Annotated in this window: 58 protein-coding genes (1 of these 58 only partly in view); 3 read left to right on the forward strand and 55 right to left on the reverse strand. The window is 40.0% G+C overall.

Annotated elements, in window-relative coordinates; genetic code table 11:
* Positions 1 to 161: 161 nt before the first annotated feature.
* The 13 genes from IV73_RS03935 to IV73_RS03995 form a co-directional block, all read right to left on the reverse strand.
* On the reverse strand, positions 162 to 1,496 hold the full coding sequence (locus IV73_RS03935) for an FAD-dependent oxidoreductase (RefSeq protein ID WP_057755199.1): 1,335 nt from the start codon (positions 1,494 to 1,496) through the stop codon (positions 162 to 164).
* A gap of 134 nt (positions 1,497 to 1,630) precedes the next feature.
* A complete protein-coding gene (locus IV73_RS03940; RefSeq protein ID WP_057755202.1) occupies positions 1,631 to 3,091 on the reverse strand; it encodes a HAMP domain-containing sensor histidine kinase in 1,461 nt (486 codons plus the stop codon).
* Between the two features lie 16 nt (positions 3,092 to 3,107).
* On the reverse strand, positions 3,108 to 3,797 hold the full coding sequence (locus IV73_RS03945) for a response regulator transcription factor (protein ID WP_057755205.1): 690 nt from the start codon (positions 3,795 to 3,797) through the stop codon (positions 3,108 to 3,110).
* Positions 3,798 to 3,980: 183 nt separating this feature from the next.
* Positions 3,981 to 4,985, reverse strand: coding sequence for a primosomal protein DnaI (gene dnaI, locus IV73_RS03950; RefSeq protein WP_236697731.1), 1,005 nt, complete (start codon positions 4,983 to 4,985; stop codon positions 3,981 to 3,983).
* Positions 4,986 to 5,014: 29 nt separating this feature from the next.
* Complete coding sequence (locus tag IV73_RS03955; RefSeq protein ID WP_057755208.1) at positions 5,015 to 5,515, reverse strand: hypothetical protein; 501 nt, start codon at positions 5,513 to 5,515, stop codon at positions 5,015 to 5,017.
* Positions 5,516 to 5,574: 59 nt separating this feature from the next.
* Positions 5,575 to 6,372, reverse strand: a complete 798-nt coding sequence (locus IV73_RS03960; RefSeq protein ID WP_057755211.1) for a CPBP family intramembrane glutamic endopeptidase — start codon at positions 6,370 to 6,372, stop codon at positions 5,575 to 5,577.
* Entirely contained in the window at positions 6,362 to 6,574 is a 213-nt protein-coding gene (locus IV73_RS03965) for a hypothetical protein (protein WP_057755214.1), read from the reverse strand. The genes IV73_RS03960 and IV73_RS03965 overlap by 11 nt, the downstream gene beginning before the upstream one ends.
* Positions 6,561 to 7,415, reverse strand: coding sequence for a Cof-type HAD-IIB family hydrolase (locus IV73_RS03970; RefSeq protein WP_057755217.1), 855 nt, complete (start codon positions 7,413 to 7,415; stop codon positions 6,561 to 6,563). The genes IV73_RS03965 and IV73_RS03970 overlap by 14 nt, the downstream gene beginning before the upstream one ends.
* Positions 7,416 to 7,593: 178 nt before the next feature.
* A complete protein-coding gene (locus IV73_RS03975) occupies positions 7,594 to 8,526 on the reverse strand; it encodes a site-specific integrase (RefSeq protein ID WP_057755220.1) in 933 nt (310 codons plus the stop codon).
* Positions 8,527 to 8,648: 122 nt separating this feature from the next.
* Positions 8,649 to 11,657: a type I restriction endonuclease subunit R gene (locus IV73_RS03980; RefSeq protein WP_057755223.1), complete on the reverse strand. Its 3,009-nt coding sequence runs from the start codon at positions 11,655 to 11,657 to the stop codon at positions 8,649 to 8,651.
* Positions 11,658 to 11,809: 152 nt separating this feature from the next.
* Entirely contained in the window at positions 11,810 to 13,582 is a 1,773-nt protein-coding gene (locus tag IV73_RS03985; protein WP_057755226.1) for an ABC transporter ATP-binding protein, read from the reverse strand.
* A gap of 26 nt (positions 13,583 to 13,608) precedes the next feature.
* Positions 13,609 to 14,187, reverse strand: a complete 579-nt coding sequence (locus IV73_RS03990; RefSeq protein WP_057755229.1) for a MarR family winged helix-turn-helix transcriptional regulator — start codon at positions 14,185 to 14,187, stop codon at positions 13,609 to 13,611.
* Between the two features lie 225 nt (positions 14,188 to 14,412).
* On the reverse strand, positions 14,413 to 15,114 hold the full coding sequence (locus IV73_RS03995; protein ID WP_057755230.1) for a glucosamine-6-phosphate deaminase: 702 nt from the start codon (positions 15,112 to 15,114) through the stop codon (positions 14,413 to 14,415).
* A gap of 145 nt (positions 15,115 to 15,259) precedes the next feature.
* On the opposite strand from IV73_RS03995, the gene IV73_RS04000 reads away from it, so the two are divergent.
* Positions 15,260 to 16,177 (forward strand): AraC family transcriptional regulator, encoded by a 918-nt coding sequence (locus IV73_RS04000; RefSeq protein WP_236697732.1) that lies wholly within the window; start codon positions 15,260 to 15,262, stop codon positions 16,175 to 16,177.
* Positions 16,178 to 16,225: 48 nt separating this feature from the next.
* Here the strand turns inward: IV73_RS04000 and galT are convergent, their stop codons facing one another.
* The 38 genes from galT to IV73_RS04180 form a co-directional block, all read right to left on the reverse strand.
* Positions 16,226 to 17,713 (reverse strand): UDP-glucose--hexose-1-phosphate uridylyltransferase, encoded by a 1,488-nt coding sequence (galT, locus tag IV73_RS04005; protein ID WP_057755506.1) that lies wholly within the window; start codon positions 17,711 to 17,713, stop codon positions 16,226 to 16,228.
* Between the two features lie 25 nt (positions 17,714 to 17,738).
* The gene (locus IV73_RS04010; protein ID WP_057755236.1) at positions 17,739 to 18,917 is read right to left on the reverse strand and encodes a galactokinase; all 1,179 of its coding nucleotides are present in this window, start codon (positions 18,915 to 18,917) and stop codon (positions 17,739 to 17,741) included.
* A gap of 49 nt (positions 18,918 to 18,966) precedes the next feature.
* The gene (locus tag IV73_RS04015; RefSeq protein ID WP_057755241.1) at positions 18,967 to 20,403 is read right to left on the reverse strand and encodes a glycoside-pentoside-hexuronide (GPH):cation symporter; all 1,437 of its coding nucleotides are present in this window, start codon (positions 20,401 to 20,403) and stop codon (positions 18,967 to 18,969) included.
* Positions 20,404 to 20,769: 366 nt separating this feature from the next.
* Positions 20,770 to 21,960: an MDR family MFS transporter gene (locus IV73_RS04020; RefSeq protein WP_057755244.1), complete on the reverse strand. Its 1,191-nt coding sequence runs from the start codon at positions 21,958 to 21,960 to the stop codon at positions 20,770 to 20,772.
* 100 nt (positions 21,961 to 22,060) lie between these two features.
* Positions 22,061 to 22,879 (reverse strand): amino acid ABC transporter substrate-binding protein, encoded by an 819-nt coding sequence (locus tag IV73_RS04025; protein WP_057755247.1) that lies wholly within the window; start codon positions 22,877 to 22,879, stop codon positions 22,061 to 22,063.
* On the reverse strand, positions 22,876 to 23,517 hold the full coding sequence (locus IV73_RS04030) for an amino acid ABC transporter ATP-binding protein (RefSeq protein ID WP_057755250.1): 642 nt from the start codon (positions 23,515 to 23,517) through the stop codon (positions 22,876 to 22,878). The genes IV73_RS04025 and IV73_RS04030 overlap by 4 nt, the downstream gene beginning before the upstream one ends.
* Before the next feature lie 13 nt (positions 23,518 to 23,530).
* Complete coding sequence (locus IV73_RS04035; protein ID WP_057755253.1) at positions 23,531 to 24,175, reverse strand: amino acid ABC transporter permease; 645 nt, start codon at positions 24,173 to 24,175, stop codon at positions 23,531 to 23,533.
* A gap of 378 nt (positions 24,176 to 24,553) precedes the next feature.
* On the reverse strand, positions 24,554 to 25,174 hold the full coding sequence (gene mreD, locus IV73_RS04040) for a rod shape-determining protein MreD (protein WP_057755256.1): 621 nt from the start codon (positions 25,172 to 25,174) through the stop codon (positions 24,554 to 24,556).
* A 102-nt stretch (positions 25,175 to 25,276) separates the two neighbouring features.
* The gene (locus IV73_RS04045) at positions 25,277 to 26,509 is read right to left on the reverse strand and encodes an MFS transporter (RefSeq protein ID WP_057755259.1); all 1,233 of its coding nucleotides are present in this window, start codon (positions 26,507 to 26,509) and stop codon (positions 25,277 to 25,279) included.
* Positions 26,510 to 26,800: 291 nt separating this feature from the next.
* Positions 26,801 to 28,873: a glycine--tRNA ligase subunit beta gene (gene glyS / locus IV73_RS04050; RefSeq protein WP_057755262.1), complete on the reverse strand. Its 2,073-nt coding sequence runs from the start codon at positions 28,871 to 28,873 to the stop codon at positions 26,801 to 26,803.
* Position 28,874: 1 nt separating this feature from the next.
* Positions 28,875 to 29,801 (reverse strand): glycine--tRNA ligase subunit alpha, encoded by a 927-nt coding sequence (gene glyQ / locus IV73_RS04055; protein ID WP_057755265.1) that lies wholly within the window; start codon positions 29,799 to 29,801, stop codon positions 28,875 to 28,877.
* 335 nt (positions 29,802 to 30,136) lie between these two features.
* A complete protein-coding gene (pepF, locus tag IV73_RS04060; RefSeq protein WP_083485548.1) occupies positions 30,137 to 31,954 on the reverse strand; it encodes an oligoendopeptidase F in 1,818 nt (605 codons plus the stop codon).
* Entirely contained in the window at positions 31,944 to 33,029 is a 1,086-nt protein-coding gene (locus tag IV73_RS04065) for a competence protein CoiA (RefSeq protein WP_057755268.1), read from the reverse strand. The genes pepF and IV73_RS04065 overlap by 11 nt, the downstream gene beginning before the upstream one ends.
* 54 nt (positions 33,030 to 33,083) lie before the next feature.
* On the reverse strand, positions 33,084 to 33,401 hold the full coding sequence (locus tag IV73_RS04070; RefSeq protein WP_057755271.1) for a PTS sugar transporter subunit IIB: 318 nt from the start codon (positions 33,399 to 33,401) through the stop codon (positions 33,084 to 33,086).
* Positions 33,402 to 33,509: 108 nt separating this feature from the next.
* Positions 33,510 to 34,214 carry an adaptor protein MecA gene (locus IV73_RS04075; RefSeq protein WP_057755273.1) on the reverse strand — a complete coding sequence of 235 codons (705 nt, stop codon included), beginning with the start codon at positions 34,212 to 34,214 and terminating at the stop codon, positions 33,510 to 33,512.
* 94 nt (positions 34,215 to 34,308) lie between these two features.
* Positions 34,309 to 34,449: a hypothetical protein gene (locus IV73_RS06715; protein ID WP_169790293.1), complete on the reverse strand. Its 141-nt coding sequence runs from the start codon at positions 34,447 to 34,449 to the stop codon at positions 34,309 to 34,311.
* 28 nt (positions 34,450 to 34,477) lie between these two features.
* On the reverse strand, positions 34,478 to 35,023 hold the full coding sequence (locus IV73_RS04080; RefSeq protein WP_236697733.1) for an MscL family protein: 546 nt from the start codon (positions 35,021 to 35,023) through the stop codon (positions 34,478 to 34,480).
* Between the two features lie 16 nt (positions 35,024 to 35,039).
* Positions 35,040 to 35,798 (reverse strand): DnaD domain-containing protein, encoded by a 759-nt coding sequence (locus IV73_RS04085; RefSeq protein ID WP_057755275.1) that lies wholly within the window; start codon positions 35,796 to 35,798, stop codon positions 35,040 to 35,042.
* A gap of 25 nt (positions 35,799 to 35,823) precedes the next feature.
* Entirely contained in the window at positions 35,824 to 36,663 is an 840-nt protein-coding gene (locus IV73_RS04090; RefSeq protein WP_057755277.1) for a YitT family protein, read from the reverse strand.
* 80 nt (positions 36,664 to 36,743) lie between these two features.
* Positions 36,744 to 37,961 carry a CCA tRNA nucleotidyltransferase gene (locus tag IV73_RS04095; RefSeq protein WP_057755279.1) on the reverse strand — a complete coding sequence of 406 codons (1,218 nt, stop codon included), beginning with the start codon at positions 37,959 to 37,961 and terminating at the stop codon, positions 36,744 to 36,746.
* 99 nt (positions 37,962 to 38,060) lie between these two features.
* A complete protein-coding gene (gene recD2, locus IV73_RS04100; protein WP_057755281.1) occupies positions 38,061 to 40,604 on the reverse strand; it encodes an SF1B family DNA helicase RecD2 in 2,544 nt (847 codons plus the stop codon).
* On the reverse strand, positions 40,591 to 41,250 hold the full coding sequence (locus IV73_RS04105) for a tetratricopeptide repeat protein (protein WP_057755283.1): 660 nt from the start codon (positions 41,248 to 41,250) through the stop codon (positions 40,591 to 40,593). Before IV73_RS04105 ends, recD2 begins: the two co-directional genes overlap by 14 nt.
* A 14-nt stretch (positions 41,251 to 41,264) precedes the next feature.
* Entirely contained in the window at positions 41,265 to 41,927 is a 663-nt protein-coding gene (locus tag IV73_RS04110; protein WP_057755285.1) for a histidine phosphatase family protein, read from the reverse strand.
* A 122-nt stretch (positions 41,928 to 42,049) separates the two neighbouring features.
* On the reverse strand, positions 42,050 to 43,375 hold the full coding sequence (purB, locus tag IV73_RS04115) for an adenylosuccinate lyase (RefSeq protein WP_057755287.1): 1,326 nt from the start codon (positions 43,373 to 43,375) through the stop codon (positions 42,050 to 42,052).
* 135 nt (positions 43,376 to 43,510) lie between these two features.
* Complete coding sequence (locus tag IV73_RS04120; RefSeq protein WP_057755289.1) at positions 43,511 to 43,855, reverse strand: DUF1831 domain-containing protein; 345 nt, start codon at positions 43,853 to 43,855, stop codon at positions 43,511 to 43,513.
* 7 nt (positions 43,856 to 43,862) lie between these two features.
* Complete coding sequence (locus tag IV73_RS04125; protein ID WP_057755292.1) at positions 43,863 to 44,396, reverse strand: YfcE family phosphodiesterase; 534 nt, start codon at positions 44,394 to 44,396, stop codon at positions 43,863 to 43,865.
* Position 44,397: 1 nt separating this feature from the next.
* Complete coding sequence (locus IV73_RS04130) at positions 44,398 to 44,994, reverse strand: XTP/dITP diphosphatase (RefSeq protein ID WP_057755296.1); 597 nt, start codon at positions 44,992 to 44,994, stop codon at positions 44,398 to 44,400.
* Between the two features lie 11 nt (positions 44,995 to 45,005).
* On the reverse strand, positions 45,006 to 45,833 hold the full coding sequence (murI, locus tag IV73_RS04135; RefSeq protein WP_057755297.1) for a glutamate racemase: 828 nt from the start codon (positions 45,831 to 45,833) through the stop codon (positions 45,006 to 45,008).
* 19 nt (positions 45,834 to 45,852) lie between these two features.
* The gene (locus tag IV73_RS06785; RefSeq protein ID WP_269082931.1) at positions 45,853 to 46,230 is read right to left on the reverse strand and encodes an HAD family hydrolase; all 378 of its coding nucleotides are present in this window, start codon (positions 46,228 to 46,230) and stop codon (positions 45,853 to 45,855) included.
* A 23-nt stretch (positions 46,231 to 46,253) separates the two neighbouring features.
* On the reverse strand, positions 46,254 to 46,487 hold the full coding sequence (locus tag IV73_RS06790; RefSeq protein WP_269082932.1) for an HAD hydrolase-like protein: 234 nt from the start codon (positions 46,485 to 46,487) through the stop codon (positions 46,254 to 46,256).
* A gap of 158 nt (positions 46,488 to 46,645) precedes the next feature.
* Complete coding sequence (locus IV73_RS04145) at positions 46,646 to 47,284, reverse strand: deoxynucleoside kinase (RefSeq protein WP_057755298.1); 639 nt, start codon at positions 47,282 to 47,284, stop codon at positions 46,646 to 46,648.
* Positions 47,285 to 47,533: 249 nt separating this feature from the next.
* Positions 47,534 to 49,360: a glutamine--fructose-6-phosphate transaminase (isomerizing) gene (gene glmS / locus IV73_RS04150; protein WP_057755302.1), complete on the reverse strand. Its 1,827-nt coding sequence runs from the start codon at positions 49,358 to 49,360 to the stop codon at positions 47,534 to 47,536.
* Between the two features lie 240 nt (positions 49,361 to 49,600).
* On the reverse strand, positions 49,601 to 50,146 hold the full coding sequence (gene frr / locus IV73_RS04155) for a ribosome recycling factor (RefSeq protein WP_057755304.1): 546 nt from the start codon (positions 50,144 to 50,146) through the stop codon (positions 49,601 to 49,603).
* On the reverse strand, positions 50,146 to 50,871 hold the full coding sequence (gene pyrH / locus IV73_RS04160; protein WP_057755306.1) for a UMP kinase: 726 nt from the start codon (positions 50,869 to 50,871) through the stop codon (positions 50,146 to 50,148). The genes frr and pyrH overlap by 1 nt, the downstream gene beginning before the upstream one ends.
* A gap of 18 nt (positions 50,872 to 50,889) precedes the next feature.
* The gene (gene tsf, locus IV73_RS04165; RefSeq protein ID WP_057755309.1) at positions 50,890 to 51,765 is read right to left on the reverse strand and encodes a translation elongation factor Ts; all 876 of its coding nucleotides are present in this window, start codon (positions 51,763 to 51,765) and stop codon (positions 50,890 to 50,892) included.
* A gap of 265 nt (positions 51,766 to 52,030) precedes the next feature.
* Positions 52,031 to 52,816 carry a 30S ribosomal protein S2 gene (gene rpsB / locus IV73_RS04170; protein WP_057755313.1) on the reverse strand — a complete coding sequence of 262 codons (786 nt, stop codon included), beginning with the start codon at positions 52,814 to 52,816 and terminating at the stop codon, positions 52,031 to 52,033.
* A gap of 148 nt (positions 52,817 to 52,964) precedes the next feature.
* Positions 52,965 to 53,255, reverse strand: a complete 291-nt coding sequence (locus IV73_RS04175) for a GIY-YIG nuclease family protein (protein ID WP_201781079.1) — start codon at positions 53,253 to 53,255, stop codon at positions 52,965 to 52,967.
* The gene (locus IV73_RS04180; protein ID WP_057755318.1) at positions 53,255 to 54,010 is read right to left on the reverse strand and encodes a tRNA1(Val) (adenine(37)-N6)-methyltransferase; all 756 of its coding nucleotides are present in this window, start codon (positions 54,008 to 54,010) and stop codon (positions 53,255 to 53,257) included. The genes IV73_RS04175 and IV73_RS04180 overlap by 1 nt, the downstream gene beginning before the upstream one ends.
* Before the next feature lie 118 nt (positions 54,011 to 54,128).
* Between IV73_RS04180 and IV73_RS04185 the strand changes: the two genes are divergently transcribed.
* A complete protein-coding gene (locus IV73_RS04185; protein WP_057755320.1) occupies positions 54,129 to 54,764 on the forward strand; it encodes a lysophospholipid acyltransferase family protein in 636 nt (211 codons plus the stop codon).
* Positions 54,765 to 54,827: 63 nt separating this feature from the next.
* On the opposite strand, the gene IV73_RS04190 is transcribed toward IV73_RS04185, so the two are convergent.
* Entirely contained in the window at positions 54,828 to 55,049 is a 222-nt protein-coding gene (locus tag IV73_RS04190) for a YneF family protein (protein ID WP_057755323.1), read from the reverse strand.
* A gap of 84 nt (positions 55,050 to 55,133) precedes the next feature.
* Positions 55,134 to 55,388 (reverse strand): DUF896 domain-containing protein, encoded by a 255-nt coding sequence (locus IV73_RS04195; RefSeq protein ID WP_057755326.1) that lies wholly within the window; start codon positions 55,386 to 55,388, stop codon positions 55,134 to 55,136.
* A 151-nt stretch (positions 55,389 to 55,539) separates the two neighbouring features.
* Here IV73_RS04195 and lexA point away from each other — a divergent pair, with 151 nt between their 5' ends.
* The gene (gene lexA, locus IV73_RS04200) at positions 55,540 to 56,157 is read left to right on the forward strand and encodes a transcriptional repressor LexA (RefSeq protein ID WP_057755329.1); all 618 of its coding nucleotides are present in this window, start codon (positions 55,540 to 55,542) and stop codon (positions 56,155 to 56,157) included.
* Between the two features lie 91 nt (positions 56,158 to 56,248).
* On the opposite strand, the gene IV73_RS04205 is transcribed toward lexA, so the two are convergent.
* Together IV73_RS04205 and recJ are read right to left on the reverse strand one after the other, a co-directional pair.
* Positions 56,249 to 56,776, reverse strand: coding sequence for an adenine phosphoribosyltransferase (locus IV73_RS04205; protein ID WP_057755331.1), 528 nt, complete (start codon positions 56,774 to 56,776; stop codon positions 56,249 to 56,251).
* 20 nt (positions 56,777 to 56,796) lie between these two features.
* Positions 56,797 to 57,671 carry the 3' portion of a single-stranded-DNA-specific exonuclease RecJ gene (recJ, locus tag IV73_RS04210; protein WP_057755333.1) on the reverse strand. It continues 1,432 nt past the right edge of the window, so the window shows 875 of its 2,307 coding nt (coding positions 1,433–2,307); its start codon lies off the right edge, out of view — the gene reads right to left on this strand; it ends in the stop codon at positions 56,797 to 56,799.

Raw genomic sequence — 57,671 nt, forward strand, 5'->3', positions numbered from 1 at the left:
TCCGTCAAAAAGTTCACTTATCACTCTTTTATTATACGGTATTACAACCTACTTCGGCAACTAACTTCATAAATTTAACCGCTTTCATTCCTTTTATAATGCAATCCGCAAAAAAAAGCTTGTACATTCATTAACCAATGCACAAGCTTATTATTTTTTAATTACTTTGCGGCAGCCGCCATGGCTACTGCACCTAAGAAATTAATTGGTTGGCTGAAGTTTGGTTGGAATAAGAAATCAGACATCGCCAATTCGTCAATTGTCATTTGATTTTGAATAGCCAATGAGAGCGCATTCGCTGTTTGTGAAATGTCATGCTTTGAATAGAATTCACCACCCAAAACGCGGCGTGTCTTAACATCCCATAACAATGTAGCCCGGACCGGCGTCGTAGTTAACATGAAGTCTGGGCGGTAATCTTGCTCAATCGTAACTGTATCGTAATCAGTAATACCACGAGCTTGAGCTAATTGCTCATTCAATCCTGAAGCGGCCATCGCGTGGTCATATAGTTCAACCGCTGAAGTTGATTGCGTTCCCAAATATTCAACTGTTGGCTTCAAAATATTCTTTCCAACCAAGATACCTTGACGCACTGCGTTGGTAGCCAAAGGAATGTAATCATTTTGTTGCGTTGGATTGTAAAAGACTGTAGCTGAATCACCTGCAGCGTAAACATCAGGGACAGAAGTTTGCATATACTTATCAACGATAATCGCACCGTTTTTAATCATTTCAACTTGACCCGTGAACAAATCAGTCCGCGGTAAAAATCCAATTCCAAGCACGGCGATATCGGCTTCATACTCACCCTTATCAGTGATAACCTTGACACCATTTTCAGTTTGTTCAAAGCTTTGAACCATTTGTCCTAAGCCCAAAGTAACATCATGATTCTTATATTCTGCTTCAATCTCATCAGTAATTTCTTTATTGAAATTCTTCGCCAAGACCCGATTTAATCCATCAATTAAAGTTGTCTTAACACCTGTAACCGAGAATTGTTCAGCAATTTCGGCTCCGATGTATCCAGCCCCAATCACAATGGCTGACTTAGCATCCTTGGCAGCCTCTTTAATAGCTGTAGCATCATCCCAGTTCTTGCACTTGAAAATGTTAGCTCCATCAATTCCAGGGAGTGGAGGTAAAATCGGCTTTGACCCAGTGGTGATAACAATCTTATCGTATTGTTCAGTTGTCTCCTCGTCAGTGATCAAATTCTTGTAAGTTAAAGTCTTTGTGGCCAAATCAACTTCGATCACGTCATGTTGCATCTTCATCTTGATGCCATCAGCTTCCATGCTTTCAACGGAATCATAGAACATCTTAGCTGGGTCTGAAACATGGTTTCCAACCCAAAGAGCAATTCCACATGATAAGAATGAGACTGACTTATTCCGCTCAAAGACAGTTACATCAGCTTCTGGGTCTGTTTCTAAAATTCCACGTGCTGAAAAGATTCCAGCGTGAGTACATCCAATAACGGCAACTTTCATGATTAAAACCTCCGAAAAATTAAACGCTTACATTTATATAATGTTATTATAACATCTTACGCTTACTTTTTCACATAATTCCTTACAATTTTATAGTATTATTTTGAAAAAATTTTTCAAAAATCTAAGCTTCGTCACTCTTTCCTTTTAATTGGTAACGTAATCCGAAAAATTGATCCGTAACCTAAAGCAGATTCTAAGACAATCTTGCCGCCATACCCTTCAATCAACTTCCGCGCAATGCTTAATCCTAAGCCATTCCCCCCCTGTTTACGGGAACGGGCTTTATCAACACGGTAAAAACGATCAAAGACACGCTTAGCATCTTCAGGCGCGACCCCCTCACCAAAGTCCTGCACTGTAATTTGCACCTGGCTGGCGGTTTGTGCAACTGAGTAATGAATTTCGCGCCGGTCTTTAGAATACTTAGCCGCATTATCAGATAAAATAATTAAGACTTGTTCTAAATGATCGCGTGACATATTCACATACACTGGTTGCCGTAAATCATCATCTAAAATAAAGATAAAATCTTCATAAACTAATTTGAAATTATTATAGACTGCATTAACTAATTCTTTAACATCTGTATTCCCGCCTTTAAAAGCTAGTTCAACTTGATCTGCCCGGGTTAAATCCAACATTTCTTGAACCAAGCCTTCCATCCGACGCATCTCACTTAATGAAGCGTCAATTGATTCGGCCAAAATCTTAGGATCATCTTTCCCCCAACGGTTTAACAATTCCATATGCCCTTTCACAATCGCCACTGGGGTTCTTAGTTCGTGTGAAACATCTTCGACAAATTGATGCTGCATCAACATCACACTTTGCAACTGATCTAATGTGTTATTTAACAACGTGGCCAATTCCGTCAGCTCATCATTGTGCCGATAGTCTAGTTCAACTCGTTGCTGAGATTGCGGATCTAACTTAGTGGCATTGACTACTTTTCGAATTGCTTGAACCGGACGCAATAAGTACTGGGCCAACCAATAACCCCAAATCGCAATTAAAAGCACTCCTAAAATCATAGTAACAATCGCAATCAAGGTAATGCGTTTAAATATCCGGTGATACTTATCCAAGTAATTAATTACCTCAACTTGACCAATCGGTTGGTGGTGTTGATTATATATTGTTTGCCATCCAATAATAATTTTTTGCCGATGTTGATCTTGCGTTACTTTAATATGCGCCGCTTTGGGTGGTTTTTGATTCATTGATGTGCGGGGATAGCGTTGCTGCTTTAAATCATAAATATGCACTTCCATGTCCGTTCTCATCGTTTCAATCAAACCTGGCGCTTGCTTTTCTGATAGATGGTGGGTGGCAATAATATCATCTTCAATTGCGGAGGGCGAGCTTTTATTGAAATCGGTCGTTTTCAACCGTTGCGTCACCCAAGTCATTGATTCTTGAACCGATTTGCGTTCATCTAAAATCATTTGGCTCGTAAACGCCGTAATTAATACATAAGTAAAACAAATGGTTATCAAAAAAAAGCCCACCGCTGAACCTAACGCCCACTTCCATTTCAGTGACATACCGGTTTCAACTGTGGAATTTTCATTGACAATGGCTGATTCTTCCATTGTAAGGCCTCACTGATTATTGTCGCATCACATAGCCCGTTCCCCGGACTGTCTGGATGTAAGATGTCTTCGAATCACTTAGGTCAATCTTGTTGCGCAAATAACGAATATAAACATCAACCACATTCGTTTCAACATTTTCATCATATCCCCAAACCTTGGCCAACAAGACTTCACGAGATTGAACGACATTAATATTTTCCATTAAAATCACAAGTAATTCATATTCACGCTTGGTTAAATTAATGATTTCATCCCCACGGCGCGCAATTCGATTTTCTTTTTCAACAATCAAATCACGATATTTAACGATGCTTTGGTGGTTAGCATGTTCTTGCGTTTCAATATTAATGCGCCGCAACAAGGCCCGAATCCGCGCTAATAATTCTTCAATCGCAAAAGGTTTCACCACATAGTCATCCGCCCCATAATCCAAGCCCGAAACCCGATCAATAACCGAATCGCGAGCGGTCATCATAATAATCGGCGTATTTTTTACTTCACGTAAGCGCCGTGCGACTTCTAACCCACTCAATTCGGGAAGCATTAAATCTAGTAAAATCAGATCAAAATTCTCTTCCAAAGATAAGTCCAAACCAGACCGACCATTATCAGTTACGACTGTTTCGTATCCTTCGTGCTGTAATTCTAATTCCACAAAGCGTGCCAAATTGGCCTCATCTTCAATTACTAAGATTTTTTGCATTTTTAGCAACCTACCTATATCTATTTTTTATACTATTTATTATTAAGCTTAATAAGCTTAGCATAACATTCTCATTTTTTCTACCAATTTCAGCAAAAAAAAGCTGACCAAAATAAAGTTTCGTCAGCTTTTTTACGACTTTAATGAGAAAAATGGGTAAACGTAGATTTTCTCATTTATTTTTCATTTTTGATTTAATCTCCGGTTAGGACCATTAACTGGCATTTCATGTGCTAAATATTTAATCCGTTGCATCAGGCGGCCGGCCTTAACTGGTTCAGCCCCCTTACTAGAATTAGTAAAATGCTCATCTTCCAATTGTGCCATTGAGAAATTAGAAGTGAAAAACGTGGTCAGCCCATTTTGCATGCGATAATCCAAAACTACACTTAAAACATCATCACGCACCCAACCACTGCCATCAATTTCTGCGCCAATGTCATCAATCACAAAAACTGCGACCGTACGCATTTTTTCACGTAATGGCTTCATATTCATTGTTGAATCACCAATGGATTCTTTCATATTGGCTGCCAACGTTGGATAATGTACTAACAACACCTCAACCCCTTCAGCTGCTAATTGATTCGCCATGGCACCTAAGAGGTAAGTTTTCCCGACTCCGTAAGGCCCTTGCAAATATAACCCCGGATGGAAAGCTTGCGGATCTTGAGTATACGCGTCAATGAATTGGGTGACAGCCAAAACTGCCCCCAACATACCAGCATCAGCGTCCTGAAAATCACCCATCCGCGCCTTTTTCAACTCTTTAGGCATTCCCAAAACTTGAATCCGACTCGCCGCCTTTAATTTATCCTCACGTTGTTTAGTTTGTGCGGTTTCATGATATTGAATTACCACCTGTTGATCAACAAACAATAATTCAGGATCATAGCCCGGATGTACATCCGAAAGGCCCTGTTGCGCTTTTTGTTTTTGCAGATAATATTCATAAATCGTCGCTAAATCACGGTCAAAAATTTGGGTTGTCAATTCCGGCTGATATTTAGCAATGAAGGCTTGAATTTCAGTATCGCCCAACAAAATATCCCGGATTTTTTGAAATTCTGCACGCATCTGTGCACGTTGCCCAAAAACATTTTTTAAAGAGGCCCCCACATCTTTGGCCCCATTTTGTTGCTTTAACTTTAGTTTGTCCATTTCTGGCATATGCTTTCCCTCAATCATCTATTTTTTACACCCAACCAATTTCTACCTTAATGGGTCTGTCGTAACTGGGCAAAGGCAAAGTCTTTCTGGCGTAAATGATGATAACTATTATCCCCAGCGAACGGCGCTAAGAAACGTTTGCGTTCTGGCTGAGCTAATATTAAGTCCCTATTTTGACGCCAGGTGCTTAATAGAGCATATTCGAAACTATGCGGCACCTGTAATAACGCTTCATTTAACACCCCATCCTGCTGTTGCACCCACTGCTGCCAGCGTAAAATAAATGGATCCCGTTCATCATCATTTAACGTTACATATTCCCAATGCATTAACCCACGCAATTCAAATTCTGGTTTTTGTGTTTTCAAAATTTCATAACGCGTTCCACTCTGAAAAGGAGAATCGGTATTATTGGTCTTTTCAATTAACTGAAAATGTTTACTATCAGCCACATCGACAGCCAAAAACAAAGGCCGTGGTGCCTGTTTGGCTTGAATCATTTTTAATACTGCTTCGGTTCCATAGGTTGTATAAATATACTCACTCATTAAAAATGAATCCTCCTTTATAACTCAAGCTATTACTATTTTTCATCTTTTATTATACGCTATTTTGTCTGACTTAAGATGACAAGCATCGCAATCGAATTATTTAAACAATGTAATAGCATTGAATACTGCAGTTGCCGCGTTCGGTGGTAAACATAAGCAAATACCAAACCAGTTAACGTGTACTGCAGAAGAGCGGTCCACTGAAAAGTTTGTAAGAACACATGAAAACAACCAAATAAGAGCGCCGATAGCCACAAGTTTAAATGCCAACGGGTCTGTTGACCGAAGTAATTCATCACAACGCCGCGGAAAATGGCTTCTTCCAAAAGCGGGGCTAAAATAACAGCCATGAAAATTGTCATACTTTGCAACATAAGACCAGAGTGGGCCATTTGTTCTAATTGCTGTTGATTGGCTGCTGTAGTCTGATGATGTTGCACCAAGCGTTCCAAGATTACAACGAGCATCCCGCCCAGCAGATTTAACCCATATCCTTTTAAAATCCACCAGCTTCGGGTCGCCTCCAAATGATACCAGCCCGTATCAGGGGCTTGGAGTTTAATGCCACGCCACATCACCCGCATTGTTCCATATAAAAGACCACTCATGACTAATAACATCAACACAATCGTCAACCAGCTATCAGGGCGGATATGGCTAAAATACATCACAAACGGTGTACTTGATCCAACTTTGAATGCCATCCATCCCGCAAATTTATGCAACAAATATGGTACACCCTGCGCCGTGAGAATCCCAACATTTTGAATAATGGCATCCATTAATATACCAAAACACAAATAACCAATTCCTACTAATACAATCAACGAAGTCTGTTTACTTTTACTTTTCATCAACTGACTCCTGCTTTTTTTGCCTTGTTTTCTCTGACCAAACGGTTAACCGAGTCATGCCAATTGATAGAAGTACAAATAAAATAATATCGCCAATAATTAAAATCCAGTTATCCCATTGCAAACTACCAACTAATACATTCCAACTAATTAAAATTAAAAAGCACCCAATGGCGCCCAAGAAAGTACTAAATCGATGCATCATCAACCCCTTTTAAAACATACTTTTCTAAGGCCTCGGCCACAGCGCCGTGATTATTATCATATTTCATCACCACATTAGCCATCTTTTTAACCTCTTCAATTCCATTGGCCACCGCAATACCTAGTCCCGCCGCCTCCAGCATCGCTAAATCATTAGAATTATCACCAATTGCCATAACTTCAGACATATCCATTCCTAATTGTTCCGCTAATAATTGCGTTGCTGAACCTTTTTCCACCCCAGCTCGATTAAATTCGACGTAACGACTTGAAGAATACGTGGCTTCAACCGCCTCTGAACCAACCGTAGTTAAGACTTGCGTCATAATTTGCTCACGCACGGCAGGCTCGGGATGTTCAAAAATAACTTTCATAATTGGTTCCGCATTTGTCCAAAAATCAGCATTTGGGTACTCAATTTTTTGATATGGGACCGCCCGTTCACTCATATACCGCCGATCTGTCACCGATAAATTATAAATGAACAAATGATTGACTGTGTAAATGTGTGCATCAATTTCTGAATTAACTTGAATCCCAGCCTCAAATATCTGGCTAGCCAACTGTGGATCGAGCGCACGCGTCAACAAAACTTTATTGCCAGCATTTTCAACAATAGCACCCCCGTTATAAGAGATAACATATTGGTCCTTTAAACCTTTCAAGCCTAATATTTCGAGTAGCGGTTGCACCGAATTAAAAGACCGCCCGGTATTTGGTACAAATTTAAACCCTTGGGCTACGGCTGCCTTAATTGCTGCAACGTTTTTTTGATTCACCGTTCCATCATCATTTAATAAAGTTTCGTCTAAATCTGAGACAAACATCCGATAGGTCATCTGATTCCTCCAAGAATACGTTTTCTTATATTATATCAAAATATTAAATTTTGAAGAAAAAAACTAAACGATTAAACGTTTACAGGTGCTTTACGAGCATTTGCAACGGGGTAAACAATAACAATCCTGATTGTTTAAATTCAGCATTTTATAACATCAGTTTAATTCCCACACATCCTTACATCAGTGTCGTCAAATAACGCATAATTTTATCAGTATCAGCATTTTCCAATTCACGAATTACATGCAAGTAAGTCCGTTGCGTCGTATTCATATTTGAATGCCCTAACCTGCGTGCCACTGATCCAATCGATACTCCAGCATATAACAATAATGATGCATGCGTATGCCGCAATCCATGAATACTTATCTCGGGTATATCAGCTTTGCGACAATATTTTTCTAATCGATCATTAGGCGTAGCATTATAGATTTTTTTACCCGGTGTTACAAAAATCGGCCATTCTTTGGGTTTACCATCAATCATTTTCGCAAATTGCATTGCAATTTGCCAATCAATTGGTATTTTTCGCACTGACGCCGTATTCTTAGTCGGTGAAAAGCCACCTCCTTCAGCATTTTTATAATCCCAGGTCTTATTCACTGCAATAGTTAAGCGCGACAAGTCAAAATCATTGGGTGTTAGCGCCAACGCCTCACTAAAACGCAGCCCCGTTTTTGCAATCAAGAGTAAAAAATAATCCCAATTCAGTTCATCACCTAAATTTAATTGTGCTAGTAATTTGGTTAATTGTTGTTGATTTAAAAATTTTACTTTATGTTGTTGAGTTATCGTGCCCTTGATAACTACTTTCCTTGTTGGATCAACGGATAAATAACCCTCCTCTAAAGCATCCAAAACTGCTGTGCGTATTTGATGATGGAAATCTAAAACCGTCTGTTTTTCATGCGTAAGTGCATATTCATTTAAAATAGTTTGATATATCTGACGTGTTAACTGATTCATCATCAAATCTGGGGCTAACGCTTTTAGCGTTTTTTGTGTTTGAATATATTTATCATACGTAATTTGTCGAACCGCATCTTTTTTATATAACTCCATCCACTGCTGATAATAAGCATGAAAAGTTAAGCTTTTTTCTTGTGACATACTTTGTCACCTCCATTAAAAAATAGTGTCACCAAAAAGGGACACTATTTTCTTTAAGTTAATGGATTTTATTAACAAAGTAGTAAATTATACTTTGTTACTTTCCAAAATATTTTGATGAATTATTTCATAGATTTAAAAAGAGCAAGCAAAGATTCTTCAAAATCTGCCAATTCAAAGAAGCCTAAATCTAAACTGGCCTCTAACTCTTCCATTTTAGTTTTTAACTTCGGATTATCATTTAAAGAAACTCCTGGTAAGTATAAATAGTATGCTGAAATAATTTCATTCCCATTATAACCATGGTTCGCTGACCAACGACGAATTTTTAATTCTTGACGATCTGATCGGACGCGCTTACGTTCCACCTGTAAAGAATTAGTATCAAAGTGTTGATGATAAACGCCATCTTCAATCCTATCTACCACATCTAAAACTTCTAAACGGTCATCTTCATCCAAAGGTATGATATGATCTTCAATTGCTTTACGATTAGCTTGCGAATTTTCATCCATGAAATTATTTAATAGCTCAACTAATTTATCATAGTCAATAATTTCATGATTATACAAATCAATAGCAATCTGAATTTCTGTTAAATCAATGTGTGTGCCATCGGGCAACAACGCATTAGTATCATACAATCGCGCTTGCAACGCACTGAATTCAGCCTCATCTCTAATATCTAAGCCAATCTTATCCCCGGTCTCATTCCCTGACTCATCAACCACTGATACCGCTGAGCCAAACGTATAATCTTGTTGTACCAAACGCTGCACTTGCTGATTGACTTCTGCAGCCAACGTTACAAACTGTGCCTGTTCAGTTTCCGACTTTGGAATTTGACTAAAATCATCGCCGGCGATTTCTTTCAAACGTTTAATCTTGGGGTTTAAATCCATAATTTGACTACCCAATTTAGGCGCTAAAAGATTCTTGGAGAATAAATCTATTTTTTCTGTATCATCAGGAGTCTTTTTAGCATCGCCCAACGTATCATTACCACCCTTAGTATAAATCACTAACGCATTTTGAACATTGTTCTCCATAACGTCACCTTTACGGAAAAATCGTACTTTTCCATGCGGCTTAGCGTTCCTATCAATCGTTCGATTAGTCCGGGACATCGCTTGAATTAGCATCCCTTCCTTCAACAACTTATCCATGTATATTGTATTTACATATTTAGAATCAAATCCCGTTAATAACTGATCCGACACAATTATTAAATCTAATCGTTGAGGTACATTAATTTCTTGTTCAGGTGTTAATTTTTTATTATATGGTTTCTTATGTGCGATGCGTTTTGTAATATCATTTAAATAATTACGTTCAGGATCTTTTGTTTCTACAAAATTAATCGTTCCATAAAATTTTGAATAATCTACCATTGCCTGCTTCAGAGCCAATTGTAGGTCTGAAGTTCCTTGTCCATTATCTTCATCGCGGGAATAACTAATCGCAACCCGCAATTCAGGAGCCATCTTCTTGAATAAATTATAATATGCGACAACCGCTTGTTTTCCAGAAACCGCAAAAATTCCATGAAATTGATTGGGCTGTCTGATTCCCATCTCAATGGGTCCTGAATGATTTTTATGCCAATTATTAATAATATCTTGCACAACTGCTTGTCGATAAGGGAAAGACGAATAAACCGCTTTTTCTAATTCATCATCAGTCAAATCCGAATTATTAGCTTCGATTTCAGGCGTATAATACGTCACATCAAATCCTAATACATTTCCATCACCAATCGCATCCTTAATTGTATATTGATGCAAACGTTCTCCAAAAATGTCATACGTTGAAATGTTTTTAGTCGTTTTAACTTCATTAACTTCATCACTATAAAAATTTGGCGTCCCTGTAAAACCAAACCAGGTTGTTTTTGGAAAAGCAGTTTTAATGCGCGTAACTGAATCTCCGCTAGCTGAACGATGTGCTTCATCCATCAAAATAACGAATCGTTCATCTGAAACCAGATTATCTTTGACAGCTCGATCTAATCCTTGAATGGTAATTAAATAAATATTTGATATCCTTTGGTTTCGATTTAGTTCCCGCTTCAATTTATGCCCATCAACAACCTTAATTCTATCTTCAAAGGTCTTATAAGCAAACGATTTGAAATTTTCATAGGTTTGATTGACTAAGTCAACTCGGTCCACGATAAACAAAACATGGCGCACTTTAGGCATTGATGCCAATAATTGAGCCACCTTAAAAGATGTTACCGTCTTACCTGAACCAGTAGTATGCCAAACATATCCCCCTTCTTTTTCAATGAAATTATTCATATCCATTTGGCGCATCCGATCTAAGATAGCACGGGTCGCTTGGATTTGGTAAGAACGCATGACCATCAAGTTATCATTAGCGGCATCTGGAATCATATTGACTGTCACTAATCGATGTAACGCTGGAATACCCATGACTTGGTGTATGAATTCCATTGCATCGGTCACATCTTGACCATTGTCATCACGCCAACCAAAAACAAAATCCTTATTATACGCACTGCTATTCTTAGGTCGGGCAAAATAATGTGCTGAATGCTGCGATATTACAAACATAACTTGAACAAATGAAAATAATCCGGTAAACATTCCATCACCATCATATTTTTGAAATTGTTCAAACGCATTCCATTGATTTTGAAGTGATTCATCTTTTTCTTCAATGTGGGCCACAGGAAGACCATTAATTAACAGCATGATGTCAATCCGGCGCTTTTTACTTAGTGTAAAAGGTAATTCGTCAAACGTCACTTGATTCACAATCTCATAACGTGAACGCCCCCCGGCCACTTCATCACCATAAAAAATCGCTAATTCAAGCTTAGTCCCATCGTCTCGAATGAGCGGAATAGTCCCTACTCCGCCTGCACCAGCCATCATTAGTTGCGCATCATAGGGTGTCTTATTCTTATTTAGCTCTAATTTCACGCTTTCAAATTCAGCATCCGAAAGTGGAATCCCGTCTAGCCTACGTTCATTATTTTCATTCAAAATTTGTCGCCAATTATCATATAACATTTTAGCCGTCTTACCAGATAAATCTTCTCGATACTCCCAGCCCTCGGCCATTAATTTAGTAATTACCGCTTGTTCAAACTTGTCTTCTGCCAGCGTAAATGTGAAAAATTACAAGAGCGAGCCTTGCCGATAATTATAAAATATTTTTATTTTAGCCTATTTGTTGTTTCGTTTTTCATACGTTTAATTATTTCACAAATATATAAAAAAATCATGATCAAAAAGGATCATGATTGTGTATATATTTATTGCGTAACCAGCTGTTCTTGTACATATTCTTTGTATAATGGATGATTTTTTAATAATTCATTATGTGAACCAGAACCTGTAATCTTTCCTTGTTCTACAAAATAAATTTTATCAGCATCTACAATTGTTGCTAGCCGATGTGCAATGACTAAGGTTGTTCGATTTTGCATTAGTTTTTCTAATGCCTTTTGGACCATGGCTTCAGATTCTGAGTCAAGTGATGCTGTGGCTTCATCTAACATTAAAATTTTAGGATTTCTTAGGAAAGCTCGCGCAATTGCTAAGCGTTGTCGTTGACCACCTGAAACCATAATTCCGCGTTCGCCGACTTGTGTTTCTAATTGATTTGGCATATTTTTAACAAATTGATCAGCATATGCTAACTGTAAGACATGCCATAATTGATCGTCAGTATATTCTTCATTTAATCCGTAGGTTAAATTTTCACGAATTGTTCCCGCCATAATCGCAGAATCCTGTGCTACAAAGCCGATTTGTTGGCGCCAATTTTTTAAATTAATATTATTAACAGTTTGATTTCCAATCTGAATATCCCCACTGTTTGGGTTATAAAATCGTTCTAATAATTGGAATATGGTTGATTTTCCACCTCCTGATGGTCCTACAAACGCTACAATCGTATTGGGCTTAGCCTCGATTGTAATATTATGTAAAATTTCTTCAGCGGATGTATAACCAAATTCGACATTTTTAATTTGTAAGGTTTGGCCTTCAACGTCTATCGTTTTCCCTTTTTCAAAATCTTCAGGGTCTTCATTTAAAATTTCAGCTAAACGTTGCGTTGATCCTTGAGTTTTGGCATAGGTTGTTGAAAAAGTTCCTAAAACCATAAAGGCTGGCATTATTTGGAATAAATACATTAAAAAGCTAAATAGTGTTCCCATTGTGGACTGTCCACCAGCAATTCTTAACGCGCCGACCACTAAAATTACGACAAAGAGTCCCATCATCACTAAGCTCATCATTGGTCCGACGATTCCATCAACGATCGCTTCTTTTCTACCAAATTTAAATAAACGATTGATTGCAGCATCTCCCGTCGAGATTATTTGATCTTCGGCACCAGATGATTTAACTAAACGCATTTCAGCCAACGTTTCTTGGGCAACACCTGAAAAATCAGCCATGGCGTCCTGTGTAGCATGTCCTACTTTTCTTGAAAACTTCATTACTGGTAATAATAGCAATAATGTTACTGGCGCTGCTAATAAAATCCAAAGCGCGAGGTGCCAATCAGTCGAAAACATAAGAACGATCGCGCCTAACATTTGTAGAACATTCGTGACAAAATTAGGCAGGTCATTAGCAACTAGCCGCTTTACTTGTGTTGTGTCATTAGTTAGACGTGATGTGATTTCTCCAGATTTAGTTTGATCAAAATAACTAACTTTTAGAATTGATAAGTGTTTCCAAACAATAAGTCGTAGGTTTTTAACTAATTGCTCTCCTGCAACTGATGTTAAAAAACTTCCTACAGCTGAAATTAATGCCCCACCAATAAATAGTGCTAACACAATACTTATTAACTGATAGTCCATTCCCTGTTTTCCCATGAATAAATTAATCAATTTTCCTGAATATTTAGGAGCTAATAAATTGGCAAACACTCCAATTAATGATAAAAATAACCCAATTATCATTGACCCCCATTGTGGGTGTGCCATTTTAATAATCTTAATCAAACTTTTTGATCCACCAATTTCTGAGCTTGTCTTGGTTGAGCTAGTTTTTCGTTGTTTGCGTTGCATAATTATTTTCCTCTTTTTACTAGTAATTAGAACCTAGGATGATTAGTAAAATTATGTCTTGAATTTGGTGTTCGATGTAAATGATGTCCAAAATAATGATTCCGGTTCTTAATTTCATTAAATTGTGCGCGTTGTTGTTCACTTAAATGTGCCATAAATTGTTTATCAAATTCCGTTGAATTTAAATGATTATTTAATTGCTCTAATTGTTTTCCGAATTGTATTTGTTCTTCATCTGTGAAAATATTAAATATTTCATCTTCGATTTTGTTTCTAGTTAAATCAAGTTGATTCAAAAAATCGCGACCTTTTTGTGTAATCTTAATTAAAACAATCCGCGCGTCTTGTTGATCTTTAATCCGTTCAACTCTGTTTTCGTCTTCTAATTTTTTAATAATTTGTGTTACAGAAGCTGGCCGAATATTTAAAATGTCCGCAATTGTGCCTGCAGTAATGGGTTGATCACTTGTACTTAAAATTCGTAAAAGCCGGCGTTGATTATTTGGACGTTGCCGATGTTCATCATTTCGTGTCATCATCGTAAACCACAAGCTTGGTTGGCGCATTAACTCCGTTAAATTTTCTAATATATTATTTTGTTCCATGAGAATTTTCCTTGTTTATATTTAGTTTGGTCATTAAATAACTAACAAACATTATTATAGATGTTTATTTAGTTTTGTCAAAGAATAACTAAATGTTTTTTGATTAATGTTATAATGAGCTAATTTTAACTTACTACTGATTAACAACCAAACAGATACCCCATCCAAACAAAAAAACGTTAAGTGCCGGCTTCCACCACACTTAGCGTTTTTTAAATTCATAAATTATAGTTTACTTGCGGCTGCCTCATCCAAAATCACGATAACGTTAGCATGCTTTTGCAAAACTGAAGCTGGTACATCTTCAGAAACAGGGCCATCAATCATCGCCTTAACCGCATCCGCCTTGTTTGCACCATAGGCAACAACTAAGATTTGCTTAGCTTCCATAATAGACTTAATTCCCATTGAGTAAGCTTGTTTTGGTACTTCTTCTTTATTAGTAAAGAAGCGTGCGTTAGCTTCAATCGTTGATTCAGTTAAATCAACTTCATGCGTCGTTGATTCAAATGAAGTTCCGGGTTCATTAAAGCCAATATGTCCATTCCGACCTAGACCAAGAATTTGTAAATCACGCGGGTTCTTTTCCAAAATTGCATCATAGCGAGCAGCTTCAGCCTCACCATCAGGATTCAAACCATCTGGAACAAAACTTTCCTTAAATGGCTTCTTACTAAAGAAGTGTTCATTCATGAAGTAACGATAACTTTGCTCATGAGTTCCAGCAATACCCTTATATTCGTCTAAGTTAACTGAAATTTTATCAGAAAAATCCATATCACTTGCCGTAATCGTATCATAAATTGAAATTGGTGATGAACCAGTTGCCAAGCCAAAGACTTGGGCTCCATTGGCTAATGTATCCGCAAAAACCTGTGCTCCAACTTTTCCGCCTTCAATTTGATCTTTAACTCTAATAATCTTCATGATATTCCCCTTTATCTTAATGGTATATACCAATTATAAAAGACCCGTTCAATAATAGCAAGCCCTTTTCTCCTTTTTCCATAAACTTATCAATGCAACAATGTGCTAAAATAAAAGATAGTAAGCGTTTTCACCCATGGAGGTAATGATCGTGGAAAAATCAATTTATAATTTAGTTGATACCCATACTTTTCAGGCAAGTATCTTTTATATTTTTAGTGGTATTAGCCAAACTTTGCCCTTCCATACCTTTGGCCCTGCAAAGCGCCATGACTTCATCATTCACTTTGTCTTATCAGGGCAGGGACTCTTCTTTGTCAAAGATCACCAATTTCAACTAAAAGCCGGCGATGCTTTTTTAATCCGCCCCCAAGAAACTAGCTTTTATCAATCCGATATTAAAAATCCTTGGTCATACGCTTGGATTTCCTTTAATGGCGACCAGGCCGCTCAAATCATTGAAGAACTGTCTCCCTTTAAAAATCATCAACAAGTATTTCATACTTCTAATAATGATCAATACTTAAACTTAATTACCGAAACGCTCAATCTATCCGATGCCAGTCCGCAGAGTGAATTACAGTTAAATTTAATTGTCAATCAATTACTATTACAACTTTCCAAAGAAAACGTCCCCCATCAAGCTCCCGCTCCGGCCTTCAAAGGATCGCGTTTAGCTCGGCTGGCCCGCGAATATATTGATAATCATTATGAGCAAGGGATTTCGGTATCCGATGTGGCCCACGCTTTAAATATTGATCGTTCGTATCTTTCACGCGTTTTTACCAATAATTTTAGTATGTCACCCAAAGCTTGGCTTATTGGTGTCCGGATCAATAAAGCTAGTGAACTCCTCCAATCTCAACAATTGACGGTTGAAAAAATTGCCGAAATGGTCGGTTTTAATAATGTGGCTGTCTTCAGTCGTGCTTTCCTAAAAATGACTGATGAAACCCCAAGTCAATATCGTAAACAACATAAACGACTCCGCACCACCCAGGTCAATTTCTCAGAAATTCAAAATTTAATTAATACGGCTAAACCCGTTCGCCGAACCACCTAAACTCACCAAAAAGCACGTACCAAGAATGAATGGATACGTGCTTTTCAATTATTCATTTAAACTGGCAATAAAAGCATCAAATCCTTGTTGGCCAGCTGCATCTTTTTTAAACACACCCGCATCTTCCAATACGCGCGTGAAAACATCTGCCACCGCTTGGTCGACATATTGATCGACAGCTTGTGGATCATTAGCATCAAATGCACCCGCTTCTAACCTTGATAACCAAGGTTGATGCATCGGTGCCACGTCTGCTGGCAAGCCTTGCAGTGCCTTTTTAACTTCTGCTAATTCAGGCACTAGTCTTGGTGGTAAAATCGCCAAGCCCATCACTTCAATAAGCCCGATGTTCTCCTTTTTAATATGTTGCACATCCGGATGTGGATGGAAAATACCATCAGGAAACTCAGCACTGACATTATTATCCCGCAAGATCAAATCTAATTCAAAATCAGCTCCGCGTCGCCGCATAATAGGCGTGATTGTATGGTGTCTTTGCCCCTTTGTATCAAATGCATTAATCGACAATGATGGTTGACTATACTGGTTCCAATGGTTCATCACCCGTTCGGCTGCCTCAATTAATTGCTGCTTATCATTAGACTTAAGACGAATCACACTCATCGGCCACTCAACAATCCCAAATTGTACTTCTGGAAAATCAGCTAAGGAAAAAGTCTTCCGTAAAGGCGCCTTGGCCATTGGAAATTCGTGCTGACCAGCTTGATAATGATCATGTGTGAGAATCGAACCACCAACAATTGGTAAATCAGCATTAGACCCAATCATATAATGTGGGAATTGTTCCACAAAATCAGCTAAGCGTTCTAAACTAGCCCGATTGACAATCATTGGCCGATGTTCATGGTTTAAAACAATGGCGTGCTCTTTGAAATACGCATATGGAGAATATTGAAATCCCCAATCGGTCCCTTGCAACTGTAAATGGACCACTCGATGATTAGTGCGTCCAGCTTGGTTTAAGCTGCCAAAGAAGCCTTCATTTTCCATACATAAAGCACATTGTGGGTATTGATGCGGCGGTAACTGAGCAGCAGTCGCAATTGCTTTGGGATCCTTTTCCGGTTTAGACAAATTAATCGTAATTTCCATTTGACCGTATGGACTATCACCATAATAATGGATATTTTTAGCTATCGCGCGGGTCTTAATGTAATCATTTTGTTGCGATAATTGGTAAAAATAATTAGTTGCCGCTTGCGGACTCTCATCATACTTGTGCCAAAAGTTATGATTCACTTGACTAGGTAATGGCGTGATAGTATCCATAATTAAGGCCGTCATCATATCTTCATTCACCGCTGTATTAATCTCCCCAGCTTGCCGTGCCTGCTCTAATAAAGCATCAAGTAAGCGCAACGGATCTTTTTCAATCGTTTGTGCCACTGGTTCAAAATTTGTCGCACCAATCAACCGTAATAACATATTCTGTTGATAAACACGATCCTCGGCTTGAATCCGCCCATTTTCAATTGCTATTGTTACTAAATCATGCACTGCTTGACTTACCTGCATCATTTTATCCTCTTATTAATCATTATTATTCATCGTCACGTAACTTTTTAGCCCCATCACCAATTTGAGCTACGTAAAATTCTGGAGCGTATCCAACCTTTTCCATATACGCATCATAGACATTATTCTCAAAATTAGCAATTTTATCTGTATCAACTAAAGCAATCGCACAGCCACCAAATCCAGCTCCCGTCATCCGAGCGCCCAAGACACCTGGTTGTGCTTGGGCCACATTCACTAACGTATCTAGCTCTAGCCCAGTTACTTCATAATCATCGCGCAATGAAGCATGTGAGGCGTTCAACATTTGACCAAATTCAGCTAATTTACCTGCTGTTAAAGCATTCTTTGCTTCAATCGTCCGCTGATTTTCAGTCACCGCATGACGAGCCCGCTTAATTAAGGTTTCATCATCAATCAATTGTTGATTAGCTTCAAATTCCGCTTCCGTTAGCTCACCTAAGGACTTGATATCCAACTTTGTCTGCAATCGCTTTAGGGCCTCTTCGCACTCAGCTCTGCGCTCATTATACTTTGAATCACTTAACTCGCGGCGCTTATTCGTGTTCATGATTACAACCTTATACTTACCTAATTCAACTGGTACCATTTCATACTTCATAGTATTCACATCTAAAAGAATTGCTTCGTTGGCCCGACCAAAGCCAATCGCAAATTGATCCATGATTCCAGTGTTTAAACCGAAGTATTCGTTTTCCACCTGTTGCCCTGTCATCACCAAATCCAACCGGTTAACTTCAAGCTTAAAGAGATCTTGTAGCATAACTCCGACTAATAACTCTAATGAAGCTGATGATGAAAGTCCAGCTCCATTAGGAATATTACCCTCGACCAGCAAATCAAAGCCAGAATCGAAGTAATAACCTTGGCGTTGCAGCATCAAAACAACCCCTTTGACATAATTAGCCCAGCCATGTTTTTCATCATACTCAAGATGATCCATATCAACTTGAATCACTCCATCAGCTTCAAAGTTCATAGAATACAAGAAAATTTTAGCATCTTGACGCTTATAAGCTACTCCATACGTTCCATAGGTAATTGAAGCTGGGAAAACATGACCCCCATTATAATCGGTATGCTCCCCAATCAAATTAATCCGTCCTGGTGCAAAAAATTGTTCTGTTTGCTTAGGTCCAAATTTCTCCGCAAATTTAGTGTTTAATTCCTTAATCCGTGCCATGCTAATACTCCTTTATCCAATCAATTAACATCTAACAGTTCATTACGCTTTATTCAGTTTGACCTTCATCGGCTTCATTTTGATAACGAATTTCCAATTCCTTCACGATTTCAGCATGTCGCTTCTCGGTTAATTTAATCTTCCAAACAAATATAATCATTGAAATTAACATCAAAACCGCCGGAATGACGAACGCATACATCTTATACGTATGAATACCAGTGCTAGTCATATCTTGTGCGGTTGCACTACCAGTCATCCCAGCTGCAATGGCGACGAATCCAACAATCGCGTTTGAGAAAGCTCCCGCTAACTTATCCAACAAAGGCCGTAATGATAAGGTCACCGCTTCTTTACGTACTCCATTCTTCCATTGCCCATACTCAACTGAATCCGTAATCGTCATCAAAACCGACAAGAAGATTAATTGTTGTGGGAAATAGAACAAGATTAAGCCAATTAAAATCAAAGTTAAGTTAACCCCAGCTGTCATAAACATCACATATCCAAGCAGCATCAAAGTAATTCCGGTGATAAAGACGTAGCGCCGTGTAATTTTTTTAACCAAAATGGGGAACAAAGGCACCGCGATAATTCCAGTAATCATGGAAACAATTCCCACAAGCGCAAATTCGCTTGACATTCCGACCACAAATTTGAAATAAAACATCAAGACCCCCGTCGTGGCAACGTTGGCAATCGCGTAGAACATATATGAAATTGCTAGCCACATCAACTGGTCATTCATAAAGATGGCTTTGAAGACATCAATAATATTATATTTCTCACGTTGTCCCTGGGTTCGCAAAATCGTATCATTTTCCTTAGAAAACTTGGCGGTGATTAGCGCTGATCCCGCTGACAAAACCGCAATCAAGACGGCAAACCAGAACCAACCAGCGGCACTCTCTTCACCTTTTCCACCAGTTAAAGCTGTAAAGAAAGCCAACATTGGAACGACTAAAGCCGTAGTACCATTAGCCCCCAAGGAAGAACCAAACCGTGCAAATGTGGCTAATGTTCCTCGCTCGGACGTATCATTTGATAATGCGGGAATCATTGACCAAAAAGCAATGTCTTTAAATGAATAGAATGCATCCAAAATAATAAAGACAATCACAAACAATCCTAAATACAATGACGGTTTATTCACTGCTAAACCAAAAAAATTTGTATAAATAACCACTAAAGCAATCGCCGAAACGGTCCCACCAATCACTAACCATGGCTTAAACTTACCATATTTAGTTTTTGTGCTATCAATGACACTTCCAATAATTGGATCAAAAATAATTTCTACCAAACGAATTCCAACGACTAATGAAGTGACCATCCCAATATATTTTGCTTCATCAGCCTTATTAGCCCCTGCAAACAAAGTACTCGTTACAAAGATCATGAAATACGTTGATAGTGTGACATAATATGCATCATGGCCAAAGGCTCCAAACGCATATGCAAAACGTTGTTTCATTTTACTAGACATAATATTACTCCTTAACGGATAACTAAATAATAGGTTGCATCTACTCCTTTACTCTATCTTGAAAACGTTTACATTAGTAGCTTTTTTTGTGCTTCAGATATGACGTTTTGTGACTTTTAATTGTGAAGTAAAATTCAATTAACTTCGCCATTCGTAACGTTTAATTTCGAGATTCTATCAGGTCAGCTCATTAACATAAGCTAATGATGTCTTACAAAGATTTCATTTTATATTTATGAATTAAACATATGATTCATATGGCATATTTCTAATTTAATTCATTTAATTAAACTTGAATATTTTATAACAAGCAAAAAAGACCAAAAATCAATTTTTGGTCTTAAGCACTTAATTTTACAGATATTATCAATATTTTTTAACGTATTTAGCTCCAGTCATCAAGATGAACATCACGACAATTAAAGTCACACCAACCAAACCACTCGCTGAGTAAAACATGGTTTGATAATTAAAACGTTCAATCATCATCCCTCCTAGCAATGGGCCCACCGCTTTTCCAGCCGCAGGTGCAGCGGCGGCCAAGCCTTGAAAGCGTCCTTTTAATTTAGCTGGGGTTAATTCATTGATTAGGGCCGGAATCATTGGAAAGGCAGTCGCTTCACCAAAGGTTGTAATCGTCATCGCAATCGCAAAGCCCCAAAAAGTTTTCACGAATGGTAGAAACAAAAAGGCCAGGCCAAAGCAAGCAATTCCGCCAAAGATTTGCAAGCGCATGTTGCGCTCACTTTCAGCCAGATTCAACGCATTCATTGAAAGCTGAATTACCGCAATCAACAAGCCATTAATCGTCCAAAGCATCGAATATTGCCACAGCGGTAAATGTAAGTCATCTGACATATACACCGACAAATTTCCTTGCCACTGTGAATACGCAATCCATAAGACACTCAAGCCGACCACCACGCTAAATACAACCCGCGCATTCCATTTTGGGAGTTGCTTACTAGCTTGAGGTGCTTGGTCATCTTCCACTTCTACATTTTGCACCGTGAAATTAAAATGCCGTTGTAAGACCACCAATAAAATGCCATACATCACCAATGAAATCAAGAACAGCCACACGATACCATAATTATAAATAACTCCCACTAAAGCGGTTGCGAAAACCATTCCAAAATTGGCAATAAAATATAACATATTAAAGACATAGCGTCCATCATGATTGTGTACTTGAGTTCCGTATGAATTGATAGCCGCTGTATTCCAACCACTAAAAAGTCCGGTAATCGTTAAAATAATCGGATAGGCTGGCCAACCATGCCACAAAATAAAAGCTACCTGGGATAACGCCATTACCCCGACCCCTAGACGAATCAAGTTAAATGGCTGAAAACGATCAAATAAATAACCCGAAATCAAGCTTCCTAACATTTGACCTAGGGCATTCATTAACATCACCCAGCCCACCACAACCAAGGTTTGATGCAACTGATCATGCAAATAGATGGAAGTTAGTGGCCAAATAAACCCTAAGGCAAAATTATTAATAAAACTAGCAATCAGTAACCACTTCAATGCCATACTTGTTTGTTTCATATTTACCATCCTCCTAATTATGCAAATAAAAAATGAAGGCGTAAAACATACGACCTCATTTTGGTGTTTTTCAATTATATTCAATTTATTTTAAGTCTATTTATGGCGCTAGGGTGCCAAAATATTTTTTTGATAACTTATTGATACTACCACTTTTTTTAAGCTTTGCCAACTCTTGATTAAGCGCTTGTTTTAATTCATGATCTTCGGGTCGCATCCCCACCACAAAAGCCTCTTTATCATAGCCAGGTTGTAAAATAATGAAACGATTAGCATGCGGAGTATGCCGCAAATAATATTGGGCATAATTACTATCAACTAGAACCCCTTGAATCCGCTTCACGGCGACATCATCCAAAGCTTTATCAAAAGTATCATACTGAACCGTTTGACCAATGCTTCGTTTTAACTTAGCCGGTTCTTGGTTATAAACTTGCATCCCCGATGAACCGGTTTGCAAGCCTAAACTCTGCCCCTTCAAATCCTTCACGCTCTGATATGGAGAATCCTTTAAAGCTAATACCACTTGTTGATTATAAGCATAAGGTTTAGAAAAGGCCACCTGCTTGGCACGGTCGGGGGTCGCAGTATACCCATTCCAAATCACATCAACGTGCCCTGTTTTTAATTCCGTCTCTTTCATTGACCAATCGATTACTTGAAACTTAACCTTCAACCCCATTTCCGCAAAAGCTGCCCGTGCTAAATCAACATCAAAACCAACTAAGTGACCTTGTTGATTACGAAAGCCCATGGGTACAAAGGTATCGTCAATTCCAACTACCACCGTTTTAGTTTGTTGCATCGCTTGCCAATGATCTTTGGGATGATTACTTTTCCAATGAGCTCCCAAAGCCAATAGTACGACAACTAATATCACAATCCCATTGCCCAACCATTGTCGTTTTGTCCATTTCATCCGCGCTCAACCTCGTTTCCAAAATCTAAAGTTCGATCCGCAATTGCTTTTGCAAAAGGTAAATCATGAGTCACAACTAATTGCGTCGTCCCCTGCTCTTTCAACTGCAAAATCACATCAATCACCCGTTGCGTTGATTCAGCATCTAAACCAGATGTTGGTTCATCATACGCGAGCATGCCTGGTTGCATTGCTAACGCCCGTGCAATCGCTACCCGTTGCTTTTGACCACCGGATAATTGAAATGGGTATTGATGCATTTGCGCCGCTAAGCCTAGCCCTGATAATAACTGTTCACCTAGAGCTTGTGCGGTTTGTGGGCGTAAATGCTTCACCGTCTGGGGCGCTAAAGTCACGTTTTTTAATACCGAATATTGTGGAAAGAGATTGAAATCTTGAAAAATGACCCCCACACGGGCATCTTTGCGGTGCCCAGATAAGTCCAAAGGTTGATCATCTAAAATCATTTGTCCTTCGTCAGCTGGTAATAACCCAGCGACAATTTTTAAAAAGGTTGTCTTACCAATCCCCGAAGGACCCACAATCGCTAATACTTCGCCGGCTGGCAAGGTCAAATTTAAATTTTTAAAAATCGTCCGATTTCCATATGATTTAGATAAGTTTTCAATTTTTAACATCAGCATTTTCTCCTTACCGGTAATAATTTAAACGATGCTCAATTTGACGCATCACAATCGTTGCAACAGCTGTTAATCCAAGATATAAAATTCCCACCAAAATATATGGCATTAAAGTGACATCACGGGCCGCCGCAATATTACCGGCGCGCATTAAATCTCCCAATCCAATCACATAGACTAATGACGAATCTTTTACCAAATTTACTACTTCATTTCCAATAGCTGGCATCACTGCCTTAGTCACTTGAGGTAAAATAATAAGTTTAAAGGTTTGAAAGGGACTAAAACCCAACACCTTGGCCCCTTCATATTGACCTTGTGAAATGCCTTGAAATCCACCACGGAAAATTTCGGCAAAATAAGCCGCGTAGTTTAAGATAAAGGTGAGTACCGCCGCTTCAAAACGCGGGAATGTCGCAATTTGTGCTAAGCTTAAACCATAATAGACAAAGACAATCTGCAATAATAGTGGCGTTCCCCGCATAATCCAAATATAAACATTCATAATTCCACGTAACACGTCCAAATCAGAACGCAACGCCGCGGCTACAACCATCCCCAATGGCAAGGACCCTAATAAAGTTAGTCCAAAGACGCCAAAGGTCATTTTGAGCCCGTCTAATAAACTCGGTAAAATACTCCAAATATAATCCATTTTGTTCTCACACCATCCTTATCTACTTAATCTTTATAGCTCTTATTTACATTTTACTCATTAAAATAAAAAATCCTCAGGTACAGCTAATGCCATACCTGAGGACGCTTGAATTACGTGGTTCCACCCCAATTTCAATAACGATTACTCGCTATTGCTCACATACCATACTTTCATGGTATCCACCTATACTGCGGTGAACCAATTATATTCATTTGTTTTTCAATAATTTTAAAAATACTTCGCCTTAGGTGTGGTTCAAATAAGGATCCGGTTACTTCTCAACTTCAGCGTAACTCTCTAGACAGATCGCATTACTCTACTCGTCTAAATAAAAGCATATTTTTAGAATAAGCGTCTCAATCTAAAAAGTCAACGCTAATTTTTAAATCGATCAGCCCGGCGTTTGATGATCATCCGATTCCCAATTTGTTGATTGGTTACATTATAATCAATCATTTCAGCACCTCGCATCAAAGCATATAACCATTCAATAATCGGATAAAACAGCATGAATAATAAAATATTTAGCAAAACGGTCGGGAACATGTGGAAAATCACAAATTCTTGGATATTTTGTTGTGCGACATTAATAATACTAAAAGCTAGATAATCAAATAACAAATAACAATTAAGCACAAAGAAAAAAATCATCATTTCCCAGAAGTAAGTATGCTCAAAAAATTGTTGGACCCAACGAGCTATTCCCAGTACCATAGGAAAGCCAATCATTGAGACCCCCACATAACCTGTGTAATAAAGATCATAAACTAAGCCAACGGTAAAAGCTAATAGGTACTGATCACTCGGATTTTTAATGCCCTCTGACCCCACCAAAGTTGGCGCCAACAAAAATAGCAAAACTAAATAAGGGCTGGCCGCCATTGGTAACCGATATAAGATTGGGGCCGCATTTAAAGCAATTGCTCCATCTAAAACCATTGCCAAAAATACTAATACGGGATGCACCCAAGTTATTTTAAAATATTTTGAATACATATTCAGACTCCATTTTTAATTCATTATAACTAATTTAACATTTCTCCTAATCATAGCATAAAATCAGACCACACATCATAATTATTCTGCAATTTTCATTAGTTAGGCCGCGTGACCGGCATCTGATTCCCGCATGGTCCGCGTGTTATACCAAAACCATAGCCCGTTTAATACCATCAACACCGCCGATACCACAAAGACGCCCCGATAATCAAAATAATGCGCCGTTAATGCCCCCAATAAAGGTCCAAACACTGAACCAAGTGATTGAAAGCTTTGATTATAAGCAAACATCCGACTAACAATCTCATGCGGGGCCTCTTTTGTGATTAAACTTTGAATAGCTGGCAGCATCGTTGCATCAGAAACTCCAATCAAAAACCGGAGCATAATTAACTGGCTAATCGTTTGCACCAGACTCATGGGCAAAAAAACTAAACTCGCAAACAAAAAGCCTAACGAAATCATGCGCGCAGTTCCATAATGATCACCTAACCGGCCCAAGGTGGGCGCAAATAACAATGTCGCGATCCCGGGCACAGCCGCAACAATCCCAGCCCAAAAGGCTGTATTTTGACCGTTATGATTCAGCTCTTGGACAAATAAGGCTAAAATTGGATTAATCGATTGGTTCGCCACCATCACTAACATCGTCGTCAAGAAAAAGCCCCACATCATTTTGGGATGTGCTAACTTATCAAATGCAGCCGACCGTGATAAAGGCTTAACATGTTCCGCGGGCTTAAACACCTCGTGGACGCCAAAAATCACTAATAGAGTAGCCAACATAAGCAAACTTCCCGTGAGTATAAATGTTACTCGAAAGCCAATCGTGTCTGCCAATAAGCCACCAAACAAAGGCCCCAAAAGTGTTCCCGAGGTCATACCAGTCATCATGATTCCCATACTATAACCTGATTGTTCTGCTGGCGTTTCAGAAGCCACTAAAGCATTTGAATTTGAAGCAAAGCCGCCTAGTGCTCCTTGCAAGACACGCAAAGCGATTAACTGCCAAACATTGTTCACTAATCCCATCAAGAAAAAGACAATACTCATCCCTAATCCCGCGCGAATAATCATTTTTTTACGGCCTTTAGTGTCAGCTAAACGGCCCCACAATGGTGATACAATCGCCATCACAAAGTAGCTTCCAGAAAATGCCAAGCTCGAATAAAAGCTTAACTGGCTTTTAGTAAAAGTTCCTAATGTCCCAATATAAAGTGATAAAAAAGGCGTAACCATACTCAAGCCTACGCCGGCAAGAAACACACCCACCCAAAGGAGATACATATTTTTTTGCCACGTTGGCATTGGTTTTAATAAACGACTTTTCATCCTAACCTCCCATCAATACCACATTCATTTTCCATATTGAAAACCATTCTACATGGAATTAACCAAATTAATTCACCATTGTCTTCACTGAAGAAAGCTTTTCCTATTGTTTGCCTAGCAAACAACTAACTGAATTGCATGCCTGTTATTATACCACTCATTTTATAATTTGCATGCCAGTGATGTCACCTAAGATTATACCAATAAGAAAAAGAGCTAAGTTCATTTTGAACTTAACCCCAAGAGTATATTAAATTTTATATTAGAAACCCTTTCTACGCCCGAAATTCACTATTTAACTTGTAAATCCAAGAAATTAGCTAATGGTTTTGTCGCGTTTGAAACTTGCGCCAAGGTTGCCAAACGGTTGGTTTGTACCGCTGCGTCTTCGACCATGACCATCGTTTCATTAAAGTATTCCGTAATCAAATCAGTTAACCCTAAGAGCGCTTGTAATCGTTGAGTTAAATTAGTTGGGGCAAATTGATCCATCGCCGCTTGCAGATCCTGCTCAGCTTGGTTTTCAAACAAAACCGGATCAATTGACGCATCAACGGGGTTCTTAGAAGTTAAGCGGACCACTCGTGTTAAGGCTTCTACGCCCGCCCGGAAATTAGCTTGCTCAACTTGTGCTTGCAAAACTTGCGCTGCTTCTAACATACCAGTCATATCAGGATTTTGATTATTAGTGACCGCCGTAATAATGTCCCGCCGAATACCTTGTCGTTGTAAGTCTTTGACAACTCGATCAGTTAAGAATTGCAAAACCACTTCGCGTTGATCCATTAAATTATTCAAAATATCTTCAGGCAACCCCTTTAAATCTGGCGTTGCTTGGAGCTTTTCAATATAATCCGTCAACAATTGCATCAAATCAACATGCCACTGCTCGGCTGACATGATAGCAACCACTCCAGCCGCAGCTCGACGCAAAGCATACGGATCGTTTGAACCCGATGGCACCATGTCGCCCGCAAAGAAACTCAACAAAGTATCCAACTTATCAGCCACCGCCAATACTTGACCGGCCACTGATTCAGGCAAAGCACCGTCCGCTGAAATTGGCAAATAATGCTCACGAATGGCCTGACCTACAGCCGGAGTTTCCAAAAAGAGCTGCGCATACTTTTCGCCCATAACTCCTTGCAATTCATCAAACTCTCCGACCATCCCCGTCATCAAGTCAAATTTATAAATTTCACTTGCCCGCGCAATGGTTGCCTGATTATCAGCATTAACTCCTAATGCTTGCCCTAGCTGTAAAGCTAATTGCTTCGTCCGACGAGTATGTGCTGCAACTGAACCTAACTTTTCATGGAAAGAAACAACTTCCAATTTTTCATTATAATAATCAATTGAATGCTTTTGATCTTCTTGATAGAAGAACTTAGCGTCCTCAAGCCGTGCTACTAAAACCTTTTCATTTCCAGCCATCACATTATCAAGGTGTTGATCATTTCCATTACGTACGGAAACAAAGTCAGGTAATAATTGACCAGCTTGGTCTTGCACATGGAAGAAACGTTGGTGCTCGCGCATTGAAGTAATCAAGACTTCATCCGGCAATTGTAGGTATTCGGCATCAAATTGTCCCGCAAAAGCCGTTGGATATTCAACAATATTATTAACTTCTTCCAACAAATCAGCATCCATCACAACCTGCCAAGCATGTTCTGCTGCTAATTGTTGAATTTGCGTTTGAATTAAATTCTTACGTGTGTTTGCATCGACAATCACGAATTGATCGGCTAATTGCTTAGCATACGACGACGCAGTTTTGATTTCTACATCATGTCCTAAGAAGCGGTGCCCACGTGAAGTCCGGCCTGTTTTTACATCTAGTACATTGAAGTTGACCACTTGTTCATCCAACAACGCGACCATCCATCGAATTGGTCGAACGTATTCAAAAGTATGCCGGCTCCACTTCATCGTCGTTGAGAAAGTCATAGCTTTAACTACTGCATCAAATCCAGCTAAAACTTCAGCAGCAGGCTTTCCATCTTCATGGCGAGTTAAAGTCACAAATTCTTGCCCATTGAATTCTTTAAAGACAATATCATCCGTCGTCATGCCTTTTCCACGCGCAAAGCCAGCTGCCGCCTTGGTGAAATTACCATCGGCATCTAAAGCTGCCCGCTTAATTGGGCCTTTCAACTCTTCTTCAAAATCATCAGCTCGTTTAGCAACATCATGGACCAAAATCGCTAAGCGTCGAGGCGTTGAATAATGATCAATCCCACTAAAAGCTAACCGTTGTTCTTTTAAAAACGCTGCGCTGCGTTCCACCAATTGATCAATCGCCGGAGTGGCCAAATGTGCTGGAATTTCTTCCAGCCCAATTTCCATCAAAAATTCTGACATGTTATTTTTCCTCCTCATCTGCTGGTAGATACTGGGCCCGTAAAGCTTCATCTTTCAATAATGGGAACCCTAACTTTTTACGTTCGTCAATGAATGCCCGCGCCACTTTACGAGCCATACTTCGGATGCGGCTCAAATACTTAGCCCGCTCAGTCACTGAAACAGTTCCCCGTGCATCTAGGAGATTAAACGTGTGGGACGATTTTAAAATATAATCATAAGCTGGGTGCACCAAGCCTTGATCTAACAAGCGCTGTGCTTCCGCTTCGTATTCGTCAAAATGCCGTAGTAACATCGCTTGATCAGACTGCTCAAATGAATAAGTTGAGTGTTCAAATTCTGGCTCTTTAAAGATATCACCGTAGAGCACACCATTTCCCCATTCCAAATCATAAACGGTTGGCACATCTTGAATATATGATGCTAACCGTTCCAATCCATAAGTAATCTCAGAAGTAACTGCATCAACTTGGATTCCACCAACTTGTTGGAAATATGTAAACTGCGTGACTTCCATTCCGTCCAACCAGATTTCCCAACCGATTCCGGCAGCTCCCATTGAAGGATTTTCCCAATTATCTTCCACGAAACGAATATCATGCTCTAATGGGTCAATTCCTAATTCTTCCAATGATGCCAAATATAATTCTTGAATATTATCAGGTGAAGGCTTCATTACCACTTGAAATTGGTGGTGTTGGTACAAACGGTTCGGATTATCCCCATAACGTCCATCAGCGGGACGTCGTGAAGGCTCGACATAAGCAGCATGCCAAGGTTCCGGTCCATTCGCCCGTAAGAAAGTATACGGTGACATTGTCCCCGCTCCTTTTTCCGTATCGTATGCCTGCATAAGCATCGCTCCTTGCTTAGCCCAAAAGCCTTGCAATTTCAAAATAATATCTTGTACTGATAATTTTTCAGTCATAATCTTTCCTTTCGAATGTTTTCCAGTTAGAACACAAAAAAGCCCTGCACTAACCATACCCATGATTAATGCAGGGACGTTATTCAACGCGGTTCCACCCTGCTTCCGAAGCGCGAAACTTCGACAGCTTATTTTTATTTTAATTGCTCCAGTAGCTCCCCATGAGCTTTTTCAATCGTTCTCTCATTAACAACGACTTGCTGTATGAAAAATAACTCATTTTTTCTACTTTCATCACTTTAAAAAAGTATAGTCCAAAACCAAGGTTTCGACAAGCGCTTTTTAGCTTTCAAAAGTCATTTCTAAATAACCACCACCAAAATTCATGGCTGGTTTTATTTTTCGTTGGTCAACGTCTCAATCAATGCTTCAAATTCATCTAACCGCTGTTCAAACAACTTAAATGTAGCTTGCAAATAATCGGTCTTCTCCATATCAACGCCTGCTTGCCGCATCACGTCTAATGGATAGGCTGACGAACCGGCTTGCAAGTAATTGAAGTAAGCTTTTACGCCTCCATTCCCAGGTGCTAAGATATTTTGTGAAAGTGCCGTCGCCGCAGCAAACCCAGTCGCATACTGGAAGACATAGAAGTCATAATAGAAGTGCGGAATCCGAGCCCATTCATAAGCAATTTCGGGATCTTTGGTCAACGCATCCCCATAGTAATTATGATTCAAAGCAGCATAATATTCATCCAAAGTATCCGCCGTCAATGGAACCCCGGCAGCATCCAATTCATGAACGTGTTGCTCAAATTCAGCAAATTGCGTTTGGCGGAAAACCGTCCCTTTAACGCCGTCCAAATATTGATTCAATATATAAGCCCGTAAATAAGGATCCGATTCCGTCTTTAATAAATGTTCCGTCAGCAGATTTTCATTTGTCGTTGACGCAATCTCCGCCAAGAAGATAGGATAATCACCATATTGATACGGCTGATTTTGCCTAGTCTCGTAACTGTGCACTGAATGTCCCATTTCATGGACTAGCGTATACAAATTATTCAGGTTATCAACCCAATTTAACAAGATGAATGGATTCGTGTCATACATTCCGCCTGAATAAGCGCCACTACGCTTCCCCTGATTTTCAATCACGTCAATCCAACGTTCATCAAAAGCCCGTTGCACCACATCTAGATATTCATCGCCAAGAGGCGCTAAAGCTTCTAAGGCTTTGGCTTGAGCACTAGGATAATCAATATAGTAATCTGGATCTCCCATGATTGGTGTATACAAATCATATGAATGCAAACTGTCCAAGTTTAACAAGCGCTTACGCAACTTCACATATCGTTGCAAGAGTGGTAAGGCACGATGCGTTTCATCAATTAAATTATCATAAACTGCCTCAGGGATAAAGTTTTGAGCTAAGGCCGCTGACCGCGCTGAATCATAATGATGCACCCGCGCTAAGTAGTTATGTTGTTTCACATTTCCACTTAACAAGGTACTAAAAGTATTCCGGAATTGCTCATAAGGTTGATAAAACTTTTTAAAAGCCATCCGACGCACTTCAGACTGCGTCGATTCCAAAAGGCGACTATAAACTCCATTCGTTAAATGTTCCTCTTCGCCCTCTTCATTAATGGTCCAACCAAAGTCCAAATCGGCGTTATCCAAAATATTAAAGGTCGTTTGTGAGGCGTTCAAAACTTCAGAAGCCCCTGCTAATAGTTCTTCGCTTTCCCGATCAAGCACGTGCCCTTTTTGTTGTAAAATGGCATCAAAGTAATGCTCATACGGTGCTAAACGCGGTTCAGCCTGAAAGAAGGCTTGTAATTCAACCGGTGACAGGGTCAACACTGCAGGATCAAAAAAGGCAATCGCACTCGCAACACGTGCGGCTAAGCCTTCAGATCGCGTATTTAAGCCTTGATAATATGCATTATTCGTATCCTGATCTGACTTTAATGAGGCATACACATAAATCTTTTCTAATTGCCGCATTACGTTCAGACCGTATTGTAGACCGGCGTATAAATCAGCCCCTGAATTCAAAAGTTGGTCCGCGATTTGATCAGCTTCTGTCAATTCTTGCTCCAACTTTTTCACCGCAGCTTCCCATGCCACATCATCTTCAAAAATCGTCGTTAAATCCCAGGTTGCTGACTCTGGAACTTCTGCTCGTGTTGGCGTTTCATTTGCCATTGTAATACCCACTTTCTTTTATTCTCATACTTACTAGCCAGGCTGGTAAAGCCGCTAATTTTTCATTAATATCAGTATACCAAATTAAAGGTTCTTGGAGCCTATATTTCCCCGTATCGCAACTAACCACTTGCTGAGCTTGCCATTCATCTAATACTTGTTGGAGCCAAAGTTCTTGCACCCGCTTCAAGGAAATCAAATGGGGAGTCAGCCATTGAAAATGTTCCAACCACTTCAGCAAAATTTTCCAATCACATACTCTTTGCTCCAATAATAATAATAGTTGCAGTCGCACCGACCAATATGGCTCACTCAAGCCACCAATTTGAGGCGCCAAACCATGAGCCGACCATGGGATTGCTTCTAAACAATGTCCTTGTTGATATAAATTAACGGCTAAAAATCGTAATTTACCCCGACCATATCTTTGTGTCATTTGTAAAGCTTTTACCTGACGCCAAGCTAATTGTTCTAAGTTAGTTTGCCCTAAACGGTTCTGCCTAACCTTTCGATCATTATCAACATGTTGCCACGGAATACTAAAAAGGCCGCGTTGACTTTGCCAAAAATAGATATGCGGCAAGGCTTGGCCTGTACCCCAAAAGCCAAAAGTACGTCCTAAACGCGTCCATACCTTTCTTTGTTGATAACGTTCTCCCAAAATCCACAGCACTACAATCCCCAACTGACGATATCCCGCACTGCGCTTTTGCACTTGCTGAAACGACAAAGCAGCGCACTGAAATTCAAGCGCAATCACCTGATTGTTTTTATAAATAACCAAATCGGCTCGTTGCTTAATCACGGGAAAGTATTGTTCTAACTGCACATAATAACCACGCGCTTCAAAAAATTGTTTAAGTGCTTGTTTACCAACTAAATGTTCCTGCGTCTCGCCCTCAGTTGCTCGCGCACAAACGCAGTGGCGTTGATGCGCAAAGTGTGCTATTTTCAAACGACCACAGCGCAAAAATACTGGCTGCTGACAACCAGGACACACAAAATGAGAATCTCTTCCTTCTTTGCCCCGACTTGCTTCAATCAGTTGCCCCTTCCCATCTTGTGCTACAAACATCAGGCTGATCCTCCCTTGTCTAAATCCCTTTAAACAATAAGAACCATTTTCCCCTTAAGCCGTTAAATTTTCTATCAAATTAACTAATTTTTCTTGTTGAATATTCCCAAATTCGTGCATATCCAACAAAGCACCGGGCAAATCATGCTGATCTAAAACTTGATTAATTGTATCCCACTGATAAGCCACCATCGGCAACGCTAAAACCACTTCTGGCTGCACATCAGACAAAGCATCAGCCAATTGATCCGTACTAACAATTGAAATTTCATAGAAATGACCTTGTTGTTTTGCCGTACTTTTTAAATCTTCCATAAACAAGGTTGTTGATAGTCCTGGAACCCCCACTAACATCACCCTTTGATCTGCCATATTAAGCTCCTTTCTAACTATGTCCACCATTTATTGGATTGAAATTAAAGGTTTAGTTCTAATAAAAAAGGCCGGTAACCACCGACCATATCTAAATTCGAGACTAGTTTAGTTAAAAATAGCCTGAACTTGTTCCAACGCATCTTGTTCAAAAATGGTTTGTCCGTGTTCAGCGGCAATCGAAATATCAACTGGCGTAACTTCTCCATATTCGCGCAACAATGCTTTTAAATTCTTCATCCGTTGTTCAGAATTACTTTGTGGGACATTCAATTCGAGGTAATAAACTTGATTATATTCAACTAAGCGATTAGCCCCAGTGATTTGCGTGGATTGCGCTAATTGGACTAGGGCTTCAAAGTCATCAAACTTGGCTGTCAATGTCTTAGTTGGCTCATCTGCGCCTTGAGCCAAGTCACGATGTTGATCTAACCGATTGGTTTCATTTTGAGCTTTATCCCCATCCGTCCCCAATAATTTATTCAACACTTCTTCTGGTACTTGGTCTTTTAATTCTGACCCGCGACGACTTTCCATCATCTTTCTTAATAATTCTTTAGGAATTTGGTCTTCATTCACATTTTTCATAATGAAAACTTCTAATCCGTCCTTATTAGGCATCACCTGAAACGAAACAGCTTCATTTTGCTCAAATTCTTCTTCGATATTGGCTTCTGCCAAGATACTATAGAATAGTTTTTCAACCTCACTTTGATCGCTCATCAATTCCATCAAGGTAATATTACGCTCTTTTAAATCATTATTCGTGATAAATACGCGAATAGTATCATCATCAATGCGTTCCAGCTCCATCAGCTTTGCCTCCTCACTATCTTTAAATTTATAATTCCAGACTAATTTGTTTGTCTAGATTTATGAGATTTATGCTGTTCACCAGCACAAGTTTTTAGTGGAGGCCGTCCAAAAATTCATCTAAGACTTTTGAATCCATCAATTCCACATGAATTTGTCCACGTTTTAACTGAAGATCCATCTCTTTGGCCATCCGGGTAGCATGTTTCTTAACTAATTTATCTACTTTTTTCATGGCTCTTACCCCTTTTCTTTCTTATCAATTATAACATTTTCGTATCATTTTGCTGACTTTTATTCAGTTCAATTAATTCCCTTAAAAGCTTATTCGTTTCTTGTTGCCCTTTTTTAATTTCCATTGTTTCGGCCAAGCTAGCATTATAGCCAAAGCGTTCCTTAGGATTGCGTACCAACATTAAATTTAGTAACTTCACTAACGCAAAAACTGAGACTGCAATCAAAATCATTGTGAAAAATGATTTAATAAAGTTGGACCATGGAATTACCGCCCCATTCACAATTCCTTTGACTAGCCAGACATAGACAAACTGAACAACCCCTGAACTTAAATCCACAAACGTTTTTACAAAATCTGAGAAAGCATTTCCCACAACTACACCAACGGCAAAACCCATCACCTTGTCACTAGTCAAAAAGAGCCGAAAGTCACCAGCTAAACGACTATCAATCATCGCATCGCTTAAATTATTCACGGCATCCATCGTTTCAGAAATTGGATCGGGAATTTCTATTTTTCGTCTTTGGCGTTTTGCTTTTTTTATTTCATCTGTATTTGTTATCTTTGTCAAAATCATCACTCCTAATTTACTGGCCTAAATGTAATAAATCCACATTTAATGGTACTTGCTGTTGTTTAGGGAACTGGTTTTGAGTGTTTTGTTTTTGATACTGTTTTCGGCGTTTACTATTCATAATGACATCTTCTTCTGAACGATAATTTAAGCGCGTCCAGTTTACTAGAATTGACTCAATATAACGTAAATTCAATGCCTGATTCGCCACCGCTTCTTTAATCGCTGCGCGCATTAAAACTGGCAAAAAATGATCTACATCAAACCAATTGCTGACCGTCTCTAACTCCAACGGCGATAATTGTCGTCCAAATTCTTGCTCAAGCATGGTGAAAATATCCGCACGTGATGGTTCATCCCCTACCGCATGTTGCCCCGTCGTTTTGGGCGTTTGTACAGGCTGTGCCATCCGATCAAAAGCTCTTTGCGTATCAGGGCGCGGCAGTTGCATTAACTTTTGATAAAGCACTTGAAAATTCAAAGTGGTCGTCAATTTTTCAGCATCATCCCGATGAGTTTCAAAAACCACTAACCCTTTGGCCCGCATAGATTCCAAACGCGCAAAAACTTCAGTTGGCTTCATTCCCATATAATCTGCAATCTTTTCCGTACTCGGCTCTTGATATCCGCGATCGAGCATGGCTTTGACTTCTAAAAAAACCACTAATTCATCGACCGTCATACCGAGCAATCGATATTTTTGCAATAATAACACGCTCACGTCAATCGATCCAGCGTTTATAAATTGCTGTAATTGCGCATCATCTACCATTTCTTCTTACTTCCTTCTATCAAGCTTAATATCCTAAACGTCCGCCATGCACTTCTGTGACATTGGTTGTGATGATAAAAGCATCTGGATCAATATCATGGACTTGTCGCAGTAGATGTGCATAGTCACTTCTATCGAGCATAACCATTACCATTTCACGACCTTCATTTGTATAACCACCGCGTGCTTCATAGGTGGTCCAACTTAATTTTTCTTTCGCTAACATCGCTTGAATCTCATCCAATGCATCATTACTCATAATTTGAACCTGGCGCTTCAAATCAAAGCCCGTTTCAATGTAACGCATCACAATTGAGGTGATGACCAATGAGAAAGCCGCCAAGAAGAACGCATTGGTTCCTGAAACTAATAAATTAAACGCTGTAATTATCATATCAATCAGTAATAGCGACAAAGCTGAATTAATCCCAAAATACTTTTTTAGAATCATTGGCGGCACCGTTGTCCCACCGGCCGAAGCTTCTAGTCGGTAAAGAATTGCCACTCCCGTCGCAAAGACCGTTCCTCCAATAATCACAGCCAAGACTGCATCATCGACTACCTGATAACTAGGTGTAATATACATCAAAAAGGGGAGTAAGAAACTTCCCACAATAATTTTTTGCACCATTTGCCGATTTAAAAACAGCATTGATAATCCAATCATCAATAAATTGACACCTAAAACCGTCAATGAACGATTAATCCCAAAAGCTGCTGATAATAAAATTGCGATTCCAGTTGCTCCCCCGGCAGCGACGTTAATCGGTGCATAGAATAAATTAATTGCTAAGGCTACTAATTCTAAGGCTATTATCATTGTGAGCCCGCGGAACCATTTTTGATGAGTTAATCGTCTTTGCATAGAATTCCCCGTTTATTCCAGTTTATTTATTAGTTCAATCGTTTGCTTAATTGCTTGCTAAATGTAAGTAATTTATCTTATCAAGCCTGGGGGCTGGCGTCAAGCTTGACGGCTTGAGCCAGTAATGCATCCTTAGTATTAGCGACTTGATCTGCCACCACGGCTTGTTCCAATTTCAACAAAATTTGCCCTAATTTCGGTCCAGCTGGCATCTTTAATTCTTGCATCAACGTTTGACCGTTAATTGCCAACTCTTGGCGTTTATGAATCGGTAAACGCTCATACCGCCGATTCCAATCGCTCCCCATCATAGGCATCTCACTAATTTCACCCACAGCCTGGGCCGTAACTAAAGCGGGGCCTGCTTGGTACAAATCCCAATCGGTTGGCACGTCCATTCGCGCAATGTTCAATACCCGCAAGGCTGCTTGCGCCATTTGAATGAGTTCATTACTATGTTTCCAAAGTCGCAAAAAATCGCCGGCATCCGACGCCGTCAAGCCTAACTCAAAAGCCATTAACGTCCAAGCTTGTGTGGCTGTTTGTGGCTGACGCACTGCCAATTGTTCAGTATAGCCCCATAAGTCAATATCTTTTTGATTCAACCCCGGTAAATATTGATTAAGCTCTAACATAATAAGCATCAACAAGCCTAATTGCGCATTAGGTGCTTGTAATAATTTAGTCATTTCATCATTTAAACGCTCAACTGAAATTTTAGCTAACAAATTCCGTTTTTTCACAATCGCTTGTTTGGTTTGCAAATCAATCCCAAAATTCAATTGCGCCGCAAAACGCACAGCCCGCATCATCCGCAAAGCATCTTCATTAAAGCGCTCGGATGGATCTCCCACCGCACGCAAAATATGCTGCTTGAGATCAGTTAAACCATCAAACATATCAATCACGGTTCCATCCGCTTTTAAAGCTAACGCATTGATAGTAAAATCGCGTCGCTTTAAATCTTCACTCAGATTTCGTACAAATTTAACTTTGTCAGGACGCCGATAATCAGTATAGCCCGACTCTGTCCGAAAAGTTGTAATTTCATAACCATCCCCGTGATCTAAGACCATCACCGTTCCGTGCTCGATTCCCGTATCGACAGTCTTTTTAAATAACTGCTTCACTTCCTCAGGATATGCAGAGGTTGCAATATCCACATCATGTGGTGCACGTCCTAACAGGGTATCCCGCACTGATCCACCTACAAAATAAGCTTCATACCCCTCTGCTTCAAGCGTCTCTAAAATCGGTTGCGCATGTTTAAATGCCTCTGGTAATGTTTGTAATTGCATTAGCTTTGCCTCCTTTCACCACTAATCTTACGTGGAAACAATAATAAGCCCAAAAACAACCCACCACTGAATCCAAGGATTGATTGCTTTTTAATTTTTCTAAAGAAAGTCATAGGGTGTGACTCCTTCCATCCCTACATTATAAGGGATTTGCTCCATTTGAACCATTTGCAGCGTCAAGGCGCCAGCTGGCAAAGACTCAGGCTTGGGTGCTGGCTCAGGCTCTGGCACCACCGAACTGGTTAATTCAAATTCCAGTTCAGGTTCAACCGGTTCTGAAGTCGCCACTTTTTTGGAATCTTTTGACACTTTCTCTTTTTCATCAACCGTCATTTGAACCTGCCCATCAGGCAATTTAGGTAAAATTCCATCAATGGCGGCGGCCAACCGAATTTGTAACATCGTATTCCGTTTTGCACCCGGCGTCACAGCAGCCGCTACGTAGGCTTGCGGTTCTCCCAATAAGACTAGTGAATCCTTAGCCCGCGTTAACCCGGTATATAATAAATTCCGGCGTAGCATTCGGTTAAACTGTTGTACCAAGGGCATAACAACCAATGAATACTCGCCACCTTGCGCTTTATGAATCGTCGTAGCATAGGCCAAAGTTAAGTTAATCAAATCCGATCGCTGATATAAAACGTCAGCTTCATCAAATTCTACTTCAATGTAATCCTTTTTGATTTCATTACCGACATCACGAGCATACATGATGGTCTTAATATACCCGATATCTCCATTATATACGTCATTGTCCGGATCATTCGTTTTTTGCATCACTTTATCGCCGACACGGAAGATAAATTTAAAATCACCTTCTTGTCCTGGTAATTCATGTCGCTTAGAATCAGCTGGATTAAAGATAGATTGAGCAAGGGCATTCATTTGATGTACACCCGCCGCGGTTTTATACATCGGCGTTAAAATTTGCATATCTTTAACTGAATGCCCCCGCTGTACCCAACTTGTTAAAATTTGTTCCATCATTTTGGGAATTTGTGGCAAATGAGCAGGGAAGAAGGAGCGATCCGGTTGACGCACTTGAAAATCATCAGGTAGTCGGCCTTGCTTCACTTCACTGGCTAACTCAATAATAGTTGAACCAGCTTCTTGCCGATGAATGGTCTCAAGTTCACGAAAATTTAAATCACCACTTTGTAATAAATCATAGAACACGCGGCCCGGTCCCACAGAAGGTAGCTGGTCTTTATCGCCCACAAAAATTAATTGCATGTGCGCTGGCGTGCTAGCTAATAATAAACTAAATAACTCTGTATCCACCATCGACATCTCGTCAATAATTAACAATTGTCCTTTTAATGGCTCAATTTCAGCATCACCCAACTGTCCATAACCTGATATACCTAACAAACGATGGATGGTTGTTGCTTCCATTCCCGTAGCTTCCGCCAAACGTTTAGCTGCTCGACCAGTGGGAGCTGCCAATTTAATACCTTTATCAATCCGATCGCTTGGCATCCCCGTTTTTTGTAGCAAAATTCTATACGCGGCCACGACGCCATTAATAATCGTCGTTTTTCCGGTCCCCGGTCCACCTGTTAGGATAAATAACTGATTAGTTAAAGCCGCCAACATGGCATCTTTTTGTTCATCTGAATAGGGAAAGGGGTTCTCCTTTTCCGCCTGGGTTAAAGCGGTCTGCGCTTCAGACCGCGTAAATCCGCCCTTTTGCGTATTTAACTGCACAATTTTTTGCGCAATTTGCACTTCAGCATAATAAACGTCAGCAATGAAAAGGCGCTGTTCATCCGCTACCACTAAGCCCTGCTCGACTAATTCCAACAAAGCTTGTTCAAATTGCTGGTCAGGAATCACGGTGGCACTATTTTGCATAAGCACCCGCTCAGCCACTTGCCGCGTCTGATCCAAACTTAGATACGTATCCCCATTTTCAAAAGTCGCTTGATTTAACGCATGCACGATTCCCGCTTGAATCCGGCGTTCATCCAAAGCATCCATTTCCATCTGCAAAGCTAATTGATCAATCCGTTGAAACGAGACGCCCTCTACTTCTAAGGACAAGCGGTACGGGTCATGCTCTAAGACGTCCAACGTCTCTTCTGCAAAATGCTGATAGACCTCACTAGCTAACTTAGACCCAAAACCATAATTATTTAACGCCACAATGGCCCGCTCCATGCCATCCGTTTGTTGCAATTGCTCAATTAACGTTTCTTGCTGCTTTTTAGGCAAATTCAAATTTTTTAACAAGGCAGGGTTATCTAAAATTTTATCAATGGCTTGTTGGCCCAGGGCATCAACAATTTTTTGCGCAGTCTTTTCACCAACACCTGGAAAAGCATCACTTGATAAATACTGGACCACCCCGTGCGTTGAATTCGTTTGCACCCGCTGATATTGTTGGCTATTAAATTGTTCGCCAAAACGAGGATGCGTTTTAAGCGTCCCACTAAATTGATAAACACTCCCTAATTGAACGTCTCCAAATGAACCCGTCACTGTAATCTCTGGCTCTTCAAATTCAAAACTATGCTCTTTAATTTCCACGGCTAAGACTTTATAAAAGCTATCTGGGGCCGCAAAAATAACATTTTGGACCTGCCCGACCAATTGTTCCACACCATTTTCAGCGGTGAAATCATTCAAATTATTCTGCATCATCTTTTCCTAGCCGAGTACGCATCAACTCATCCAAAACGGCACCTTGCTGTTGATACTTATCGGCATCCAAAGCCTGTGCTTGTTTTAACCAAGTATTATTGGGGTCACCTTTTGACAAAGCAACTAATCCTCGTCCAAAATTAGCGTCAAAATTGTTAGCGTCTAACTCTAAAGCGGATTCAAAAGCCTGTCCACCAGCGACCAAATCACCTAAACTCAACCAAAGATTCCCCAACAGAATTTGAGCTGCTAAATCATCTGGCTGCTGTTCAACCCCCGTTAGTGTGAATGCTAGGGCTTGCTGATATTTCTGCTGATTATAAGCCGCTTGTGCCTGCATCATCAATGCATCGTGTTGTAATTGAACATCATTAATTTTTTGAAAAAAGGTTTGTGCCTGTTCATATTTACCGGCCATGTAATAAACATTTCCTGTCGCATAATTTAATTGCTCTAGCGCCGCCGGTTGACTAGCAAACAACGATAAACTTTTTAAAGCCAACTCCTCGGCCTCCGGTAAATTTTCTAATGTCGTTAATAAATTAATTAAATCTACGTACGGCGCATAATCATTTGGATTTTGCTCAATTAAATTGACTAACTGATGAATTGTTGCTTGAGCTGCCTGTTCCTTATCATCTGCCATCGTTTACCTCCAAATTAAATCGTATTACTAGAATCATTAATAATACCTAAGTAACTCGTATCATTATGCTTAATTTCGTTAAAATTACGTCCATCATGTGTTTCTAAAATTGAAGTAGACGTGTTACTTAAACCGCCCCGCGCACGTAATTGGTCTAAAGGCTTCCCCAACAAGGTTTCAATACCCACGGTCAATAGCATCCCATGCGCAAAGAAAATCAAATTAACGTCTTCACCACCATAAGTGGCTTCGGCGTGCTGAATCGTTTGTACAAAGCGCTTTTGCACGGACGCAAAGCTCTCCGCTCCTGGAACCTGTGTGGCGTCAAATTGTTCAGGATGATTCCGCCATGCATCATACTGATCGGCATGGGTCGCTTGTACATGCGTAAAGGTGTCACCCTCCCAAACCCCTAATTGATACTCTAATAATCCAGGCTCAACTGTTAAATCAACTGGATGCTCCAATTGCGCCAAGGTTAATTCAGCGGTCATTTTAGCGCGTAATAATGGTGAAGTAAAGGCATGCGCAAATTGTATCGCTTGTAAATTTTGACCAAGCTTTTTAATTTGCTGGTATGACTCTGGTAATAATGGCGAATCTCCATTCGCACCTTGAAACCGTCCTTCATTATTCCATTCTGTCTTACCATGTCGTATAAAATATAATTTTGTCATGTCTTGACTCCTCAATTAGTGTTCTTTTCATTATATAACGAAAAATGAGACAAAAAAAGACTTACGCGTGAAGAACTACGCCGTAAGTCTCACTTTAATTTAAGCCTTGGTTCACTTCTATTTTAAGCGATCCCTAAGCGTTGATAAATTGCATCAACTTCTCTTAGGTGCCAATGATAATCAAAGGCTTCTTGAATATCAGTTTCCGTTAAAACCTCACGAATGGCGGCACTTTGTTCCACCAAAGGTCGAAATTGTTGTTGCTCATCCCATGCTTTAGCTGTCAACGGTTGCACTAAGTCATATGCTGCTTCACGTGAAAGTTCACCTTGATCCATTAAGGCATACATCACACGTTGAGAATAAATCAAACCAAAAGTCTGATCCATATTTTTGAGCATCCGTTCAGGGAAGACCTGCAACCGTTCCAAAATCCGCGTCATCCGCACCAACATATAATCCAACGTTGCCGTTGCCTCTGGAAGCATCATGCGTTCAACAGATGAATGTGAAATATCCCGCTCATGCCACAATGGCACATCCTCATAGGCGGGGACCATTAAGCCACGTAAAATGCGCGACAATCCGCTGATATTTTCCGAACCAATAGGATTGCGTTTATGAGGCATTGATGAGGAACCTTTTTGCCCCGGCGCAAATCCTTCTTCCACTTCATGAATTTCCGAACGTTGCAACCCACGGATTTCCAACGCCAACTCTTCTAAACTCGTCCCAACTAAGGCAATCGTGCTAACATAATCAGCATGTAAATCCCGCGGTAAGACTTGTGAGCCGACCGGTTGAGGCATCAATTTTAATGTCTGCATCGCATCATTTTCAACTTCAGGACTAATATTAGCGAAAGTTCCCACTGATCCCGACAGCTTTCCCGTTTCCATTGCCTGACTGACCCGTTCAAAACGTTCAATATTGCGAACCGCTGCTTGGTAATAACGTGCCAAAACTAAGCCAAAGGTTGTCGGCTCGGCTTGCACACCATGGGTACGCCCAATCATGACTGTGTACTTATATTGACGCACCATTTTTTCCAATTGGTCTCGATAATTAGTTAAATCTTCCAAAATTACTTGATTGGCTGCTCGCAAACGCAGGGCTTGCGCGGTATCCACCACATCAGTGCTTGTTAAGCCATAATGAATCCATTTTCGCTCTGTACCTAATGATTCGGAGACATTTCGGGTAAAGGCAACGACATCATGATGAGTCGCCTTTTCTAATTCAGCTATTGCATCAACATTAAATTGTGCATTTTGCTTGGCCCGCTCCACTTCCGCCTGCGTCGGCCGTTGATCAGCTAACTCTGGCTTACGTTTGCCTTCCTTCGCTAGCGCCTCCATTACGGCTAACTCTACATCTAACCATGATTGGTATTGTTGCTCCAATGACCAAATCTTGCCCATCACAGGTCGTACATATCGCTCAAACATCATTTACCCTCTTAACTAATTTTGATGATTTCATTATAGCTTAAAAAAGAAACAAAAACCACTACGTTTATAGATTATCACGACAAATTACGAACTATAATTAAAAAACAGCCCTTTAGACTGCTTTTTTAGTGTTCAGACAATTACCTCTAAAATTTCTCGCTCCACTAATTCATTTAAATAATAGCGCAATAACTCCACTAGTTCAGTTTGATCTGAATTTTTGAAAATATTCACCGTTGCATTTCCCGAAGGATTAATCGTCTTTAATTTCATCCCCGTCACATCTGCATTGATGACAATCTTCAATTTGATTGATTGATCCAACCCCTTACTAGGCTCCAATGCTCGTTGCATCACGTAGGCTCCAGCATTATTTTGTACAAATCCTGTGTCACCAAGCGCGTATTTTTTTAAATTAGGGTTAAATCGATACATCACTGTGTCGCCCAACAACTGAACCTCTTTTTCAAATGCCATGTTCGTCCTACTTTCTTAAATCTGCGCGTTTAAAAGTAAATTCTAAGCCTTCAACTGGCTTAAAATCACGCGTATAATATTGTACTTTTAATTCTTTTGGAGTAACTGAAAGAATCGCATAGGTTCCTTTCAAGTAAGCATACGGTCCGCGCGGCAAGCTAATTGAGCCCGGATTAATGAAAAGCTTTTGTTCCAAAACTTCGGATCCTAATTGATGCGTGTGCCCCACAGTCACCACATCAACTTGCATTGGTTCCACTTGTGTTAATAGCCAATTGATGCCCACCTCGGTATGAAATAAATGCCCATGCGTTTGATAAATGGCAATATCTTGATCACGATACGTGCGATCATCGGGGAACATAGCATCAAAATCTACATTGCCCCGTACGGGCAAGAGCGTTTTAAATAATTCATCATCAGCGTCTAACTCAGAATCACCATTATAAAACATTGCCCGTACTTGGCCTTGATAATGTACAACCAGCTGTTCCAAAATTTCTCGATCACCATGGGTATCAGATACAATTAAATAATCCATACTACGCCTCCCACCAAGTTAAAAATTGGTCATGCAAATTAGTTAAAGCACGCCCGCGATGCGAAATTTGATTTTTTTCATTCATCGACAATTCAGCAAAGCTTTTTTGCAGTGGTGCATAATAAAACAGTGAGTCATAGCCAAAACCATTCTCTCCCTGTTCTTGCGGCAAAATTATCCCATCCACCTGGCCATACGCCACAATCTTTTCACCAGTTGGCTTCAATCCAACCATGACCGTCGCAAAATGAGCGGTCCGCTGAGCTTCAGGTACCCCTTTTAATTGAGTCAGCACCTTCTTTTTATTGGCTTCATCATCATGATCACCAGCATAACGCGCTGAATAAACCCCCGGGTCGCCATCTAATGCATCAATCATTAAGCCGGAATCATCGGCTAAGACGGGCTTTTTAAAATACGCACTTAATTGTTGAGCCTTAAGCTCCGCATTCTCTTCAAAAGTTGTCCCCGTTTCTTGGACTCCTGGCGCATCAGGATAGTCTAACAATGACTGGACTTCAACCCCAAAAGGAGCTAAAAAAGCTTGAATTTCTTGAACCTTCCCTACATTCCGGGTCGCAATAATTAATGTTTCCATCCGTTGACTCCTTACCCTAATTGTAATTGATCCGCGACCAAATCTAAGTGCTTAACTTGTAAATTCTGCCGGTTCAGCCAATGCGTTGCGGCTTGTTCAAAGATTGACACTTCGCCGGTAGTATAAAATTGCATGTGCACATCATCTGGACGTGACCCAACTTGTCGCATATCCGCCTGATTTAAGAATTTTTGCACTTCCAAAACCGCTGCTGCCCCTGCGTCGATCAATTGTACATCCGGTCCAATCACCGCTTGAATCTGAGGGGCTAATAATGGAAAATGCGTGCAACCTAGGATAAGTGTATCCAATGGCTCATTTTTAAAGCCAGTTAATTGTTCAGCAATCACTTGCTTTTGTTGTTTTGAATCAGTCACATTTTTTTCAACTAATTGTACCAGCTCAGGAGCCGCAATTTGATGAATGGCTGCTGTTGGTAAAATTTTCTTTAATCCATCACGATAGCTATTAGACTTAACCGTGCCTTCAGTTGCAATAACCCCAATCTTTTGTTGACGTGTAATTTTAGCGGCCGCTGCCACCCCCGCACTAATTACGCCAAAAATAGGAATGTCAAATTCGGCTTGCATCTGTGGCAAAGCGGCTGCCGTGGCTGTATTACATGCAATCACAATCGCTTTAACATTCTGACTTACTAAAAACTTGATAATTTGGCGCGTAAATTGTAAAACTTCCGCTTGTGGTCGCGGTCCATAAGGCATTCGAGCCGTATCACCGACATATACTACATCTTCATTTGGTAACAACTTTAAAGCGGCCCGTACCGCCGTCAAGCCACCTAAACCGGAATCAAGATAACCAATTGGTCGTGTGTCCATTACCATACCTTCTTCACTATTATAATTTATCCACTAATTCCGCGGGGGTTTGGAAAATATATTCCGCTTCCGTAAATGAAGTTACATCATCAACACCCCACGCGGCTAATCCAAACGCAACGCCTGCATTATGCGCTGCCTGCAAATCATGAATCGTATCCCCAATGTAAATCGATGTTTCGGCTTGCCCTTTTAAATTATGCATCGCCAACAGCACAGGATCCCCCGCCGGCTTCATTTTAGGCGTCATCCCCGCAAAGACAAATGTTTTAAAATATTGTTCAATCTTAAACCGGTCATGGTGCGCCGCAAACTCTTCCGGGCTATTAGACGTGGCAATCCCTAATTGATGTTTGCGGGCGAGCTGTTCTAACATCAGCGCTACGCCATCATACATATAAATTTGATCACGATAGTCATCTAAATTTGATCACGATAGTCATCTAAAAGGCTCGTCCAATTGGCCATCACCTCTTTTTGATTCTCAATTTCCAAATAAGCCAAGGCAGCCGGCCCTGGCAAACCAAAAGTATGATGTAAATCGGCTGCCGAGCGTTGGATACCCAACTGTTCTAATGCAACGCTTAATGCTTGAATATACATCTGCTCCGTGGATAGGAGAGTCCCATCCACATCAAAAATAATTGTCTCCATCTCGCTCCGCCCTTCTCATCGTTCTATCTTTTATTTTACCATGGAATTAAGGGGTTGTGCGCTTGACCTCCGCCCGTAATTTCAACTTAATTTTAAGCAAAAAGCGCAAGCCGCAATCATCGGCCCACGCTTTTATTGTTTGACATTATTTTGCTAATCTATTCAACTTCAAGTTCTTTCAAACGCTCATCAATCATCTTCAAAACAATTTTTTGACTTTCGGAATCTTCTAAGTCATATTTTTGCAAATCAACGCGCATTTTAGGGGATGCATCATACTCTTCATACCATTTCTGATAAGCACTCCACATCTTAAAGTAATATTCACGTAATTCAGCATTATCGTCAAACTGCTCGTAGTCACGTCCGCGCTTTTTAATTCGATACAAGATCGTATCAAAATCGGCATCCGCAAAGACCATTAAGTCAGGCCGACCTTTCTTCATGCCCTTTAGTTCATCCATCATATTATCTAATAGCTTCATGTAAACATCTAATTCAGCATCAGAAATATTTCCAGAACTATGATTTTCTTGCGTGAACAAGGCATCTTCATAAATTGAACGATCCAAAACATTGTTATCATCTGTTAACGCCTTTTTGATCATCGCAAACCGTTTATTCAAAAAATAAATTTGAAGTAAAAAGCCATATTGCTTTGGATCAGCATAATAAAGCGGTAAAACGGGATTTTCGCCCACTGGTTCAAAAAACGCTTGTGTCCCCTTGTGTTTTGCAATTAAATCCGTCAAGGTTGTCTTTCCAACCCCAATCATGCCCGCCGTAATTATCACCATGATTGTCCTTCTTTCATTAAATTTTTGTCTTCACCAACCAAGTTTTAAAGTCCTCGGTCAGATGTTATTATCTATCTTACCCAACAAATTTATGAAAGACAATACTTGTCTTTTTTTGTATTTTACCGTAGAGCTGAAAATTTTTAGTCCCCGTTTCGCGCTAATCCTCAATTTCACCGCTTAACTGTTTTATAAATAAAAAAGGCACGCTTAGATGCCTCATTTATTCTTAAATTAATCCAAATTAGCTTATTGCACGGTCACTGACTTCGCCAAGTTACGAGGGCGATCAACATCCAAACCTCGACCTAATGAAGTATAGTAAGCCAATAATTGCGCTGGAATGACTGACAACAAAGGTGCTAACAATGGATTAGTGTCCGGCAAAACATAACCGTCGCCATCTTGCGCCAAGGCTTTTGTCACAATGGTAAAGGCGTGTGATCCACGTGCAGTAGTCTCAGAAAGATTACCCCGGACCAACCCGGCCGTCTTTGGTTGTGTAATCAAAGCCATCACAGGGGTTTCTTCTTCAATTAACGCCAAAGTTCCGTGCTTTAACTCACCAGCAGCAAACCCTTCTGCTTGCACGTATGAAATTTCTTTCAACTTCAAAGCCGCTTCAAGAGCCACCGTTGAATCAACACCCCGTCCAATATAGAAAGCGCTGTGGGTTGTTTCAGGGACCAAAAGTTCATCCGCTACGGCTTGGAATGTTTCCTTATCGTCAATGATTCCTTGAATTCCCACCGTAATTTCAGAAAGCTCATCTTGCAAATCCAAATTAGCAACTTGGCTATCAACCAAAGCATAGGCTAAGATGGCTTGCAATGTCACTTGTGCTACATAGGCTTTAGTTGAAGCCACAGCAATCTCAGGACCCGCCAACAAAGGCAAAGCATAGGTTGCTTCTCGCCACAAAGTTGACTTCTCAACGTTAGTCAACGTCAAAGAATGATATCCAGCTTGGTTAATGTTTTGCAAAACTTCACGTGAGTCAGCAGTTTCACCAGATTGACTGAGGAAAATAAAGAAAGGCTTCTCAACCAACAAAGGTTGCTCATAAGCAAACTCTGACGAAAGATAAACTTGGGTTGGCTTTTGGGCCCATTGCTCAAACATCCGTGCGCCAGCTAATCCCGCATGGTATGAAGTTCCAGCAGCAATAATGTAAATTTGATCAGCTGCACGCATTTCATCCAAAATAGCCTTACCAACTAGGGCTTGACCATTAGCATCAAAATAACGTTCCATTAAACGGCGCATCACTACCGGCTGTTCATCAATTTCTTTTAACATGTAATAAGGATAAATTCCCTTATCAGTTTCTGAAGCATCAATGTCCAAATGGAATGGTTCACGTTCAACCGCTTCACCCTGTTCATTAAATAATTGAACTTGGGTTGGGTCAACGATAGCGACCTCACCATCCAATAATTCAATAAAGTCATGAGTTTCATCTAACATCGCGACTGCATCAGAAGTTACGACATTAAAGTCACTTCCCACCCCAATCAAAAGGGGTGACTTCCGCTTAGCGACATACATCCGATCGGGTTCATGCTCATCCATTAATAAGAAACCATAGGCTGAATCGCCAAACAAAACCAAGGCTTTGTTAAACGCATCAAATGTACTCAAGTTGTCTTCATTCACGAACTTGCTGATTAATTGAACCGCTACCTCAGTATCAGTATCCGATTGGAACTCGACATCTGATAGATAAGTTTGCTTGAGTTCATTAAAATTTTCAATCACTCCGTTATGAACTAAGTAGAATCGCTCATCAGCTGAATATTGCGGATGTGAGTTTTTAACAGCTGGTGCCCCGTGAGTCGCCCAACGTGTGTGTGCAATTCCTGTTGTCCCTGAAACCTGCTTTGTGGCAACAAGGGCTTCCAAATCAGCAACCCGTCCTTTCTCACGAACTAACACATCAGCATCGGCGTTCTTACTTGGGATAAACACACCAGCTGAATCATATCCACGATATTCAAGCTTCTCAAGCCCTTTCAACAAGATAGGGGCTGATTGTTTAGTCATTCCTGTGTATCCAACAATTCCGCAATAATACATATTAATTAAACTCCATTTATTTTTAATTGGTCTACCCATTGTTTTTCAAACTGTATATCTAATTATATACGTTGTTGAGCCAAACGCAAGGAGCTTTTTAAAAAGTATTAATAATTGGTATAAATTGGTCTATACGCTTTTTAAACATATTTTTCCATCACTGATCATCGCAAAAGCTCTGTTCATAACAAAAAAACTGCCACTCAAAGATACAGTAGCAGTTTTCTAAATTTACAAGTATTAAATTGTCAACAATTCTTTTTCTTTATCGCTAGCAATTTGATCAACATTCTTAATTCCACGATCTGTCAAACCTTGAATGTCTTTTTCGATTTTGCGCAATTCATCTTCAGGCAAATCTTCTTTCTTAGCATGATCTAAAGCATCACGCCGAACATTGCGCACCGCAACCTTAGCTTTTTCAGCTTCAGCCTTAACTTCTTTTGCTAAGTCTTTTCGTGATTCCTCAGTCAAAGCAGGAATCACCAACCGAATTACTGAACCATCACTTGAGGGTGTCAACCCCAAATCAGAAGCAAAAATCGCTTGTTCAATGTTCTTTAAAGCTGTTTTGTCAAAGGGCGTAATTAATAATACCCGCGCTTCGGGCACTGAAATCGAAGCGATTTGATTCAAAGGTGTTTGCGCTCCATAATATTCCACGGTTACATCCCGCAAAATTGACGGATTCGCCACACCGGCCCGAATTTTTCCAAGCTGAACTTGCAAAGCCTCGCCAGCTTTATTCATTCGATCTTCCGTGTTAGATAAAAGTTCGTTTGCCATTATTTCTTTCTCCCAACGGTTGTTCCAATGTTTTCGCCCATTACAACTCGCTTAATATTACCATGCTCATTCAAGTTAAAGACAACTAAGTCAATATCATTGTCCATTGACAAAGTTGAGGCGGTTGAATCCATAATATCCAGACCTTGTGAAATGACATCCATATGCGTCAATTGTTCATACTTAACTGCATCCGGATTCTTTCTTGGGTCGTCGTTATAAACACCATCAACCCCATTTTTACCCATCAAAATGGCATCAGCATTCACTTCAGCAGCCCGTAAGGCTGACGTTGTATCAGTTGAGAAATAAGGTGATCCAGTTCCAGCCCCAAAAATCACGACCCGGCCTTTTTCAAGATGACGAACTGCTTTACGTCGAACATAAGGCTCGGCGACTTGCCGCATTTCAATGGCGGTTTGAACTCGTGTAGGTACACCTTGATTTTCAAGGGCGTCTTGCAAAGATAGTGCGTTCATTACCGTTCCAAGCATTCCTACATAATCGGCTTGGGCTCGTTCCATCCCTAGTTGAGCACCAGCTTCACCACGCCAAAGGTTTCCACCACCAACAACAATTGCAATTTCAATACCAAGTTCATAAACTTCTTTAATCTCAGCTGCAATACTATTAACAGTTGCCGGATCAATTCCGTAACCTTTTTCGCCCGCTAGTGCTTCACCAGATAGCTTAAGCAACACGCGCTTATACTTAACGTCGGTCATATTCCGCACCCCTATCAATTAGTTATTCATTTGTGCTGCCACTTCAGCAGCAAAATCATTTTCAGCCTTTTCGATTCCTTCACCAACTTCATAGCGAACAAATGAAACAACCTTTCCGTTCTTACCTGAGACGTATTGTTCAATAGATTCTCCGTCACCCTTAACGAATGGTTGGTCAACCAATGAAATTTCAGCCAAGAACTTGTTCAAGCGCCCTTCAACAATTTTTTCTTTAATTGCATCAGGCTTACCGTTCAAATCTTCAGCAGATAATTGAACTTCTTTTTCGTGGCTCAAAACATCAGCAGGAACTTCTTCGCGTGAGACATATTGTGGGTTAATTGCTGCTACATGCATCGCAACATCCTTAGCCACTTCTTCTGAAGCTCCATCAACAAGTACTAATGAAGAAATCCGACCACCCATGTGTGAGTAAGCGCCTAAGAATTGTCCTTCTTCGGCAGTTACAACTGCAAAGCGCCGTAATGTAATCTTTTCTCCAGTGATTTGTGTCGTATGAATGATTTCTTCATTCATCGTCTCACCATTCATTGGCAATTCCAAAGCCGCTTCAACTGAAGCTGGGTTTTGATCAACAATGGTTTCAGCCACACCGTGCAAAAGATCATTGAATTCTTTATTTCCGGCCACAAAGTCGGTTTGTGAGTTCAATTCGATAATTGCAGCTTTGTTCCCCTTAACGGCGACATAAGTCATCCCTTCAGCTGCGACAGCTCCAGCCTTCTTAGCAGCCTTAGCCATTCCTTTTTCACGCAAAAAGTCAATTGCCTTGTCCATGTCACCATCAGTCTCAACTAAGGCCTTCTTTGCGTCCATCATTCCCACATTGGTCTTGTCACGTAATTCTTTAACTTGTGCTGCTGTAATTGCCATTATTCATGGTCTCCTTTAATCTTTTTAATTTTTTCTAGTTAATTATACATGATTTTGATGAATTTTAATACTATCGCCCAATAAAAAAGCGCATAATATCAACAATTAAATTCATTTCATGGTAACCACTAGCTCTTGTCGTATAAAAAAAGAGTGGTTCGATTAATCAAAACGCCTGCATGCTTTTTAGCATCCGTTTGTTACACCTTCTCAGTTCCATTATGGAAACATCAAAACGATTATCTCGCCAACTCTTTAATTAGATTTAGTTGTTGTTTCCTTCAACTAATTCAGTCAATTCTTCAATTGAAGCGGCCTTATCATCGCCATCTTCCTTTGAAAAAGCAGCTTCATCAGCTACTGAATCTTCACCTTGGTTTCCTTCGATGATAGCATCAGCCATCTTAGAAGTAATCAAACGAACGGCACGGATTGCATCATCATTTGATGGAATCTTAACATCAATTTGATCAGGATCAGCATTCGTGTCAACCATGGCAACGATTGGAATGTTCAACTTATTAGCTTCTTGCACGGCCAATTGTTCCTTATGTGGATCAACCACAAACAAAACATCTGGAATCCGAGGCATATCAGCAATTCCGCCTAAGAACTTTTCCAACTTTTCACGTTGCTTAGTTAACAAAGCAACTTCCTTCTTTGGCAAACGGTCAAAAGTACCGTCCTCTGACCAGCTTTTCAATTCCTTCAAACGGGCGATCCGCTTTTGGATTGTCTTCCAGTTCGTCAAAGTTCCACCAAGCCAACGGTGGTTAATGAAGTACATGTTTGCACGTGTAGCTTCTTCTGCAATGGCGTCTTGCGCTTGCTTCTTAGTTCCTACAAACAATACAACTGCACCATCTGCAGCGGCATCACGCATGTAGTTATAAGCTTGGTCAACCAACTTAACCGTCTTTTGCAAGTCGATGATGTAAATACCATTACGTTCAGTAAAGATATATTCACCCATCTTAGGGTTCCAGCGACGAGTTTGGTGTCCAAAGTGAACCCCTGCTTCTAGCAATTGCTTCATTGAGATTACTGCCATGAGTAAAATTCCTCCAAAATGTTTTTCCGCCTAAGCCCGCATGTAGTTCGACGACCACAACTGGCACCCGTTCAACTATTGGACTTAGTGAGTATTTATGGCCTAAAGACCAATATAGAATTATACACACCTTTGCTTAAAAAGGCAACTACACGTTCTTAGCGGGCGTAAAATCTTGGATTCCATGTTCACGCAAATATTTTTCTTTTTTCGCGCGCGTTAATTTTTTAAAAGCTGCTTCTGCTTTTAATGCTGTACTCTTATCAGCAAAGGCTTCTTGATACAATAAGGTTAATGGATGGCGTTTTGCAACCCGCGTGTATTTAGCACCCTTTTTGGCCACATGCATTGCAAAGCGTCGCGTCACGTCATCCGTAAAGCCACAATAAAACGTATTATCAGCCGTTAAAAGCACATACATATAATATTGCTTATCCATTATGCTCGACCTTCATAAATATCCCACACCTCATCTCGATAAGTGTCGTCCTCATTATGGGTGATAATCGGTGGTAAAATTTGTGCTCCAGTTAATCGACCATTTTTAATCGCCTCAATTAAAACAACGTTCGCCTCACGTCCAACTTTTGGATAAACAAATTGGATCCGCTTGGGAATCAAATTATTAGCTCTTAAAGCATCCAAAATCTCAAATAACCGATCCGGTCGGTGAACCATGAAAAAATGTCCGCCCGATTTTAACAACTTTTTAGCTGTATAGGTAACTAAATTCAAATCGGCCTTAATTTCATGCCGGGCAATAGCATAGTATTGATTGGGATTTTTATGAGATTTTTCCGTCGCTTCAAAATAAGGTGGGTTAGAGACCACATTTTCCACCGACCCTGGCTTAAGATAATCGAAAACATCTCGCATATCACTATTAATGATTTCAATCTTTTCGGTTAATTCATTCATCGCTACCGACCGCTGGGCCATATCGGCCAACCGGGCTTGAATTTCCACCCCGATGATCTGCCCGGTCACTTTATGCGCCATAAATAATGGAATTGCGCCATTTCCCGTCCCTAAATCAACCAACGTGCCTCGCCCACCATTGCGTAAGTTCGCAAAATGGGCTAATAAAACTGCGTCCAACGAAAATGAAAAAACTTGTTGACTTTGTATAATTTGTACCTCATCCCGATAAAGCATATCAATCCGCTCATCCGGTCTTAATTGCACTGGAGTCATACCATGCCGTCCTTTTTTAATTAGTATTCTAATTTTCCCCGCTCACGAAATAATTGTCAACCACTTGCCTTTTGTGGGATAATACAAGCTATGAATATTAAAAATTAGAGGTTTAATGATGTTTTATAAAATTATGATTCGTGTTGTCCAAGGCTTAATTTGGTTAATTAATGGCCGAGTAACCGTCTTAAATCGCGAAAAACTCCCAACTGGCAACTATGTTTTAGTTGGCCCTCATCGTACTTGGTGGGATCCTGTCTTCTTTGCCGTTGCGGGAATTCCTGACGAATACATGTTTATGGCTAAAAAAGAAGTCTTTAAAAACCCCCTCATCGGTTGGTTTGTGCGCCATGCCAATGGTTTCCCGGTTGACCGCGCTAAACCAGGTCCTTCTGCGATTAAGATTCCCGTCAAAGGTCTGAAAAATTCAAACTTAAGTCTGGTAATTTTCCCATCTGGTTCAAGACATTCCAATGATATGAAAGAAGGAGCCCTATTAATCGCTCGCATGGCTAAAAAACCAATTGTGCCTTTAGTTTACCAAGGACCTCTGACATTCAAAGAACTCTTCAAGCGTAATAATGTCACCTTAGCTTATGGCGACCCCATCGACCCTGCCGACTTCCCCAAGAAGGAAACAGAATCAGCGCCCCTGTTTGATCAAGCCTTAAAACAAAGATTTGATGATTTAGACCAACAAATTGATCCCAATTGGCATTACGTTGATCAGAATCCAGAAAAAGCACCAAAATAATTTATATCTCATAATCTTAATAATAAAAGCGCTAGTTTTAAAAACTAGCGCTTTTATTATAGCTTACTTATTTTGTTGATTTTTCATTTGAGACATTAATTGATTCAACTTCTTTTGTGAAGGCTTTTGACCCATTGAAGTCATCATTGAACGCATCATATCTTCTGAAATTGGTGGATTCTTCTTTAAGTAAGTTTCCATTGAGCGACGTGCCATAAAGAAACCTAAGACCATCCCCACAATAATTGCAATAACAACAATAACAATCCAAATTGACGTATTCATGTGTTAACCCTATCCTCTATTTTTGATTTCGTATTAAATTGTATCTAAAATAACGCAAAAACGCCAGCTAAATTCTAGCTTTACTTAATCGTCGCGTAGACCTTTATCCCGTTGAATTTGCTTAACCTTCTCAGGGGTGACTTCTTTCCCGTCTTTATCAATCACTTGTAGCATTTCAATTTGCGAACGCATTCCCTCACGGAAGTTCGCTAAAAATTCTTGCCGCAAATCCGCCCGCTCCGCCTTTTCTGCTTCAGTTAAGCCTTCCGGTGTCTTAGCTTTCGCTGCCAGGTCATTAATGCGTGAACGCACGGCTAACATATGTTCATTTTCACTCATTTACTTACCCCTCCATGGAATCATTTAATATTTTAAAATTCATGTTAATTACGCTTTCAATATTATAACATTTTCTTACATTCCGCGCGAGAAAGTGCCATCTTCATCCCCAATAAGTTACAATATAATAAAAATACGAGAGGATTTAAATATGCCACGCAATGAAACTAAACAATTAAAAGTCTTACGCTTCATTTACGAAAAAATTCAACAAAATGGCTTCCCTCCCACTGTCCGAGAAATTGGCGACGGCCTAGGCCTTAGTTCTCCTGCTACAGTGCATGGCTACCTCAAACGCCTGGAAGCAAAGTACTATATTAAACGCGATTCCACCAAACCACGCGCTTTGGAAATTACCAACGCCGGGCGCGAAATGATTGGTATTAAAAAAAGCGCAACTATCCCTTATTTGACTGAAAATGACGCTTGGCTTAGCTTTCAACCTGACAACGCCCTTCAGACCAACCTACCAGATAGCTTAACCCGCTACACAGGTGAACTTTTTGCGATGGACATGCCAGACCAGTCAATGAACGGCATCGGAATTTTTCAAGGCGACACCTTATACATTCACCAACAAAATGATGCTGACAATGGTGAGATTGTCGCTTACCTCAACACTCACCAACAAATCAAAATCGGTCGTTTCTTCCGTGAACGGGCCCAATATCGATTCCAACCTGAAAACCAACAATTTATTCCAGAAATTACTTTTCAGCTGAATATTATCGGCCGGGTAGTCGGTATTTTTCGAACTTCCATTTATTAATTGGACACTAATTAACTTTAAAAAATCAAAAATTAAAAGAGTTGAGCTTTAGCGGCCCAACTCTTTTATTATTCAAATTTATTTTAAAAAACTACTCACCTTCATATTCCATCAAGGCATAAATATCATAATCCTTTAAAACTTCCCGGCCTTGTAATTCAGTCAATTCAATTAAGAATCCTAACCCAACAACTTCACCACCAAGCCGTTCGACTAACTTATTTGTCGCAGCAATGGTTCCACCTGTCGCTAACAAGTCATCTACAACTAAGACCTTATCGCCGGGCTTAATCGCATCTGCATTCATCTCCAGCGTGGCTGAACCATACTCTAACGTATAACTTTCCGAAACCGTTTTACGCGGCAACTTACCAGGCTTACGTGCTGGAACAAACCCAACACCTAATTCCAGCGCAATCGGTGTCCCCAGTAAAAACCCTCGTGATTCAGGCGCAACGATGACCGTTGCACCTTGGCGCCGAGCATAATCAACCAGGGCATTCGTTGCCGTCTTTAAGGCTTCGCTATCACCCAATAAAGGTGTTATATCACGAAAAGTAACCCCTGGTCCTGGAAAATCAGGAATCGACTCGATGTAATCACGTAAATCAACTGTCATATCTATCTCCTATAGACTGCCTATTCATCTTTTTGAGCTAATGTATTCATTAATTGTTCAAGTTCATTTTTAGTACTATAAATTAGTTTTTGCTCGACAACCCGCTTAGCCATAAATTTCTGATATACTTCGGTTTCAGTTAAATCAACGGTTGCCGGGTGGTCAACCGAAATTAAAAAACCATTTTCCATTATAACAAATTTTGCATCTAAAAACATGTTAATTAACAATGATAACAATAATTCATCCATTTTTAGATATGCAGCCATGGCTTTAAATTGTTCTTTTAAATTAATTCGAGGATTATTTTGCAAAAATTTAAATAGCTGAACGTAATCAGCGTGCTCCGGTACTTTTTGCAGATAGGCCGGACGTTTGGTATAAAATAACGTCTTGACCCCTTGCATTGGTACATAAGCTAATAACTGATGCAATTCATCTAAATTGTCTGGTAAATCCACCAAAACTGTCAAAGGTAATTGTATTTCATTAAATGCATCTTCCCAAAACATACTCTGGCTGTTGGAACCAATATACCCTTTTAGTTGTTCCATAACATGCTTATTAAAGAAAAGATACGTCGCAGGTGTTTTTAAATCTTGAGTTGTTAAACGCGTGGTCCGCGCATCAATCAAGGACAGCCCTTCACCTTTTAAGTCTTGCATCAAAAATTGGTAACTCGTCGCACCTTGATAAGTATTCTTATCTAATGTTCCAGCAACGGACAGAGTTTGAAAACTACTTTGTAAAGTGGTGCTAAGAAAGCCCGCTTGCCAAGCTAAAACAGGAATCTTATTTTGCTGCACCATCCCGATAAAACGAAGATGTTTTCCAGCTGACATCGTCTTCACGTTTGTCACTTGGTCTAACTTTAATTCAAAGACCGGCTCCGGAT

Source organism: Weissella kandleri, assembly GCF_001438705.1.
GTDB classification, from domain to species: Bacteria; Bacillota; Bacilli; order Lactobacillales; family Lactobacillaceae; genus Weissella; species Weissella kandleri.

Excerpts from the sequence above, each read along its gene's own strand:
- lexA (WP_057755329.1), top strand. The coding sequence starts at position 55,540 with ATGCCACGCAATGAAACTAAACAATTAAAAGTCTTACGCTTCATTTAC.
- IV73_RS04075 (WP_057755273.1), bottom strand. The coding sequence starts at position 34,214 with ATGGAGCTGGAACGCATTGATGATGATACTATTCGCGTATTTATCACG.
- IV73_RS04120 (WP_057755289.1), bottom strand. The coding sequence starts at position 43,855 with ATGGCATTTGAAAAAGAGGTTCAGTTGTTGGGCGACACAGTGATGTAT.
- IV73_RS06790 (WP_269082932.1), bottom strand. The coding sequence starts at position 46,487 with ATGGAGACAATTATTTTTGATGTGGATGGGACTCTCCTATCCACGGAG.
- dnaI (WP_236697731.1), bottom strand. The coding sequence starts at position 4,985 with ATGATTGAGGGAAAGCATATGCCAGAAATGGACAAACTAAAGTTAAAG.
- IV73_RS04205 (WP_057755331.1), bottom strand. The coding sequence starts at position 56,776 with ATGACAGTTGATTTACGTGATTACATCGAGTCGATTCCTGATTTTCCA.
- IV73_RS04090 (WP_057755277.1), bottom strand. The coding sequence starts at position 36,663 with ATGCAAAGACGATTAACTCATCAAAAATGGTTCCGCGGGCTCACAATG.
- IV73_RS04105 (WP_057755283.1), bottom strand. The coding sequence starts at position 41,250 with ATGGCAGATGATAAGGAACAGGCAGCTCAAGCAACAATTCATCAGTTA.
- IV73_RS03940 (WP_057755202.1), bottom strand. The coding sequence starts at position 3,091 with ATGGAAGAATCAGCCATTGTCAATGAAAATTCCACAGTTGAAACCGGT.
- IV73_RS03990 (WP_057755229.1), bottom strand. The coding sequence starts at position 14,187 with ATGGAACAAAATAATATATTAGAAAATTTAACGGAGTTAATGCGCCAA.
- IV73_RS04145 (WP_057755298.1), bottom strand. The coding sequence starts at position 47,284 with ATGGTGATAATTACGGCGGGCATGATTGGGGTTGGAAAGACAACCTTG.
- IV73_RS03935 (WP_057755199.1), bottom strand. The coding sequence starts at position 1,496 with ATGAAAGTTGCCGTTATTGGATGTACTCACGCTGGAATCTTTTCAGCA.
- mreD (WP_057755256.1), bottom strand. The coding sequence starts at position 25,174 with ATGTATTCAAAATATTTTAAAATAACTTGGGTGCATCCCGTATTAGTA.
- IV73_RS03975 (WP_057755220.1), bottom strand. The coding sequence starts at position 8,526 with ATGTCACAAGAAAAAAGCTTAACTTTTCATGCTTATTATCAGCAGTGG.
- IV73_RS04185 (WP_057755320.1), top strand. The coding sequence starts at position 54,129 with ATGTTTTATAAAATTATGATTCGTGTTGTCCAAGGCTTAATTTGGTTA.
- IV73_RS06715 (WP_169790293.1), bottom strand. The coding sequence starts at position 34,449 with ATGAAAAAAGTAGATAAATTAGTTAAGAAACATGCTACCCGGATGGCC.
- pyrH (WP_057755306.1), bottom strand. The coding sequence starts at position 50,871 with ATGACCGACGTTAAGTATAAGCGCGTGTTGCTTAAGCTATCTGGTGAA.
- IV73_RS03955 (WP_057755208.1), bottom strand. The coding sequence starts at position 5,515 with ATGAGTGAGTATATTTATACAACCTATGGAACCGAAGCAGTATTAAAA.
- IV73_RS04110 (WP_057755285.1), bottom strand. The coding sequence starts at position 41,927 with ATGACAAAATTATATTTTATACGACATGGTAAGACAGAATGGAATAAT.
- IV73_RS04175 (WP_201781079.1), bottom strand. The coding sequence starts at position 53,255 with ATGGATAAGCAATATTATATGTATGTGCTTTTAACGGCTGATAATACG.
- recD2 (WP_057755281.1), bottom strand. The coding sequence starts at position 40,604 with ATGATGCAGAATAATTTGAATGATTTCACCGCTGAAAATGGTGTGGAA.
- rpsB (WP_057755313.1), bottom strand. The coding sequence starts at position 52,816 with ATGGCAGTAATCTCAATGAAGCAATTGCTAGAAGCAGGGGTTCACTTT.
- IV73_RS04035 (WP_057755253.1), bottom strand. The coding sequence starts at position 24,175 with ATGGATTATATTTGGAGTATTTTACCGAGTTTATTAGACGGGCTCAAA.
- tsf (WP_057755309.1), bottom strand. The coding sequence starts at position 51,765 with ATGGCAATTACAGCAGCACAAGTTAAAGAATTACGTGACAAGACCAAT.
- pepF (WP_083485548.1), bottom strand. The coding sequence starts at position 31,954 with ATGGCAAATGAAACGCCAACACGAGCAGAAGTTCCAGAGTCAGCAACC.
- IV73_RS04190 (WP_057755323.1), bottom strand. The coding sequence starts at position 55,049 with ATGAATACGTCAATTTGGATTGTTATTGTTGTTATTGCAATTATTGTG.
- IV73_RS06785 (WP_269082931.1), bottom strand. The coding sequence starts at position 46,230 with ATGTATGATGGCGTAGCGCTGATGTTAGAACAGCTCGCCCGCAAACAT.
- murI (WP_057755297.1), bottom strand. The coding sequence starts at position 45,833 with ATGGACACACGACCAATTGGTTATCTTGATTCCGGTTTAGGTGGCTTG.
- IV73_RS04180 (WP_057755318.1), bottom strand. The coding sequence starts at position 54,010 with ATGACTCCAGTGCAATTAAGACCGGATGAGCGGATTGATATGCTTTAT.
- IV73_RS04195 (WP_057755326.1), bottom strand. The coding sequence starts at position 55,388 with ATGAGTGAAAATGAACATATGTTAGCCGTGCGTTCACGCATTAATGAC.
- IV73_RS04010 (WP_057755236.1), bottom strand. The coding sequence starts at position 18,917 with ATGGCACGGATTAAGGAATTAAACACTAAATTTGCGGAGAAATTTGGA.
- glyS (WP_057755262.1), bottom strand. The coding sequence starts at position 28,873 with ATGTCAGAATTTTTGATGGAAATTGGGCTGGAAGAAATTCCAGCACAT.
- IV73_RS04030 (WP_057755250.1), bottom strand. The coding sequence starts at position 23,517 with ATGTTAAAAATTGAAAACTTATCTAAATCATATGGAAATCGGACGATT.
- IV73_RS04085 (WP_057755275.1), bottom strand. The coding sequence starts at position 35,798 with ATGGTAGATGATGCGCAATTACAGCAATTTATAAACGCTGGATCGATT.
- IV73_RS03970 (WP_057755217.1), bottom strand. The coding sequence starts at position 7,415 with ATGACCTATCGGATGTTTGTCTCAGATTTAGACGAAACTTTATTAAAT.
- IV73_RS04065 (WP_057755268.1), bottom strand. The coding sequence starts at position 33,029 with ATGTTTGTAGCACAAGATGGGAAGGGGCAACTGATTGAAGCAAGTCGG.
- IV73_RS03960 (WP_057755211.1), bottom strand. The coding sequence starts at position 6,372 with ATGAAAAGTAAAAGTAAACAGACTTCGTTGATTGTATTAGTAGGAATT.
- IV73_RS04020 (WP_057755244.1), bottom strand. The coding sequence starts at position 21,960 with ATGAAACAAACAAGTATGGCATTGAAGTGGTTACTGATTGCTAGTTTT.
- IV73_RS04045 (WP_057755259.1), bottom strand. The coding sequence starts at position 26,509 with ATGAAAAGTCGTTTATTAAAACCAATGCCAACGTGGCAAAAAAATATG.
- IV73_RS04070 (WP_057755271.1), bottom strand. The coding sequence starts at position 33,401 with ATGGCAGATCAAAGGGTGATGTTAGTGGGGGTTCCAGGACTATCAACA.
- IV73_RS04015 (WP_057755241.1), bottom strand. The coding sequence starts at position 20,403 with ATGTCTAGTAAAATGAAACAACGTTTTGCATATGCGTTTGGAGCCTTT.
- IV73_RS04000 (WP_236697732.1), top strand. The coding sequence starts at position 15,260 with ATGATCGTGGAAAAATCAATTTATAATTTAGTTGATACCCATACTTTT.
- IV73_RS03945 (WP_057755205.1), bottom strand. The coding sequence starts at position 3,797 with ATGCAAAAAATCTTAGTAATTGAAGATGAGGCCAATTTGGCACGCTTT.
- glmS (WP_057755302.1), bottom strand. The coding sequence starts at position 49,360 with ATGTATTATTGCGGAATTGTTGGATACACAGGAATGACTAAACAATCA.
- IV73_RS04130 (WP_057755296.1), bottom strand. The coding sequence starts at position 44,994 with ATGGAAACATTAATTATTGCGACCCGGAATGTAGGGAAGGTTCAAGAA.
- IV73_RS04125 (WP_057755292.1), bottom strand. The coding sequence starts at position 44,396 with ATGGATTATTTAATTGTATCTGATACCCATGGTGATCGAGAAATTTTG.
- IV73_RS03985 (WP_057755226.1), bottom strand. The coding sequence starts at position 13,582 with ATGCAACGCAAACAACGAAAAACTAGCTCAACCAAGACAAGCTCAGAA.
- IV73_RS04025 (WP_057755247.1), bottom strand. The coding sequence starts at position 22,879 with ATGAAATGGACAAAACGACAATGGTTGGGCAATGGGATTGTGATATTA.
- frr (WP_057755304.1), bottom strand. The coding sequence starts at position 50,146 with ATGGCAAACGAACTTTTATCTAACACGGAAGATCGAATGAATAAAGCT.
- IV73_RS03965 (WP_057755214.1), bottom strand. The coding sequence starts at position 6,574 with ATGCATCGATTTAGTACTTTCTTGGGCGCCATTGGGTGCTTTTTAATT.
- IV73_RS03995 (WP_057755230.1), bottom strand. The coding sequence starts at position 15,114 with ATGAAGATTATTAGAGTTAAAGATCAAATTGAAGGCGGAAAAGTTGGA.
- galT (WP_057755506.1), bottom strand. The coding sequence starts at position 17,713 with ATGCAGGTAAGTCAAGCAGTGCATGATTTAGTAACAATAGCAATTGAA.
- purB (WP_057755287.1), bottom strand. The coding sequence starts at position 43,375 with ATGTTTGAGCGATATGTACGACCTGTGATGGGCAAGATTTGGTCATTG.
- glyQ (WP_057755265.1), bottom strand. The coding sequence starts at position 29,801 with ATGACTGAAAAATTATCAGTACAAGATATTATTTTGAAATTGCAAGGC.
- IV73_RS04095 (WP_057755279.1), bottom strand. The coding sequence starts at position 37,961 with ATGCAATTACAAACATTACCAGAGGCATTTAAACATGCGCAACCGATT.